The following is a 57,671-nucleotide window of genomic DNA, read 5'->3' as shown; positions in this document are numbered from 1 at the left end:
TTGCTACATCTGAGGGACCTCCGGCGGCTCCGGCGGGCGATGATCGCGGTGCGCAGGCTCGGGAGCGACGATCGACCTGGCCTGCGCGCGAGTTGCTGGAATTCCGCGCTCCATGTCCAGCGCGAGCTCTGCCAGTTCAGTGTCGTTGATGTACGCGGCCTCATTGACCCAGCCAGGGAAGACGGTCTGGTTCTGCGATGCGCCGTGCGTGTCACCCATCATGGAGCGGTACGCCTCGCCGGCTGCGGTGAGGAAGGCGACCAGCGTCGTGAGGGCGTGGTGTGGGTCGACGTCGGCACCGACACCCGAGTAGAGGTCGTATGCCTCGCAGCCGATGTTGTTGAGGTTGTCGTCGTTGAGTCGGTAGCCGTATCGCTTGCGCACGCCGCCGTCCTCGTCCTTCACGCCGCCAACGTGCCAAACGTACATTCGGAGGGTGCCGGCCGCCGCCGAGGCGCTGGATTCGTCCCAAGTGGTCCACATGCTGTTGAGGTGTGCGCGGCATGTCCGTCGGATACCGGGCATACTCATACCCGGTACACGTATGAGAGCACCTCTTGTGCTGGGGCCACACTGGGGCCACAGAACAACGCAAAACGGTGACTGACACCGAAAGACGCCGACAGACGTTCTCCCAGGTCAGCCACCGTTTTCAGCAGACGCTGACAGGCGCTGAAAAGTGCCGGATCAGATGTCGTAGTAGAGCTCGAACTCGTGCGGGTGCGGGCGGAGCTGGATCGGGAGGATCTCGTCGTTGGTCTTGTAGTCGATCCAGGTCTCGATCAGGTCGGGGGTGAAGACGTCGCCCACGGTGAGGAAGTCGTGGTCGTTCTCCAGCGCCGACAGGACGGCCCCGAGGGAGGTCGGGACCTGGTTGATCTCGGCCATCTCGTCGGGCGGAAGCTCGTAGATGTCCTTGTCGATCGGAGCGGGCGGCTCGATCTTGTTCTGGATACCGTCGATGCCGGCGAGCAGCAGGGCGGAGAAGGCGAGGTAGGGGTTCGAGGACGGGTCCGGGAACCGGGTCTCGACACGCTTGGCCTTCGGGTTGGTGCCCGTGATCGGGATGCGGACCGCGGCGGAGCGGTTGCGCGAGGAGTAGACCAGCGAGATCGGAGCCTCGAAACCCGGCACCAGGCGGTGGTAGGAGTTCACCGTCGGGTTGGTGAACGCGAGCACCGCGGGGGCGTGCTTGAGGACACCGCCGATGTACCAACGGGCCATGTCGGAGAGGCCGCCGTAGCCGGTCTCGTCGTAGAACAGCGGCTCGCCGGCGTTCCAGATCGACTGGTGGACGTGCATGCCCGAGCCGTTGTCGCCGAAGACGGGCTTCGGCATGAAGGTGACGGTCTTGCCGGCCTCCCAGGCGGTGTTCTTGACGATGTACTTGAACTTCATGACATCGTCGGCAGCCTTGAGCAGCGTGTCGAACCTGTAGTTGATCTCCGCCTGGCCGGCGGTGCCGACCTCGTGGTGGGCGCGCTCGACGAGCAGGCCGGAGGCCTCGAGGTTCTTGACCATCACGTCGCGCAGATCCGTGAAGTGGTCGGTGGGGGAGACCGGGAAGTAGCCGCCCTTGTAGCGCGTCTTGTAGCCCAGGTTGTTCGAGCCGTCGGGGTTCTTGTCGGCGCCCGAGTTCCACCAGGCCTCGACGGAGTCGATCTTGTAGAACGACTCGCCCTCGGAGGTGCTGTAGGCAACCTTGTCGAAGATGAAGAACTCGGCCTCGGGGGCGAAGAAGGCGGTGTCGCCGATGCCGGTCGAAGCCAGGTAGGCCAGCGCCTTGCGCGCGATGTTGCGCGGGTCGCGCGAGTAGGCCTCGCCCGTGATCGGGTCGTGCACGAAGTACATCAGCGCGAGCGTCTTCGCGGTGCGGAACGGGTCGATGTACGCAGTCGTGACGTCCGGGTACAGCGCCATGTCGGACTCGTGGATCGTCTGGAAGCCACGGATCGACGAGCCGTCAAAGGCCTGGGGCTCCAGGGTGAACGACGACACCGGCACCGTGAAGTGCTGCTGAACGCCGGGCAGGTCGACGAAGCGGATGTCGACGAACTCGACTCCCTCGTCAGAGATGAACTTCAAGAGTTCGTCGTCAGTGCTGAACATCAATCCTCCTTGGCTCACCCGTGCGGGCAGAGCCAGATAGGTCTCTCGCGATCGAGGCCGGGCCCTCGTGGACTCGACCGTGCCACGCAAACTATGAAGGGACGGTTGCACAGGAGTGTCGCAAATGTTTCGGGCGTGTAACAGGTTGTGTGATTTGATCGGCACCCATCCCGATCTCACCCCTCAAGACGTCGCCGCCTACGCTTGGCCGATGTGACCGGTTCCGCCACCCCTGTGACGCCCACTCTGCCTTACCCGACCGCGAGCTGGGGTAGGCGCGTCCTCGCGCTCTTCATCGACTGGCTCGCCTCGTCGCTGGTTGCGTCGGTCTTCCTCGGCGTACGTGCGCTGCCCTTCGGGTCGCTGCTCGCCGGTGTCGACCCGCGGCCGGTCGACAACCTGTGGATCCTGGCGGTCTTCATCGTCCAGACCGCGGTCTTCACCGCGATCGGCGGCGGCTCGTTCGGCAAGCTCGTCACCCGGCTGCGTACGGTGCGCGTGTCGCCGGGCGCTCCGGACGTACGCCCGCCGGATCCGCTGCGGAGCATCGCGCGCCAGATCCTGGTCGTCCTCGTGGTTCCGCCCTTGGTCTTTCGTGGCGACCGGCGCGGGCTGCACGATCTGGTGGCAGGCACCGCGACGGTCACGCTCCAGACCTACCGACACGTGTTTCGCCGGGTGGGTTGAGCACCCCACCCGGGTAGGTTGGAGCGGTACGCCGCAGGCAGCGGCACACACGAAGGGGAAGCTCAATGACGCACAACCGTACTCTCGGGCCACGTGGCCTCTGGCGCCGCGCTGCTGCAGCGGGCGTGCTGGCCGTATCGCTCTCGGGCCTGGTCGCCTGCGGCGGTGGGGGTGGGGATGGTGCCGGCGGCGCCAGCGAGGGGGAGACGGTCTCCGCCGAGGAGATGACCGAGGTCATGAAGAAGTCGACCGACCTCGACACCGCCCACTTCACCACGAAGATGGACGCGAAGGTCTCGGGCCAGGCCGTCTCGATGACGGGTGAGGGCGACCTCCAGATGGAGCCGTCCGCCCATCACTCCACCATGAAGATGAGCGGTGGCTCGATGGACATGGATCTCGAGACGATCCTCGTAGACGACAAGATCTACATCAAGGGCATGATGGGCGACTCGTGGATGACCGCGAGCGCCGACCAGCTCGAGCAGATGGGCGGCACCAGCCTGGAGTCGATGAGCAACCCGCTCGCCTTCTTCGACGGCATGGAGGAGTCGATCAAGTCCGCCAAGTTCGAGGGCGAGGAGAAGCTCGACGGCACCGCCACCGAGCACTACAGCTTCACCGTCGACTCCGCCGGTCTCGCCAAGAGCCTCGGCGCCGACAGCAACAAGGGCATGCCCGAGACGATCGAGCAGGACATCTGGGTCGACGGTGACGGCCTGCTCCGCAAGGCCGAGGTCGCCATGGGCGACATGGGCACCGTCGAGATGGTGCTCACCAAGCTCGGCGAGGACGTCTCCATCAAGGCGCCGCCCGCCGACCAGGTCACCGACATGCCGAGCATGGCCGGCTGAGAAGTCCGCTCAGGACGCAGCGTCCAGTACGCAGCAGGGCCGGTCCCCGTTCGGGGACCGGCCCTTGCCGTTCAGCGACTGAGCGGGATCAGCGACCGCGCAGGTTGCCGCGCATGCCCTTCATCGAGGTCGGGACGGGGCCCTTCGGGATCGGCACGGCGCCACGCGTGGCGTCGACCGCCTTGAGGCGGTTGATGATGTCGGTGATCTCGGGACCGGCGACCTTGCGGCCGATCTTGGTGACGTGCTTGGTCAGCCGCGGGAGCGGGATCTCGTCCTCACCGTTGCCGGCGACGATGGTCGTGATCGGGACCTCGCCCAGGACCCGGGCGTGGTTGCGCTTGGTGCTGGCCAGCAGCGAGCGAACCTTGCTCGGGCTGTTGCCCTCACCCACGAGGACGACCCCCGGAGGGCCGACCACCCGGTGGACCAGCGTCTGGCTGCGCGGCTCGACGCCCACGGCCTGGGTGACCGTCCAGCCCCTGCGGAGCATGGTCAGGGCTGCGTACCCGCCGCCGACCTGGCCCTCGAGGCGGGCGTACATCACCTTCTGGGCACGCCGCGAGAACACCACCATGGCGGCCAGGAGGCCGGCCAGGAGGGCGCCGACGATCGTGAAGATCCAGGAGAAGATGCCCTCGCCGGGCAGGAGCCAGAAGATCACGCCGGCGACCGCGGCGACGACCACGAAGATCGCGCCGAGGATGAGACCGATCTTCGGGTCTGACTGCTTGGTGAGCTTGTAGGTCTCCACCATCTGCTGGCGACGACTCATGGTGCTCGGGTCGGTCTGGGACATCTTCCTCTTTCAGTCTTCAGATTTCGTACGCTGCGTCAGGCGCTGGCAGCAGCGGTGTCACGCGCTTCGATCGCCTGACGGTACAGCCGACCGGCGCGGTAGGACGAACGAACGAGCGGTCCGGACATGACGCCGGAGAAACCGATCTCCTCGGCCTCGGTCTGGAGCTCGACGAACTCCTCGGGCTTGACCCAGCGCTCGACCGGGTGGTGACGCACGCTCGGGCGCAGGTACTGCGTGATCGTGATCAGCTCGCAGCCGGCAGCGTGCAGGTCACGGAGCGCCTCGGAGACCTCTTCGCGGGTCTCGCCCATGCCGAGGATCAGGTTGGACTTGGTGACCAGGCCGAAGTCACGGGCCTGGGTGATCACGTCCAGCGAGCGCTCGTAGCGGAACGCCGGGCGGATCCGCTTGAAGATCCGCGGAACGGTCTCGACGTTGTGGGCGAGCACCTCGGGACGGGACTCGAAGACCTCGGTGAGGAGCTCCGGGATGCCGTTGAAGTCGGGGATGAGGTTCTCGACGCCGGTCTCGGGGTTGAGCTCGTGGATCTGCTTGACCGTCTCGGCGTAGAGCCAGGCGCCGCCGTCGGCGAGGTCGTCGCGGGCGACACCGGTGATCGTGGCGTACTTCAGACCCATGGTCTGCACCGACTCGGCCACGCGGCGGGGCTCGTCACGGTCGAGCGCCTGCGGCTTGCCGGTGTCGATCTGGCAGAAGTCGCAGCGGCGGGTGCACTGGTCGCCACCGATGAGGAAGGTGGCCTCGCGGTCCTCCCAGCACTCGAAGATGTTGGGGCAGCCGGCCTCCTGGCACACCGTGTGGAGGCCCTCGGACTTCACCAGCGCGGTGAGCTCCTTGTATTCAGGCCCCATCTTCGCTTTGGTCTTGATCCACTCGGGTTTGCGTTCGATCGGGGTCTGCGCGTTGCGGACCTCGAGACGGAGGAGCTTGCGACCTTCTGGGGCAGGAGCTTGAGTCACCCGACAAGGGTACGCCGCCGGGTGATGGAACCCCGAAGCCAGGCGGCTACTGGTCGGTCACACCGGCTCGACCGGCTCCGCTCAGCCCAGGCTGGGGGAGAGCAGGGGCACCCGAGGGGTCTTCGCCGGGTCCGGCTTGGGGTCCAGGCTCGGGCCCGGCTCGTAGTCGCGCCAGGAGAGCATCTCGGCGATCTTCTCGTGGAGCACCGGCATCGCCTCGGCGTTGCCGATCTGCCGCCCGGCCTCGATCGAGAGCGTCGTCACCCCAGCGTCGGAGATCCCGCACGGCACGAACCGCTCGTACCACCCCAGGTCGACGTCGCAGTTGAGCGCGATGCCGTGCATGGTCACGTGCTGGCTGACCCGCAGCCCGATCGCTCCGACCTTGCGCTCCAGGCGGCGTACGCCGTCCGGGGTCTCGCCCGCGGGCAGCCACACGCCGCTGCGGCCGGGCACCCGGTAGACGGTGACTCCGAACTCGGCGCAGGTCAGGATCATCGCCTGCTCCAGGCGACGTACGAAGTCGACGACCTTGACCTTCTCGGGCAGCCGCACGATCGGGTAGGCGACGATCTGGCCGGGGCCGTGGAAGGTCACCTCGCCGCCGCGGTCGACATCGATCACCGGCGCGCCGCCGGGATCCGCGGGCCGGTCCTCCGGCTTCGTACGCTTCCCGGCGGTGTAGGTCGGCGGGTGCTCGAGCAGCAGCACCGTGTCGGGCTCTTCGCGGTCGACGACGCGCTGGTGGATCTGCTTCTGCAGCTCCCAGGCGTCCAGGTAGTCGATCGTCCCGGCATCGACGAAGCGCAGCTCACTCACGCGTCGATCGTACGCCCCTGGAAATCGGGGTCAGGTCTCGGTTGTGTGACGGAAGACCGATAGGCCCACAGCGGCACGCAGCGCGCTGACAGACTCCGTCTGTTTTCGGCTGGTCCTGCTCGGGAGTGATCCGCCACCAGATCATTTTCGAGAGGCAATACACGTGCAACCCACGCAGAATCGGCGCCGTCTGGCGGCTGCAGTCCTCGCGTTCGCCGCGACGTCCACGCTCGCTGCCTGTGGCAGCGGGTCAGCCGAGAAGCCGGAGGCCGCAGCCGAGGCCGCCCCCGGTCTCGAGGCCGGGAGCAAGCTGTCCGAGGCGGATGCCAAGAAGCTCCTGGAAACGGCGGTCGACGCGATGCCCACCGTCCACGTCACGATGGACATCAAGGCCGTCGAGGGCGGCAAGAACGTCACCGCGGACTCCGAGGGCGACTTCCAGAGCGAGCCCGCCGCCTTTCAGTCGAAGATGACGGTCGACGAGGCCGGTACCACCTCGACCGTCGAGCTCATCTCGGTCGGCGAGTCGACCTACATGAGGGTCGACGACGAGAAGCAGTGGATGAAGGACGACGGGATGCTCAGCGGCATGGTCACCGCGATGATGCCGAGCCCGTTCGCACTGATCGAGAGCATCGAGGGCGAGGTCTCGGACGACTCCACGACGTACGTCGGCCAGGAAGAGATCGCGGGCACGGACGCCGCTCGTTACTCGATCGCCGTCGGCCAGGCGGTGACCGGCGAGGGTGAGGGCACGCTCGACGGCTGGGTCGACAGCGACGGCAAGCTGGTCCGTGTTCTCCTGGCCATGGGTGAGAACAACGAGATCTCCGTGGACTTCAGCAACCACGGGGAGAAGCTCACCATTGCCGAGCCGCCTGCTGCCGACCTCATGGACATGGGCTGATTCCAGGGCCCCAAGAGACACGAGCGGCGCGGTCCTTGAGGACCGCGCCGCTCGTTGCTTACGGGCTCAGAGCTCGAACTGAGCCGCCTCGAGGCGCTTCTTGACGTCCTGGAGGAAGCGGCCGGCGTCGGCACCGTCGACCAGGCGGTGGTCGTAGGTGAGCGCGACGTTGACCATGTAGCGCACCGCGATCGTCTCGCCGAGGTCCGGGTCGTCGATGACGACCGGGCGCTTCACGACCGCACCCGGGCCGAGGATGGCGACCTGCGGCTGGTTGATGATCGGGGTGTCGAACAGCGCACCGAACGAACCCAGGTTGGTGATCGTGAAGGTGCCGCCGGAGAGCTCGTCCGGGGTGATCTTGTTGTTGCGGGTCCGGTCGGCCACATCGGCGATCTTCTTCGCGATGCCCGCGATCGACAGGTCGCCGGCGTCCTTGACGACCGGGGTCAGCAGGCCCTTCGGGGTGTCGACAGCGAAGGCGATGTTCTCGCGGTCGTAGTAGGTGACCGTGCCGGCCTCCACGTCGATCCCGGCGTTGAGCTTCGGGTGCACCTTGAGCGCGTCGATCGCAGCCTTGGCGAAGAACGGCAGGTACGTCAGCTTGACGCCCTCACGCTGCAGGAACCCGGCCTTGTTGGCCTCACGGAGGCGGGCGATGTTGGTGACATCGACCTCCATGACCTGGGTCAGCTGGGCTGCGGTGTGCAGCGACTCGGTCATCCGCTCGGCGATCACCTTGCGCAGGCGCGAGATCTTCTCGGTGGTGCCACGCAGCGGCGACGGGGACGCGGGGGCACCGGACGACGCGGCCGGAGCGGTCGAGGCCGCCGGAGCCGCGGCTGCCGGGGCAGCGGCGGGAGCCGACTTGGCGGCGGCCGCCTGGAGGATGTCCTCCTTGCGGATCCGGCCGCCGACGCCGGAACCCTGCACGCTGTCGAGGTCGACGTTGTGCTGGGCCGCGAGCTTGCGCACCAGCGGGGTCACGTAGCCGCCGGACTGGATCGCCGGGGAGCTCTCGGTGGTCGGCTTGGCGTGAGTCGGGGCGGCGGGAGCTGCCGGAGCGGGCTTGGCAGCGGCCGGGGCAGGAGTCGGCTCGGGAGTCGGCTCGGGAGCCGGCTCCTGGGTGGGCTCCGGGGTGGGCTCAGCCGCGGGCGCCGGGGCGGGCTCAGCCGCGGGCGCCGGGGCGGGCTCGGGCGTGGGCTCGGGAGTGGGCTCGGGGGCCGGAGCGGCGGACTCGGGCTCCTCAGCCGGCGCGGCGCCGGCCTCACCGACGAGCGCGAGCGCGGCGCCGACCTCGACGGTCTCGTCCTCGGCGACCTTGATCTCGAGCAGGGTGCCGGCGACCGGCGAGGGGATCTCGGTGTCGACCTTGTCGGTGGAGACCTCGAGGAGCGCCTCGTCGACAGCGACCTCGTCGCCGACCTGCTTGAGCCAGCGGGTGACGGTGCCCTCGGTGACCGACTCACCCAGCGCGGGGAGGGTGACCTCGGTGGCGTTGCCGCCGGCGGGCTTGGTCTCCGCCTTGGGCGCGGCGGGGGTCTCGGGCTCGGCGGGAGTCTCCGGCTCGGCCGGAGCCTCGGGCTCGGCCGGAGCCTCGGGCTCGGCGGCAGGAGCGGGAGCGGACGCCTCGGCGGGCTCCTCCGCAGGCGCGTCCGGCTCGGCCGGAGCGTCAGCAGAGTCGGCCTCGTCGGCCGCGCCGACGACGGCGAGCAGGCCACCGACCTCGACGGTGTCGTCCTCGGCAGCCTTGATCTCGAGCAGGGTGCCGGCGACGGGCGAGGGGATCTCGGTGTCGACCTTGTCGGTGGAGACCTCCAGCAGGGCCTCGTCGACCGCCACGGTGTCGCCGACCTGCTTGAGCCAGCGGGTGACGGTGCCCTCGGTGACGGACTCGCCGAGTGCCGGGAGAGTTACTTCGGTGGCCATGGGTTCCTTCGTTCTACGTCTGTTCGTTGCTCTACTTGTATGTCCGGACACGCGCGCCGCCAGGACCGAGCTCGAGGGCTCGGTGCGGAGAAGGTCGCATCGGTCTGGGCCGACACCTGCCCGACGCACGCATGATGCCGCCAGAAGGGCGGCCGAGGGCGTCGATCACGGCCCCATCTTGTCACTACCCTTGCAGCGCTGTGTCAACCGGACCACTACTGAGCGGTAGCCATCTCGCGTACGTAGTCCACCAGTGTCGCCACCGCCACACCCGTGCCTCCCGGAGTGAGATGGCCCGACGCGCCGCCGCTGTTGAAGGATGGTCCGGCGATGTCGAGGTGGGCCCACGGCAGGCCGTCGGTGAACTCGCGCAGGAACGCGGCGGCGTACAGCCCGCCACCCCAGCGGATCCAGTCGTGCTGGTTGAGATCGGCCACCTTGGAGGAACGGATCCGCTCGTCCATCCATTCCGGGATGGGCATCGGCCACATCTGCTCGTCGGCCACGTCGGCGGCAGCGAGGACGCGGTCGACGATCTCCGTCGAGCCGAGCACGCCGCTGACCCGGTCACCGAGCGCCATCACCATGTGGCCGGTGAGCGTGGCTACGTCGATGATCGCGTCCGGCGAGACCTCGGTCGCTCGCACCAGGGCGTCGGCGAGGATCATCCGTCCCTCGGCGTCCATGTTGGAGACCTCGACGGTCTTGCCGCCGTAATGGGTGACCACGTCGCCGGGACGGTAGGACGAGCCGGAGACCATGTTCTCCGCCATCGGGATGAACGCGGAGATCTTCACCGGCAGCCCGAGGCGGGCGATCGCGAAGGTCGCCTGGGCGACGGCAGCGGCCCCGGCCATGTCCGACTTCATCGTGGACATCGAGTTGCCCGGCTTGATGGTCAGGCCGCCGGAGTCGAAGGTGATGCCCTTGCCGACCAGCGCGATGTGGCCGCGGGCGTCGTCGGGGGAGTAGGTCAGCTCGACCAGGCGTGGCATCGCCGCCGACCCCATGCCGACGGCGAGGATGCCGCCACAGCCGAGATCGGCCAGCTGCTTCTCGTCGTAGACGGTCGTCTCCACGCCCTCGACCAGGCCGGCCACGTGGACGACGGCGTCGGCGAACGCCGGGGGAGTCAGATCGGCGGGCGGGACGTTGACCCATTCGCGGGTGCCGGCGATCGCCTGAGCGACGATCTGCGCCTCCTCGAAGGCGGTGACCGCGTCGCTACGCCGCGCGATCGCGCTCAGGATCGCGACGTCGCTCGGACCGTTGCCCTCCTGCTTCGACCCGGCCTTGTCCGACTTGCCCGCGGTCGACTTGCCCCCGCTCGACTTGGCTGAGCCCGACTTGTAGGAGGTGTAGGTGTAGCTGCCGAGGAGATAGCCCTCCGTGACGGCACGGACCAGCTCGGGGGTGTCGGCCGGAAGAGCCACGGCGACGGAGGTCGCGTTGGGCACCGAACGGGCGGCGGCGCCGGCGGCGCGGCGTACGGCATCGGCCGAGTGGCTCCCGTCCGAAAGCCCGGAAGTCGAGCGGGGCCCGAGCCCGACCAGCACCAGGAGCTGGGCGCCGATCTCGTCGCCCGCGGGCAGGCGAGTGACCTCGCCGGCCTTGCCGCTGACGCCGAGAGTGGCGAGCAGCCCCTGCCACCGGCGACCGTAGGCGGCCTTGACGTCCTCCGCGCCCGCGACCACCTCGACACCCTTCGCGCCCTGGCCGATACCGACGACCACCGCCTCGGCCCGGGTCTTGGCAGGAGATGCGGTACGGAGCGTGTAGGTGATGTCAGGCAGGGTCACGCATTGCAGTGTAGGAGACCGGCTGACGATCGCGGTGCGCAGCGGGCGGGATCCTCAGCAGTCTCCGATGTGGGCACGCCGGGAGGGGGGCGCGGACCGGGTTGTGTCGCTGAGGTGCGATAAGTTCGCAGTATGGCTGAAGAGACCTCCATGGGGGGCGGGTCGGAGCTGCTCCAGTCCCCTCTGCACAAAAACCACGTCGAGCTCGGCGCGAAGTTCGGTGAGTTCGGCGGCTGGTCGATGCCGCTGGAGTACGCCGGCGTCGTCAAGGAGCACACCGCGGTCCGTGAGACGGTCGGGGTGTTCGACGTCAGCCACCTGGGCAAGGTCATGATCAGCGGGCCGGGTACGGCCGAGTTCGTCAACGCCTCGTTCACCAACGACCTCAACCGGATCAAGCCCGGCAAGGCGCAGTACACGCTGTGCTGCGACGAGGAGACCGGCGGCATCGTCGACGACCTGATCGCCTACTACCGCGACGACGAGCACGTCCTGATCGTTCCCAACGCGGCCAACACCCCGGAGGTCGTGCGCCGGCTCGAGGCCGCCGCGCCCGAGGGGATCAACCTCGCCGACCACCACCGCGACTACGCGGTGCTCGCCGTGCAGGGGCCGAAGTCCGACGAGCTGCTGGAGGCGGTCGGCCTGCGGGCCGGTCACGAGTACATGTCCTTCGTGGAGGCCGCCGCTTCCGACGTGCTCGGTGACGAGATCGGCGTCGTCGTGTGCCGGTCGGGTTACTCGGGCGAGCGTGGCTATGAGCTGATCGTCGCCAACGAGGCCGCTGGCGCACTCTGGGACGCGCTGCTCTCCCGCGGCGAGGAGCTCGGGGCGGTGCCGTGCGGCCTCGGCTCCCGCGACACCCTGCGTACGGAGATGGGCTACCCGCTCCACGGCCAGGACATCGCCCTGGACGTCACTCCCAACGAGGCCGGCCTCGGCTGGGCGGTCGGCTGGAAGAAGGATGCGTTCTGGGGCCGCGACAAGCTCGTCGCCGAGAAGGAGGCGGGCCCGAAGCGTGCCCTGCGCGGCATCGTCGCGGTGGGCCGGGGCATCCCACGCCCACACATGACCGCGTCCCTGACCGCCGACGTGCCGGTCGGCGAGGTCACCTCCGGCACCTTCTCGCCCACGTTGAAGAAGGGCATCGGACTGGTGCTCGTCTCGACCACCGTCAACCCGGAGGCAGAGATCGGCATCGACGTCCGCGGCCGCCGCGAGATCTTCCAGCTCACCAAGCCGCCCTTCGTCCCTTCGCACGTGCGGGAGAGCTGATGAGCGAGCGCCAGCGAGCGACCATTCAGTCCTTCATTTCGCAGCGTCCGTATTCTGGCGCTTGCGTGACGGAGGTGGCGGCATGAGCATCCCTGACGTGCCGTCCGTGTTCAAGCAGCCCACCGCCGCCGAGCGACCCTGGTGGTGGCAGCTCGTCGACGCCTCGGGTGCCGAGGTCTCGATCGAGGGAGAGCTCGCCGGCCAGCGCTTCGCCAACCAGAGCGACGCCGAGTCGTGGGTGGGCGAGGTCTGGCAGGAGCTCCTCGACGCGGGTGTGGCCGCGGTGGTGCTGTTCGAGCACGACCGCCAGGTCTACGGCCCGATGAAGCTCTCCGCCTGAGGCACATCGAAGGAATCTCAGGCTGAACGACGCCTGTGGATAACTTCTGCAGCTTTTTCGGGATTGTCCGATGCTGTCGGCGTGAACTCATCACCATCTTCCGATGCGGCCCCGGCCGTTGACCTGGAGCTTGACGAGGCACCGTTCGACCCGTCCCGCCCGTTCACCCGAAAGCGGGCGCTGGCATCGGGCATCACCCCGAACCGGCTACGCGGGCCGGGCTTCGTACGTCTGCACACCGGTGTCTACGTGGCGGCAGACGTCGAGCTGACGCCGCTGATTCGCGCCGAGGCGGCGCTGACGACCTACGCTGACACCGCGTTCGCCAGCCATGCGACAGCTGCCCGGATTGCGGGGCTTCCGCTGCCGGCGCTGCCCGGCGAGCATGTCACCGTGATGGCCCAGAAGGACCGGCACCGGATCACAGGGGTCGTCTGCCACTGCGCACCAAAAGGGCAGGTCAAGACCGTGGGCGGTGTCCGGGTCTCGATGATCGAGCAGAACTTCGTCGAGCTCGCCACGCTGCTCTCGTTGGTCGATCTCGTCGTGGTCGGTGACTATCTGCTGCGGAAGAACCCCAACGGGCTCGCCCGCCTCCAGCGGTACTGCGCCAAAGCCGCGGGCCCCGGAGCCGCGGCAGCTCGTCGCGCGCTGGCCTACGTGCGTACCGGCGTCGACTCGCCGATGGAGACCCGCTTGCGAATGTTGATCGTCCTCGCCGGACTCCCCGAGCCGATGGTCAATCAGCTGGTGGGAGAGGAGAGCGAGCTCGACTTCCGTAAGTACGACATGTGCTGGCCGTCGATCAAGCTGATCGTCGAGTACGACGGCCGCCAGCACGTTGAACGCGAGGAACAGTGGGAGTCGGACATCGGTCGCCGGGAGAAGATCGACGACGACGGCTGGCGCATCCTCGTCTTCATCGCCAAGGACATCTACAACACGCCGGGCAGAACTCTGGATCGAATCCATCGCCAACTGGTGGCGAGGCGTCTTCGCGGCGTACCGGCACAGCTGTCTCCTCAATGGCAGCTCCACTTCCCGGGCCGCCCTGATTCCCGGCCGAATTGATCACGAGTTCGCCCCTCAAGGGTCACCGTGGTGGTCTTGGAGGCGTCGGACGGCACCAGTCCGCCCCTCAAGGGTCGAGATCGTGGTGGTGCGCTCAGCATCGAGGCGCGCCCCAGTAGCCTCGGCCCGTGAGCAGGTACGAGTTCCGCCAGGTCGACGTCTTCACCAACGAGCCGCTGCTGGGCAACCCGGTGGCCGTCGTGCACGGGGCCGATGGCCTCACCGACGAGCAGATGGCTGCCTTCGCTCGGTGGACCAACCTCTCCGAGACCACATTCCTGCTGACGCCCACGGACCCGGCCGCGGACTACCGGCTGCGGATCTTCACGGTCAGCGGTGAGCTGCCCTTCGCGGGCCACCCGACGCTCGGGTCGGCGCACGCCTGGCTGGAGGCGGGTGGGAAGCCCAAGGGGGCGAGCCTGGTGCAGGAATGCGGCGTCGGGCTGGTCGAGCTTCGCCGCGACGAGCGGATCGCCTTCGCGGCGCCCGAGCTGATCCGGGGCGGCGAGGTCGACGAGGAGACCCTGGTGGCCATCGCGAAGGGGCTGCGGATCGCGCGGGACGACATCCAAGGCGCGCAGTGGTGCGACAACGGTCCGGGGTGGGTCGGGGTGATGCTGGCCGACGCGGATGCCGTGCTCGCCGTGACGCCCGACCATGCCGCTCTGGGGGACCACAAGGTCGGTCTCGTCGGACGCTACCCCGAGGGCAGCGAGTGCGCGGTCGAGGTCCGGGCCTTCTTCCCGGCAGATGGTGTCGCCTTCGAGGACCCGGTCACCGGCTCGCTCAACGCCGCACTGGGACAGTGGCTGGCGGGGTCACAGCTTCCGGAGGCGTACGTCGCCTCTCAGGGGACCATGCTGAAGCGGAGGGGACGCGTGCACGTGGTCTCGACAGGCTCGACCACCGGGAGGTCGGTGTGGGTGGGCGGAGACACACTGACCACCATCCGCGGGACGCTCGAGCTCTGACCTAGGCTGGGGCCGTGCAGCCCTACCTCGATCTGTTGACCCGCATCCTCGACGAGGGTGTGGAGAAGTCCGACCGCACCGGGACGGGCACGCTCAGCGTCTTCGGTCACCAGACTCGCTACGACCTGGCCGAGGGCTTTCCCCTGCTGACCACGAAGAAGGTCCACACGCGGTCGGTCTTCGGTGAGCTGCTGTGGTTCCTGCGCGGCGACACCAACGTGCGTTGGCTCCAGGAGCGCGGCATCACCATCTGGGACGAGTGGGCCGACGAGAACGGCGATCTGGGCCCGGTCTACGGCTATCAGTGGCGCTCCTGGCCCACACCCGACGGCCGTCACGTCGACCAGATCGCCCGGATCATCGACCAGATCAAGCAGGACCCGGACAGCCGCCGCCACGTCATCTCCGCCTGGAACCCGGCCGACATCGACGACATGGCGCTGCCGCCGTGCCACACGCTGTGCCAGTTCTACGTCGCCGACGGCAAGCTGAGCCTGCAGCTCTACCAGCGCTCCGCGGACGTGTTCCTGGGGGTGCCGTTCAACATCGCCTCCTACGCCCTGCTTACCCACATGGTCGCCCACGTGACCGGCCTCGAGCCGGGCGAGTTCGTGCACACCCTCGGCGACGCCCACCTCTACAGCAACCACCTGGACCAGGCCCGTCTCCAGCTCACCCGCGAGCCGCGGCCGCTGCCGAGGCTTCGGCTCAACCCGGAGGTCAAGGACATCGACGCCTTCGAGCTCGAGGACATCACGGTGGAGGGCTACGACCCGCACCCCGTCATCAAGGCTCCCATTGCCGTCTGAGGCCGGTTCCGGGCGCATCGTCATGGTGGCTGCGGTGGCGGAGAACGGCGTCATCGGCAACGGCCCGGACATCCCGTGGAAGATCCCCGGCGAACAGGCCGAGTTCAAGGCGATCACGATGGGCCACACCCTCGTCATGGGGCGCACGACCTTCGAGTCGATCGGCCGTCCGCTGCCCGGTCGCACGACCGTCGTCCTGACCCGAGACGAGAGCTGGGCCCACGACGGAGTCCTGGTCGCCCACGACATCGACTCCGCCCTCGCCCTGGCCGCGGGGGAGCAGGGCGACACGGTCGTCGCCGGGGGAGCGCAGGTCTACGAGGCAGCTCTCCCGTACGCCACCGAGCAGGTCATCACCCGCGTCCACCTCGAACCGGTCGGCGACGTCGTCTACCCGCCCTTCGACGCGACCGAGTGGGTCGAGACGAAGCACGAGCCCCACGCGGCGTACGACCGTGTCTTCCTCAGCCGCGTCGAGGCCGCCGAGACCCCTAGGGGTGAGCGCCGCTGACGACGTCCGGGGCGGGATCGCCGGAAGTTCCACGGCTCGACACCGGTCCCTCGCGCGCGATCTCTTTGCCTAACGTCTAGGGTGAGCGGCATGGAGCTGCGCATCTTCACCGAGCCTCAGCAGGGGGCTTCCTACGCCGACATCCTGGCCGTCGCACAGAAGGCCGAGGAGCTCGGGTTCGGGGCGTTCTTCCGCTCCGACCACTACCTGAAGATGGGATCGGTGGACGGGCTGCCCGGGCCGAGCGACGCGTGGACGACGCTCGCCGGCCTGGCCCGCGACACGAGCACCATCCGCCTCGGCACGCTGGTCACCTCCGCGACCTTCCGCCTCCCGGGCGTCCTGGCCATCCAGGCCGCCAACGTGGACGACATGTCCGACGGTCGGGTCGAGCTCGGCCTGGGGGCGGGCTGGTTCGAGGAGGAGCACGAGGCGTACGGCATCCCGTTCCCCGCCCTGGGGGAGAGGTTCGACAGGCTCGAGGAGCAGCTCGAGATCATCACCGGGCTGTGGGCGACCGAGCCGGGGGCGACCTTCGACTTCGAGGGCAAGCACTACACCATCAAGAACAGCCCGGGCCTGCCGAAGCCGGTCCAGACCCGCGGCCACGCCGGCTCGATCCCGGTGATCGTGGGCGGCGGCGGCAAGAAGCGTACGCCGACGCTGGCCGCCGCCTTCGCCGACGAGTTCAACGCCGCCTTCGTCTCCGTCGCGGACTCTCAGGCGCTCTTCGAGAACGTCGGACGCTTTCTCGAGGCGGCCGGACGCGACGACTCGATCATCTACTCGGCGGCCCAGGTGCTCTGCGTCGGTCGCGACGAGGACGAGATCGCCCGTCGTGCGCAGGCGATCGGCCGCGAGCCCGCCGAGCTGCGTGAGAACGGCCTCGCCGGGACTCCGGACGAGGTGGTCGCCAAGATCAAGCGCTTCGAGGACGCCGGCGCCAGCCGGATCTACCTCCAGGTGCTCGACCTGAGCGATCTCGACCATCTCGGACTCGTAGCCGACGAGGTCCTTCCGCGCGTCTGACGATAGTCTGTATGTCATGACTGATGCTCCGTTCGGCACCGTGCTCTCCGCACTCGTCACGATCTTCAACGACGATGGCTCGGTCGACCTGGAGCAGACCCAGAAAGTCGCCAAGCACCTGGTCGAGCACGGACACGATGGCATCGTCGTCTCCGGCACCACCGGCGAGTCGCCGACCACCACGCCGGCCGAGGACGGCGAGATCCTGGCGGCGGTCAAGGACGCTGTCGGCGACCGTGCCAAGATCGTGGCCGGCATCGGCACCAACGACACCCGCACCACGGTCGAGCTCGCCAAGCAGGCAGCCAAGGTCGGCGCCGACGGCCTGCTGCTGGTGACGCCCTACTACAACAAGCCAGGCGAGCGCGGCATCCGCGAGCACTTCCGCACCGTCGTCTCCGCCACCGACACCCCGGTCATCCTCTACGACGTCCCCGGCCGCACCGGGTCCCCGATCACCCTCGACACCTACCGTGAGGCGATCAGCTGGGACACGGTCGTCGCGGTCAAGGAGGCCGCGGGCGACTTCCCGCGCGGCGCCCGGCTGCTCGACCTCGGCTACAACATCTACTCCGGCGACGATGCGCTCACCCTCGCCTGGCTGGCGCACGGCGCCGTCGGTGTGATCAGCGTCGCCGCCCACGTGCTCGGTGACCAGACCCGGACGATGGTCGACGCCTTCGCGGCGAGCGACATCGAGACCGCCCGCAAGACTTATGCGCGGATGCTCCCCGCGATCGACGCCATCATGGGCGTCCCGAACTACGGAGCCACCACTGCCAAGGCCGCACTCGAGCTGACCGGCGTCATCGACAACCGTCACGTACGAGGGCCCCTGGTGGCGCTCGACGACGACGAGGTCGAAGCGCTGCGAGCCGGGTTGGAGGCCTCTGGCCTTCTTTAGAAGGAATGCCTTTGTCTCACCCACACCCGGAGCTGACCGAACCTGGCAAGCTCCCCAAGGGCGGCCTGCGAGTCACCCCTCTCGGCGGCCTCGGCGAAATCGGCCGCAACATGACCGTCTTCGAGTACGACGGCCGACTGCTCATCGTCGACTGCGGCGTGCTCTTCCCTGAAGAGCACCAGCCGGGCGTCGACCTGATCCTGCCCGACTTCGGCCCGATCCGTGACCGGCTCGGGGACATCGAGGCGCTGGTCCTGACCCATGGTCACGAGGACCACATCGGGGCAACGCCATATCTCCTCAGGGAGCGGCAGAACATCCCACTGGTCGGCTCCGAGCTGACTCTTGCCCTGCTGGGCTCCAAGCTGCGCGAGCACCGCCTGCGCGAGACCGTCCAGCACAAGGTACGCGAGGGCGACACGATCTCCTTCGGGCCGTTCGAGCTCGAGTTCGTGGCGGTCAACCACTCCATCCCGGACGCGTTCGCGGTCGCGATCCGCACCCCGGCGGGCCTCGTCCTGCACACCGGTGACTTCAAGATGGACCAGCTCCCGCTGGACGGCCGGATCACCGACCTGCGGGCGTTCGCGCGCCTGGGGGAGGAAGGCGTCGATCTCTTCCTGGTCGACTCCACCAACGCCGAGATGCCCGGCTTCACGACCGGGGAGAAGAAGATCGCGCCCGCGATCGAGCAGGTCTTCCGGGAGTCGGACCAGCGCATCATCGTGGCCTGCTTCGCCTCACACGTGCACCGCGTCCAGCAGGTCCTCGACAGTGCGGTCGCGCATGGCCGCAAGGTGGCGTACGTCGGTCGTTCGATGGTCCGCAACATGCAGATCGCCTCCGACCTGGGCTATCTGCACGTGCCCGACAACGTCATCGTCGATGCCAAGGAGCTCGCCGACCTGCCGCCGGAGAAGGTCGTCATGGTCTCGACCGGCTCGCAGGGCGAGCCGATGTCGGCGCTGTCGCGGATCGCCAACGGCACCCACAACTTCGTGCACATCGAGCCGGGCGACACCGTCCTGCTGGCCAGCAGCCTGATCCCGGGCAACGAGAACTCGATCTACCGGGTGATCAACGGGCTCGCCCGCCTGGGCGCCAACGTGGTCCACAAGGGCAACGCGCTGGTGCACGTCTCCGGCCACGCGAGCGCCGGGGAGCTGCTCTACTGCTACAACATCGTCCGCCCACGCAACGTGATGCCTGTCCACGGCGAGGTGCGCCACCTGCTCGCCAACGGTGACCTGGCCCGCCAGACCGGGGTCGAGAGCGTCGTCTACGCCGAGGACGGCGTGGTCGTCGACCTCATCGACGGCAAGGCCGAGATCGCGGGCAAGGTCGAGTGCGGGTACGTCTTCGTCGACGGCACCACCGTCGGTGACGTCACCGAGTCCGAGCTCAAGGACCGCCGGATCCTCAGCGAGGAGGGCTTCGTCTCGATCGTCATCGTGGTCGACTCTGTCAAGGGCGTCGTCGCCAGTGGCCCGGAGATCCACGCCCGCGGCCACGTGTGGCCCGACAACGCCTTCGAGCCGGTCAAGCAGCCGATCATCAAGGCGGTCAACCGTGCCATCTCCGAGGGCGCGACCGACACCTACCAGCTGCAGCAGGCCATCCGGCGTACGTTCGGACGCTGGGTCTCCAGCACCCATCGCCGTCGCCCGATGATCGTCCCGGTCGTCATCGAGGCATAGCGAGCAGCACGCCAGCCGTGATCAGCGCCTGGCCGACGTGATAGGTCACCATGACCGCCACGTTGGCCAGGCGAGGCGTCTCGTTGCCGTGCTCGGCCAGATTGAGCCCGATCAGGGTGTCGCTGACCACGAAGACCAGCGCACCGGCGGCGATCCACACGCTCCCGGTCAGCCAGCCGAGCACCAGCATGGTGGCGATGACCAGGGAGTACACGGCCAGCGCCGCCATCATCGGCCGACCGCCCATCAGGCGCGCGCCACGCAGGACCCGGCCCATCGGGATCGCGAGCACCAACGCGACCGCGACGCCCGCCCAGGACCACCCGGGTGCGTCCAGGCCGAGGGCGAGGAAGGCTGCGGCGTATGCCAGATGGCCGACGAAGAAGAGCGCCACGCCGCCGAGGAAGCGCCGGGTCGAGGAGCCGATCAACGAGATGTCACCGAGCATCCCGAAGAAGAGCGCGACGAGGAGCCACCGGGCCGCCGTCTCGCCGTCGTCGAGGAGCACCACCAACACCATCAGCCCCACCATCACCAGCGGCTTGGTGAGATAGTGGAGCCTTCGCCGTCCGGACCACACGCACGTCCAGTCCGTCACGGCGTCGGCGACGGTCAGGAGTGCGACCAGGACCGCGATGCTCTGCATGTCGGCAAACTACACCGATGCAACACACCCCCATGGGGTCCCGGAGCCAGACCACCTGGTCAAATACCCTGTTTGTATGGCGACCCGTACGTCTTCCCCGCCGGGTTCGCGGAGCTCGTCCACAGCCAAGAGCACCCGTCCCCGGAGTACGACCACGACAAAGCGAGCAACGGCCACGAGCCGGGCCCGCTCAAAGGCAGCGCCTCAAAAAGGACAGACCAAGCGCCGTCCCGCAGCAAAGACAGCCAACCGGAAGACGAACCGTACGCCACCGCGTGCCGTACGCAACGGGCCGAGCCCGATCGCAGTCCTCTTCGACGCCATCTTCTCGACCATCGCCAGCCTGTGGCTGGCGATCGCCGGGGGAGTGGCGGCCCTCTTCCGAGTCGGTGGCCAGGCCGCCAGCGACCTCGAGCCGGAGCACCGGCGTGATGGTGCCGGCCTGTTCCTGATCGGCCTCTCCGTCCTCGTCGCCGCCGGCGTCTGGTTCCAGCTCGGTGGGCAGTTCTTCGATGTCGTCCGCATCGCCGTGGCCGGCGTCGTCGGCAAGGTCGGCTGGCTGGTGCCGGTCGGCCTCGTCGTCGCCGGTGTCCGGCTGATGCGCGACCCGGTCGACGCCGCCCCGGTCGGGCGGATCGTGATCGGCTGGTCGGCGTTCCTGATGGCCACGCTCGGCATCATCCAGATCGCCAACGGCAACCCGCAGCCCACCTCCGGCGACAGCAGCGAGCTGCAGTGGGCCGGGGGCGCGATCGGCTACGTCGTGGCCAGCCTGCTGCTCGACGTCCTGCGCTCGACGGCTGTGGTCGTCGTACTCCTCTCGTTGCTCGTCGTCTTCGGCATCCTGGTCATCACCGGGACGCCGCTCTACCAGGTGCCGAGCCGGCTGGTGGACCTGCGCAACCGTGCGCTCGGCCTGACGCCGGTCGAGGAGCCGGGCGAGAGCGGCACCAACATGCGCCGGGTGCGCAAGGGCGGGAAGCTCTTCGCCGACGACGACACCTTCGACCCCGAGGGCTTCGAGCCCTACGAGACGCCGCTCCTCGAGGAGGAGAAGCCGAAGAAGAAGCGCAAGAAGGACGGGCTCGACATCGCGCTCGCGCTCGACGAGGACTCCGACGCCGACACCCAGCCGAACGAGGCCGCCCCGAGCGACGCCGCAGGTCTCCTGCCCGCCGTCGGCGAGACCGCGCCGCGGGCCGGCAAGAAGCGCGAGCTGGAGCCGCCGCCCCACACCGAGCTGCCGCAGCGTGTCGAGCAGCTGATGCTCGCCGGAGACGTCGCCTACACGCTCCCGGCCAGCGACCTGCTCAAGCCCGGCTCGCCGCACAAGGCCCGTTCCAAGGCCTCCGACGACATCGTCAGCCGGCTCCAGTCGGTGCTGGAGGAGTTCAACATCGACGCCGCGGTCACCGGCTACACCCGGGGCCCGACGGTCACCCGCTACATCGTCGAGCTCGGTGCCGGTGTGAAGGTCGAGAAGATCACCGGCATCCAGAAGAACATCGCCTACGCGGTGGCCTCCGCGGACGTGCGCATCCTCTCGCCGATCCCCGGCAAGTCGGCCGTCGGTGTGGAGATCCCCAACATCGACAAGGAGATCGTCACCCTCGGGGACGTGTTGCGCTCCAACGCGGCGCGCAACGACCACCACCCGATGATCACCGGTGTCGGCAAGGACGTCGAGGGCGGCTTCGTGGTCGCCAACCTCGCCAAGATGCCCCACCTGCTGGTCGCGGGTGCCACCGGCTCGGGTAAGTCGTCCTTCATCAACTCGATGATCACCTCGGTGCTGATGCGTGCCACCCCCGACGAGGTGCGGATGATCATGGTCGACCCCAAGCGGGTCGAGCTCAACTCCTACGAGGGCGTGCCGCACCTGATCACGCCGATCATCACCAACCCGAAGAAGGCCGCCGAGGCACTGGCCTGGGTCGTACGCGAGATGGACATGCGCTACGACGACCTGGCCAACTTCGGCTTCCGCCACGTCGACGACTTCAACAAGGCCGTACGGGCCGGGAAGGTGCAGCTGCCGCCCGACTCCGAGCGGGTCCTGTCTCCCTACCCGTATCTGCTGGTCATCGTCGACGAGCTCGCCGACCTGATGATGGTCGCCCCGCGCGACGTCGAGGACGCCGTCGTCCGCATCACCCAGCTCGCCCGTGCAGCCGGCATCCACCTGGTGCTGGCCACACAGCGGCCCTCCGTGGACGTGGTGACCGGTCTGATCAAGGCCAACGTGCCCTCGCGGCTGGCCTTCGCGACCTCGTCGCTGGCAGACTCGCGCGTCATTCTCGACCAGCCGGGCGCCGAGAAGCTGGTCGGCCAGGGTGACGGGCTGTTCCTGCCGATGGGCTCCTCCAAGCCGATCCGTGTGCAGGGCTCCTGGGTCTCCGAGGCCGAGGTCAACGCAGTCGTGAAGTCGGTGAAGGGGCAGCTTGAGCCGTCCTACCGCGACGATGTCACCGCCCCTGCCGAGACCAAGCGGGTGCTGGAAGACGACATCGGCGACGACATCGACCTGGTCGTGCAGGCGATCGAGCTGATCGTCTCCACCCAGTTCGGGTCGACCTCGATGCTGCAGCGCAAGCTCCGCGTCGGGTTCGCCAAGGCCGGCCGTCTCATGGACATCCTCGAGTCGCGCGGGGTGGTCGGTGCCTCCGAGGGCTCCAAAGCACGCGACGTACTCGTCAAGCCTGACGAGATCGACAGCGTGATCGCAACGATCCAGGGGGAGATGTGAGCGAGAATTCACCGGCGGCCGAGACCGTCGACCCTGCTGAAGCAGTCGAGACAACCGAGACAACCGAGACAACCGAGCCGGCCGAACCAACCGAGGCAGCCGAGACGGCTCCGAGCGGCGAGGCTCCTGACGCCGATGTCGACACTGATGTCGACGTCGATGTCGTCGAGGTACGCCGCAACGGCCGCCTCGCACTGGTCGTGGCGCTCGCCTCCCTCCTGGTCGGCCTGGCCTTCGTGCTGCGCGGCGGCATCGAGGGCTATCTGGTCGGCCTGATCCTGCTTGCCGTCGCGGCGGTGCAGGGCTGGACGGCATGGGACTCCCGGATGCCGCTGCTGCTCGTGGACGAGCAGGGCGTTCGCCTCCGCTTCGGCCAGACCTGGCAGGGAATCCCGTGGTCGAAGATCGAGGCCGTCGAGCACACCCCGCGTCCCGAGGGGATCGAGCGGTTCTGGAAGGACGGTCGCATCGGCGTGCTGCTGCACGACGAGGACGAGGTGCTCGATGAGCTCTCCGCGACCGCCCGGCGCCAGGCGATGCTGACCCAGCGTCTCTACGGCCTGCCGTTCTCGCTCCCGCTCGGCCTCTCCACTCGTGTCCTCGGTGCCGGCGACGACGTCACCGAGGCCATCGCGATCGTGGCCGCCGACGGTGTCGAGGTCGTCGAGATCGACCCCGCGCTCGAGGCGACGGGACCGGAGTCGGATACCGACGAGACCGCCGTAGAGGCCGGTCGCGAGGCCGATGACGAGCTGGTCGTGGACGACGGCGACACCGCGGTCCGGCCGCCCCTCTCCGCGCAGGCCGGCGACACCAACCCCCGGCTGCTCCGGGTCTTGGACGAGCCTGATATCAATGCCGCGGACGTGGTGGACGAGGCGGGACAGGATCAGGTGGATCGGGACACACAGGACGAGACGACGCCGAAGACCGACCCCGAGCCCGAGGTGAAGTCCGAGGCGGCGGTGCCGCTGCGTGAGCCCTCGACCGCGGTCCGGGTGGACGTCCGCTACGTGCCGCCGGAGCCGCAGGAGGCGGTCGCCGTCCACGGCGCGAACGCGTTCCAGTCGAACCCTTCGCAGTCCCGTGCCGATGTCGACGCAGACGTCGAGGACGAGGCGTTCGCGGTCGATCTTCACGACGATGACTCCGAGCTCGAGGGCGTACGTCCGCTCGCCGAGCCCGACGAGCAGGTCGAAGGGCTCTCCATCGACGGCGTGGACGACCAGCCCACCGAGCAGATGTCGAACCAGGTCCCCGAGATCGGTGCCGAGATCGCCGCGGCCCGCCGCCGGCTCGCACTGGACATCGACGGCCTGGCTGAGTGGACCCGGATCCGGCCCCACGTGATCGAGGCGATCGAGGTCGACGACTTCGGCCCCTGCGGCGGCGACTTCTACGCCCGTGGCCACCTTCGCACGCTGGCGCGTGTCCTCGGGATCGAGGTGGCGCCGCTGCTGCGCACCTACGACGAGAAGCACGCTTCCGGCCCGGTGAGCGCGCGCGCCGTCTTCGAGGCCGAGCTCGCCCACAGCGCCGCGATCCGCCCGTCCCGGCGGATGCGGGGCGGTCCGTCCTGGTCGGTTCTCGTCGCGGCGGTGATGGCGGTCATCCTGGTCTGGTCGGTCGCCCGTCTGGTCGTGGACGGCACCCAGGGCCAGCCCGAGGCCGGGGCGATCCAGCTCGACGGCTCAGCCGGCACTGACAGCCCCTACGGCAAGTCCTCGCCCGTTCCGGTGACCATCTCCGCCGCCGGCGGCGGCGCCCACGTGGTCGTGCGCGACTCGCGCGGCAAGGTCGTCTTCAGCGGAGACCTCGCCTTCGGTGAGTCCAAGGAGCTCCAGGTCACCCCGCCGCTTCGGGTCCAGACCTCCGACGGTTCTCTCAAGGTCGCCATCGGCGACGGCAAGGCCAACGAGCTCGGCAAGACCGGCGAAGCGGCCCAGCGGACCTACACGGCCGGCTAGCACGCTCCCCGCCCCTGGAGTGCCGAGTCGGCGCGTCCTGACCACAGTCCCCGCCGAGTCGGCTCGTCATGACGAGCCGACTCGGCGCTGTTTTCGGTCAGAACGCGCCGTCTCGGCGGGTTGTTAAAGAGATTGAGATTTGGTGACGCAGGTCACATCGGCTTTGGGACCATTAAACCCGAGAGAGCGCTCTCACGAGTCGCCAGGCTCATCGCTCATTCATCGGGAAGCGAGTCATCATGAGAAGTCTCAAGGCATTAGGAGCTGCTGTGATCGCGGCCGGCGTGGTCGCGGTGGCGATCCCGCTGACATCGTTCGGGCAGGCGTCAGAGGCGTCGGAGCCGGGCACCCCGGCTGGCTGGACGAAGGTGTGGAGCGACGACTTCACCGGTGCGGCCGGGTCGCGGATCAACACCAACAACTGGATGTACGACATCGGCCACTCCTACCCCGGCGGTGCCCCCAACTGGGGCACAGGGGAGATCGCCTACCACAGCGACAGCACCCAGAACGTCTACCAGGACGGCAACGGCAACCTCGTCATCAAGCCGATCCGCGACGGCGCCGGCAACTGGACCTCCGGGCGCATCGAGACCACCCGTACCGACTTCCAGCCGCCCTCCGGCGGCGTGCTCCGAGTCGAGGGCCGCATCCAGATGCCGAACGTCACCGGCGCGGCGGCCCAGGGCATCTGGCCGGCGTTCTGGATGCTGGGAGAGCCCTTCCGCGGCAACTACTGGAACTGGCCGGGCATCGGCGAGATCGACATCATGGAGAACGTCAACGGTGCCAACCAGGTCTGGGGAACGCTGCACTGCGGCACCTCGCCCGGCGGCCCGTGCAACGAGACCACCGGCCTCGGCGGGACCCTCCAGGGCTGCCCGGGCTCGACCTGCCAGTCGTCGTTCCACACCTACGCGATGGAGTGGGACCGCAGCACCAGCCCGCAGCAGATCCGACTCTACGTCGACAACACGCTCTACCACACGGTCCGCTCGGACCAGGTCGACGCGACGACCTGGAACAACGCGACCAACCACGGCTTCTTCATCATCCTCAACGTCGCGATCGGTGGCGGGTGGCCCGGCAACCCGACCTCGGCGACCGCCTCCGGCGTGCCGATGCTGGTCGACTACGTCGCGGTCTACTCCAAGGGCGGCGGCAGCACCGAGCCGACCGACCCGCCCGCCCCGGGCAACCGGGACGCCTACTCGACCATCCAGGCGGAGTCCTACAACGCCCAGAGCGGCACGCGGACCGAGGCGACCGCCGACACCGGTGGCGGTCAGAACGTCGGCTACCTCAGCAACGGCGACTGGCTCCGCTACGACGGCGTGAACTTCGGCTCGAGCGCCGCCCGTACGTTCTCCGCCCGGGTCGCCTCCGGTGCGCCCGCGGGGGTCAGCGGCGTGGTAGAGGTACGCCTCGACAACGTGAACAACGCCCCGATCGGCAGCTTCTCGGTGGCGAACACGGGAGGCTGGCAGAGCTGGCGTACGGTCCCGGGCAGCATCAGCGGGGTGACCGGCACGCACACGGTGTTCCTGCGGTTCACGAGCGGCCAGCCGGCCGACTTCGTCAACCTCAACTGGTTCACGTTCACCCGGTGAGCGGGGGCGATAGGTTCCACTCATGAACGAGACCCCGGCCGGCCGACCGACGCTGGAGACGGTGGCGCGGGCGGCCGGGGCCTCGCGAGCGACGGTCTCGCGCGTCGTCAACGGCTCCACGACCGTGCGCCCAGACGTCGCCGAGAGCATCCGCCGGGCCATCGCCGACCTCGGCTACGTGCCGAACCCGGCGGCGCGGAGCCTGGTGACGCAGCGTACGGACTCCATCGCCCTGATCCTGCCGGAGTCCGCAACCCGGGTCTTCTCCGACGACGCCTTCTTCCCTGGCGTGATCCGGGGTGTCGGGGAGGCGCTGGAGAATGCGGACAAGCAGCTGGTGCTGCTGCTCGCTTCGACGCAGTCGAGCCACGACCGGATCCTGCGCTACGTGCACGGGCGAACCGTCGACGGTGTCGTGCTGGCATCGATGCACGGGGCCGACACCCTGCCCGACGAACTGCGGGCAGCGGGCGTCCCGGTCGTCACCAGCGGGCGGCCGCTGGGCGAGGCCACCGTGCCGTACATCGACGTCGAGCACGCCAGCGGTGTGGAGGCGGCGATGAAGCACCTCGTCGGTCTCGGCCGGCGCCGGATCGCGACCATCGCCGGGCCGCGGGACATGGTCGCCGGGCGCGAGCGCTTGGCAGGCTACCTCACCGGTCTCCAAGCGTTGCCGGGTGCGGTGTCGCTGGTCGAGGAGGGCGACTTCATGCGCCAGTCCGGCATCGACGCGATGGAACGGCTGCTGGAGCGCGATCCCGGCATCGACGCCGTCTTCGCGGCCTCCGACCTGATGGCCGACGGCGCCCTGCGTACGCTGCGCAGGCTCGGCCGCCGAGTGCCCGACGACGTGGCGGTGATCGGGTTCGACGACGTCGAGGCGGCCCGGTTCACCGACCCGCCGCTGACGACGGTGCACCAGCCGATCCACGAGATCGGCACCCGACTCGCCGAACAGATCCTCCGCCTGGTGGCGGGGGAGGAGGTCGAGGCCTCGGTCGTGCTCCCGACGAGGCTGGTGATCCGCGAGTCCGCCTGAGGCAGGAGCCTCACGCGTCACCCGTGCGGTAGCGGCGCTCTGGCCGCCCGGCGGTGCCGTAGTTGAGCCGTACGCCGATCCGGCCCGTGCTCGCGAAGTGCTCGAGGTAGCGGCGGGCGCTCACCCGAGAGACGCCGATCGCGTCGGCGCACTCGGTGGCGCTGAGCTCGCCGGCGGCCTGCAGCGCGGCCAGGACGGCCTGGGCGGTCTCGGCGCTGAGCCCCTTCGGCAGCCGTTCCCGAGTCTCCCGTGCGCCCTGGTGGTTGAAGACCTCGTCGATGCCGGCTTGGACCTCGTCACGGTGCTCGGTCCTGTCGGTCCTCTCGGCGCGCTGCCCGATCCGGGCGAGCGCCTCGCGGGAGCGGCGTACGTCGTCGAGCCGGGCGGCCAGGTCCTCGAAGGGGAACGGCTTCACCACGTAGTGCGCTGCTCCGCCGGCAGCGGCCGCCCGCACCGTGTCCGCCTCGCGGGCGGCGGTGATGACGATGACGTCGGCGTCGTCTCCGCGTCCGCGCAGCCGGCGTAGCAGCTCGATGCCGCTGAAGTCGGGGAGGTGCACGTCGAGCAGCAGCACGTCGGGGGAGAGGCGGGCGGTCTCCGCCAGCGCCTGGGAGCCGGTGGCGGCCACGCCGACGACCCGGAACCCCTCCACGCGCTCGACGAAACGGGTGTGGATCGAGGCCACCATGAAGTCGTCCTCGACCACGAGCACGGTGAGCTCAGGTGTGGACGGCATCAGGTCTCCTCCAGGGCGGTGGTGGGTGGTGCGAGCGGGACGGCGCCCGGCAGGGTCGCGATGAAGACGGCTCCGGGACGCTGCGCCGACCCGCTATTCTCCACCTCGACCTCGCCGCCGCGCGTGCGGCACACCAGCTGCACCAGCGCGAGCCCCACCCCGCGGCCGCTGGCGTCGCGTGGCTTCGTGCTGAAGCCTCGCCGGAAGATCTCGGGCAGCCGCTCGGCCGGCACCCCGCCGCCGGTGTCGGAGACCCGGACGGTCACGGTCTCGCCCTCGGCGGTCAGGCGTACGCCGACCCGGCCGTCCAGGGGCCCCACCATGGCCGCCGCGTCGACGGCGTTGTCGACCAGGTTGCCGAGGACGGTCACCACATCGGCGGACCCGTCGGGGGTGAGCCGCGGCAGCGCGCTCGACGTCTCCAGCTCGATACTCACCCGCCGCTCGGCGGCGAGGCTGGCCTTGGCGATGAGCAGGGCGGCCACCGCGGGGTCGTCGATCCGGGAGGTGATGTGGTCGCTCAGCGCTGCCCGGCGGGCGGTCAGGCCGGTGACGAAACGGCCCACCTCGGCGTACTCCTCCAGCTCCAGCAGCCCGGTGATGGTGTGCAGCTGGTTGCTGAACTCGTGGGTCTGCGCCCGCAGCGTCTCAGTGACGCTCTCGCGCGCGTTGAGCTCGCTCTGCAGCGCCACCAGCTCGGTCCGGTCGCGCAGGGTGGTGACGGTGCCGGCGGGGCGGCCGTCGTGGTGGACCCGGTTGCGGTTGAGCACCAGCACCCGCTCGCCGGCGACCAGCGGTGCGTCGTGCACCTCCTCGGCCCCGCTGAGCAGGGCGAGGGTCTCGGCGGGCAGGTCGAGCTCGTCGAGGCGGCGGCCGGTCGGGTCCGAGGTCAGCCCGAGCAGGTCTCGGGCACTATCGCTCATCAGGCTGACCCGGCCGTCGGCCCCTACGGCCAGCACACCCTCGCGGATCGAGCGCAGCAGGCCCTCGCGATGGTCGGCCAGGGCGGCGATGTCGCGCGGCTCCAGCCCCCGCGTACGCCGCTTGATCAGCCGGGCGAGCAGCCACGAGCCCAGCACGCCGAGCGCGAGACCGGCCAGCAGCACGGTCAGGGCGTCTGCCCAGGTCCGGGCGAGCCGCTCGGTCAGGGGCGGGTAGTCCTCGGTCACCACGACCACGCCGACCGGCCGCGGTGCCTCGGCGTCCGCACCGGTCGAGCCACCGCCGTAGACCGGGACCTGGGCGGCGATCGCGCGGCTCCCGGCGTCGTCGATGTCGCCGGACCAGGCCCGGCTCGTCTCGCGCCCGCCGAGGTCGAGCGTCTCACCGACCCGGGTGGGGTCGGTCGCGACGAGGACCTTGCCGTCGAGGTCGGTGAGGTAGGCGGTGTCGGCGCCCGCGTCCGCTGCGCGCGTCTGCAGGTAGAAGGCCAGCGCCTGCCGGTCGGGTGTGCTGGTCAGCCCGTCCTGCACGGCCGCGATCCCGGCCAGGCTCTCCGCCGCCGCGCGCAGCCGGTCCTCACGGGAGTCTCGGAAGTCGGCGTCGCTCTGCCGCAGCGAGACGATGCTGGTCGCCACGACGACGAGCAGGAGCACCGTCAGCTGCAGCACCAGCACCTGGCCGGCCAGCGACAGATGGCGGCGTGCGCCTCGTGACCACAAGTTCCACAACCTCCTTTGGTTGCCCAACGGTGACGGCGGTCACCGATGACTGTGACCATCGCCACTGACCGTTTCATCCCCTGAGTCTGGAGGCCAGCCGTTGTCGACGCCGACATCGCCGTCCCCGCCCCGGTTGCCGCTGCCTACGCAGTGGCGCCGGGCAGCGAGCATACGCCGCACCCGTGCCCTCGCCGTCGTGCTCGTCACCTGTCTGCTGGCCGCCGCGTCGGCCTGCGGCGTGACCCGCGGCGAGGAGTCGCGAGACCTCGACATGTGGATCCCGAACAGCCCGGGCGGCGGCTATGACCAGACCGGCCGGGCGGCCGTGGGTGTGCTCGACCGGGAGAACCTGTCCGGCGGGGACATCCAGGTCACCAACATCCTCGGCGCCGGCGGCTCCGTCGCGATGTCCCGCCTGATGAGCGAGGAGGGCAACGGCAACCTGCTCATGACGATCGGTCTGGGCGTGGTCGGCTCCACCTACTCCTTCGGCGTGGACGCCCGCCCTCAGGACGCCACCCCCATCGCCCAGCTCATCGAGGAGCAGGAGGGCGTGCTGGTCCCGGCGGACTCGCCGTTCAAGACCATCGACGATCTCGTCGAGGCCTGGCGTGCGGACCCCGAGTCCGTCGTCGTCGGCGGCGGCTCGTCGCCGGGTGGTCCCGACCACCTCTTCCCGATGCAGCTGGCCGAGGCGGCCGGCATCGAGCCGAAGAAGGTCAAGTACGTCACCTACGACGGCGGTGGCCCGCTCACCAGCGCGCTCCTCGGCCACAAGATCGAGGTCGGCTTCTCCGGACTCGCCGAGTTCGAGGGCCAGGTGGAGGCCGGTGAGCTTCGGGTCCTGGCCACCTCCGGCGACGAGCGCGCCACCGGCGTCTTCGCGGACGCGCCCACGCTGACCGAGAGCGGCATCGACCTGGTCTTCCTCAACTGGCGTGGTGTGCTCGCCCCGCCGGGGATCAGCGACAAGCGCCGCCGGGAGCTGATCACCCTGCTCACCCGCATGCACGACTCGAAGCAGTGGCAGCAGGCGCTGAAGGACAACGGCTGGACCGACGCCTTCGTCACCGGCGACGACTTCGACGACCTGCTGGTCGAGCAGGACCAGCGCGTCGCCTCGACCCTGAAGGAGCTGGATCTGCTGTGAGCGTCCACGACACCCAACCCGCCCACCCAGAGGGGCAGCCGGCCGAGGAGAGCCCGCAGCGCCGGGTCGACCTGGGCCAGTACGGCCTGGCCGTGCTCCTGGTCGTCATCGGGATCTACACGATCATCGACGCCGCCGGTCTCGAGGTCGGCTTCGCCGACCCGGTCGGCCCTCGTGTCTTCCCGTACGTCATCGGCTCCGGCCTCGTCCTGGTCGGTGCCCTGCTGACGGTCGCCACCGCCCGCGGCTCCCAGCCGGAGCCGGAGGACGGCGAGGACGTCGACCTGAGCTCGTCCGCCGACTGGCTGACCGTCCTCAAGCTGGTCGCCGTCCTGCTGTTCACGGTCGCGACCGTGAACCTGCTCGGCTGGGCGATCTCGGGCGCGGTGCTGTTCGCCGGCGCCGCCTGGTCCCTCGGCAGCCGCACGCTCGTTCGCGACGTGCTCGTCGGGCTCGTCCTGGCGATCGCCAGCTGGTACGCCTTCTACGTCGGTCTGGGCATCCCGCTCACCCCTGGCGTACTCGACGGGATCCTGTGAGGACTGACTGATGGAGAACTTCCAACTGCTCATGGGTGGGCTCGAGTCCGCCCTGACCCCGATGAACCTGCTCTACGCCGCCGTCGGCGTGCTGCTGGGCACCTTCGTCGGCGTGCTGCCCGGCATCGGGCCGGCGATGGCCATCGCTCTGCTGCTTCCCGTGACGTACCGGCTGGAGCCGACCAGCGCGTTCATCATGTTCGCCGGCCTCTACTACGGAGGCATGTACGGCGGCTCCACGACCTCGATCCTGCTGAACACACCGGGGGAGTCCGCGTCGGTCATGACGGCGCTGGAGGGCAACCGGATGGCCAGAGCGGGGCGTGGCGCGCAGGCGCTGGCCACCGCCGCGGTCGGCTCGTTCGTCGCCGGCACCATCGGCACCATCCTGGTGGCCTTCTTCTCCCCGGCGCTGGCCGACGTGGCCGTCGACCTGGGCGCACCGTCGTACTTCGCACTGATGGTCCTGGCGCTGGTCATGACCACGACGGTGCTCGGCGCCTCGGCCCTGCGCGGGTTCGCCGCGCTGTTCCTCGGCCTGACCATCGGCCTGGTCGGTCTCGACCTCAACACCGGCCAGCCCCGGCTGACCTTCGGTGTCACCCAGCTCGTCGACCGGCTCGACATCGTGGTCGTCGCGGTCGGCATCTTCGCGCTCGGCGAGGCTCTGTGGGTGGCCGCCCACCTGCGCCGGAAGCCGGCGCACGTGATCCCGGTCGGCCGTCCCTGGCTCTCCCGCGACGACTGGGGACGCTCCTGGAAGCCGTGGCTGCGCGGCACCGCGTTCGGCTTCCCGTTCGGCGCGCTGCCGGCCGGTGGCGCCGAGATCCCGACCTTCCTCTCCTACCTGACCGAGCGGAAGCTCTCCAAGCGAGGCGACTTCGGTCGCGGCGCGATCGAGGGCGTGGCCGGGCCCGAGGCGGCCAACAACGCCTCGGCAGCCGGGATGTTCGTGCCGATGCTCGCCCTCGGCCTGCCGGTGACGGCCACGGCGGCGGTGATGCTCTCGGCGCTGCAGGGCTACGGGATCACGCCCGGCCCGCAGCTGATGACGGACCACGCCGACCTGGTGTGGACCCTGCTGGCAAGCCTGCTGATCGGCAACACGCTGCTGCTGGTGCTCAACCTGCCGCTGGCACCGCTGTGGGCGCGCCTGCTGCGGATCCCGCGACCCCAGCTCTACGCGGGCATCCTGTTCTTCGCCTGCCTCGGGGCGTACGCCACCAACCTGGACCCGTTCGACATCGCCCTGCTGCTCGTCTTCGGTCTGCTCGGGCTGATGATGCGCCGCTTCGGGCTGCCGGTGCTCCCGCTGATCCTGGGCGTCATCCTGGGCCCGCTGATGGAGACCAAGCTGCGCGAGGCGCTGACCATCTCGGGCGGTGACTACGCGGCGCTGCTGAGCGAGCCGCTCGCGGTGGTCATCTACGTTCTGATCGCACTGTTCATCCTGGCCCGGCCGCTCATCGCCCGGGCCCGGGCAGGGGCCGAGGAGTCGGCCACCCCCGAAGACGAGAAGGAGCTGGCGAACTCATGAGTGAGAATCCCGCAGGTGGCTGGGTGGTCGTGGCGTGGGCGCCCGACGTCTACGGTTCGGTGGCGCTGGACTGGGCGCTCGCCGACGCCGAGCGCAGCGACCGCGGCGTGGTGGTCGTCAACGCCTCCCGGGGCGATGCGCTGGTCGACGATCGCTACGCCCTCGACGACCAGCTCGGTGAGCTCGAGCGCCGGCTCGCCGAGTCCGGCCGGCCGCACGAGGTCAGGCAGTCGATCGACCCGGACGTCGCCGGCGCGGTCCTCGATGCCGCCGAGCAGCTCGATGCCCGGCTCGTCGTGGTCGGTCTGCGGCGGCGTACGCCGGTCGGCAAGCTGCTGATGGGCAGTGTCGCCCAGCGGATCCTGCTCGGTGCGTCCTGCCCGGTCCTCGCGGTGAAGCCGGGGTCCGTACCCGAGTGATCGACGTCGGTCCGGCGCGAGGGTTCGGCCTCCGGGGTGTGCGCGCGTCATACTTCACGGTGATGAGCACTGTCACCGAACCCTCCGCCGAGACCACGCCGACCGACCAGCCGCTGGTCTCGGTCGCGATGATCACCCTCGGGTGCACCCGCAACGAGGTGGACTCCGAGGAGCTCGCCGGCCGGCTGACGGCCGGTGGCTTCCGGCTGGTCGCTGACCCGGACCAGGCCGACACCGTGGTGGTCAACACCTGCGGCTTCGTCGAGCAGGCGAAGAAGGACTCGGTCGACACGCTGCTCGAGGCCGCCGACCTCAAGGAGACGGGCAAGGCGCAGGCCGTCGTCGCGGTCGGCTGCATGGCCGAGCGCTACGGCAAGGACCTGGCCGCCGAGCTTCCCGAGGCCGACGCGGTGCTCGGGTTCGACGACTACCCCGACATCGCCGCCAAGCTGCGCTCGATCCTGAGCGGCGAGGCCCACCACCCGCACACGCCTCAGGACCGTCGGCTGCTGCTGCCGATCTCGCCGGTGGAGCGCGACGCCTCCGCGATCTCGGTCCCCGGCATGGCGGCCGTGGACCAGGTGCCCGGCTTCGCCGGACGTACGCGGCTCGACGACGCCCCCTGGGCGCCGCTGAAGCTGGCCAGCGGCTGCGACCGGCGCTGCACCTTCTGCGCGATCCCGCAGTTCCGCGGCTCGTTCGTCTCGCGGCGTCCCTCCGACGTGCTCCACGAGGGCCAGTGGCTGGCCCAGCAGGGCGTCAAGGAGCTCTTCCTGGTCTCGGAGAACTCCACCTCCTACGGCAAGGACCTCGGCGACCTCCGGCTGCTCGAGACGCTCCTGCCGGAGCTCGGGGCCATCGACGGCATCGAGCGCGTCCGTGTCTCCTACCTGCAGCCCGCCGAGACCCGGCCCGACCTCCTGAAGGTCATCGCCACCACGCCGGGCGTGGCGCCCTACTTCGACCTGAGCTTCCAGCACGCCTCCAACGCGGTCCTGCGCCGGATGAAGCGGTTCGGCGACCCGGAGAGCTTCCTGGGGCTGCTCGAGCAGATCCGCGGCTACGCCCCGGATGCCGGGGTGCGGTCCAACGTCATCGTCGGCTTCCCCGGCGAGACCGAGGAGGACCTCGAGATCCTCACCGACTTCCTGGTCGCCGCGCGCATGGACGTCACCGGCGTCTTCGGCTACTCCGACGAGGACGGCACCGAGGCCGCGGGCTTCGACGACTCGATCAAGCTGGACGAGGACGAGATCCGGGCCCGCGTCGAGCACGTCAACGAGCTCGTCGAGGAGCTCACCGCCCAGCGTGCCGAGGAGCGGATCGGGGAGCAGGTCGTCGTGCTCGTCGAGGAGGTCGCCGATGGCGAGACCCTCGGCCGGGCCCTCCATCAGGGCCCCGAGGTCGACGGCATGACGTCCCTTCAGGGCGACGTCGAGCGCGTACGCCCGGGCGATCTCGTGCCCGCGACCGTCATCGCCTCCGAAGGCGTCGACCTGGTCGCTTCGGTGAACGGTTAAGGTGCAGCCCGTGAACGAGCGTCAGCGAGCGAACCATGAAGTCATCACGCAGCCGCGTCCGTATTCTGGCGCTTGCGCTACGGAGGTGGCTGCGTGAACGCCCAGTCGAACGATGACGCTGCCGTGAAGACGAGCAACTGGAACGTACCCAACGCGCTGACCACGCTGCGGATCCTCGCCGTGCCGTTCTTCGCGTGGGCCCTGCTCGCCGACGGCGGCGACAACCCGACCCTGCGCTGGGTGGCGTTCGTGATCTTCGTGCTCGCGATGATTACCGACAAGATCGACGGCGACCTGGCGCGCAAGCACAACCTGATCACCGACTTCGGCAAGATCGCCGACCCGATCGCCGACAAGGCGGTCACCGGCATGGCCCTCATCGGGCTCTCGATCGTCGGCGACGTGTGGTGGTGGGTGACCATCATCGTGCTGCTGCGCGAGTGGAGCGTCACCCTGCTGCGGCTCTCGGTCCTGAAGAGGATCGTGATCCCGGCCGACGAGCTCGGCAAGATCAAGACCACCGTGCAGGCCGTTGCCCTCGGCGGCCTGCTGCTCCCGCTGCCGCACGGCTCTGCGCACGGCGGCGCCTTCGGTGACGCCCTGGTCTGGGAGATCGTCTTCTACGCCTTCCAGGTCTGCCTCGCGGTCGCGGTCGCGCTGACCATGTGGTCCGGTGCCCAGTTCTTCCACGGCGTGTGGAAGCAGCGCGCAGCCCTCCGCTCCTGAGCGATCGCGCACATCTCCGGTTTCGGGTAGTTGTAACTCCGTTACCGGACGTTCATCGAAGATCCCCGCAAAGGGTGCGTACGCCGCGTTAGGGTCACGTGGTTCGGCCGGTGCTGATTCGGGCAGACCGCCCATCGTCTTCTACCTTCCACGCGGGGAGTCACCCATGTTCTCAGCACGTCAGCTGCTCGGCTCGGTGGTCGGCCTGACGGCCGCCGTCGCGGGCGTCGGTGCGGTCGCCATCCCGACCGCGCGCGCCGCCACCACAGCCGAGGCCGTCGCCATCGCCGACATCCAGGGCAGCGGCACCACCAGCCCGCTCGCCGGCAAGACCGTCACCACCAGCGGCATCGTCACCGCGGCCTACCCCTCAGGTGGGTTCTTCGGCTTCTACCTCCAGACGCCCGGCACGGGCGGCTCGCTCGACCTCGGCTCCCACGACGCCTCCGACGCGCTCTTCGTCTACCAGCCCCGCTCGGCCGGTGCAGTCACCGTCGAGCCGGGCGACGCGGTGACGGTGACCGGTGCGGTGACCGAGTACGCCGGGCTGACCCAGGTCTCGGTGCCCACCGCAGGCGACATCGTCACCGACGGCACCGGCTCGATCGAGCCGGTCGTCTCGCAGTGGCCGGCGACCGGCGCGCAGAAGGAGTCGCTGGAGGGCATGCTCTTCGCCCCTCAGGGCGAGGTCACCGTCAGCAACACCTACGGCGTGGAGAACTTCGGCGAGCTCGGCCTCGCCCAGGGCGACCGACCGCTGCTCCAGCCGACCGAGGTGGCCCGTCCCGGGTCGGACGAGGCCGCGGCGGTCGAGGCGGACAACGCCGCTCGCGGGATCGTTCTCGACGACGGCTCCTCGACCACGCTTCGCCCGCCGACGAGCCGCACGATTCCCTACGTCTCGAACACCGCGCCCGTCGTGGTCGGCGCCTCCGTCGACTTCCGCGGCCCGGTGATCCTCTCCGAGGGCGGCTCGCCCTCGGCGCCGACCTACCGGCTCCAGCCGACCAAGGTCGCCACCGCGGACCCGGCGACCTGGCCGGCCGACTTCGGTGACGTACGCAGCGACGCGCCGGACGAGCGGAAGATCGGCCGCGCCGACGTGAAGATCGCCTCGTTCAACGTCCTCAACTACTTCACCACCCTGGGCGACGCCGATGACAACAACGTCGGCGACGGTGGCTGCACCGCCTACAACGACCGTTCCGGCGACGGCAACAACGTCAGAGGCGGCTGCGACCAGCGCGGCGCCTGGGACCCGGCCGACTTCGAGCGCCAGCAGTCCAAGATCGTCTCCGCGATCAACGCGCTCGACGCCGACGTCGTCGGTCTGATGGAGATCGAGAACTCCGCCCGTCTGGGCGAGACCCCCGACGAGGCGACCAGCTCGCTCGTCGCCGCGCTCAACGCCGCCGCCGGTCGCGAGGTCTGGACGGCCAACCCGTCCTCGGCCGAGCTGCCCGACGCGTCCGGCTCCGACGTGATCACCAACGCGATCATCTACAAGCGCTCGGCTGTTCGGCGCATGGGTGAGGCCCGCGCGCTGGGTGGCCAGAGCGGCGACGACCAGGCCTTCGGCAACGCCCGCGAGCCGATCGGCCAGATCTTCAAGCCGGTCGTCGGCGGCGCCCCGTTCTTCTTCGTGGTCAACCACTTCAAGTCGAAGGGCTCGCCCGGCCCGTGGCCCGGCGACGGCGACACCGGCGACGGCCAGGGCGCCTCGAACGAGTCGCGGGTGCGCCAGGCGACCGCGCTGGTCTCCTGGGTCTCCTCGGTCCGCGCCCAGACCGGCATCGCCGACGTCGCGCTGGCCGGCGACTTCAACGCCTACACCCAGGAGGACCCGATGCAGGTCCTCTACGAGGCCGGCTACGCCGACTCCGAGACGCTGAGCGGCAACGAGGAGTACAGCTACTCCTTCTCCGGTCTGGCCGGCTCGCTCGACCACGTGCTGCTCAACCGGCACGCTCAGCGCCGCTTCACCGGCTCCGACATCTGGTCGATCAACTCGGGGGAGTCCCTGCTGTTGGAGTACAGCCGCTACAACTACACCGGCACCGATCTGCACACCAGCTCGCCGTTCCGCTCCTCCGACCACGACCCGGTCATCGTCGGACTGGCGCGCAACGGCGGCTAGCCGGCGTCGAGCCGCTGCCCGGCACAGTTTGCTCGGGCACCTTCCAAAATCGGTTAGTCTCCCTCGCGATGTCCTATCTCGAGGGAGACTGCCATGCGTGAGCGTTCCAGGACGAGCGTCGTGATCACTGCCTGCGTCGCCGCCGCCGCGGCGCTGGCAGCAACGGTCGCCGTCGCGCCGCCGGGTGTCGCCGGGGTCGCCTCGGCGCCGGCGACCGCTGCGGCCCAGCCGCTGCCGACGATCTCGCCGACACCACGCTCGGTGACCCGGGCCGGCGCCGACCTGCCGGTCCCCGGACGGGTCGAGCTCGTCGTCGGGGCCGACACGGACGCTCCGGCTCGGGACCTGGCCAGCCGGCTGCTGCGCGAGCACGGGGTGACGCGACTGGACGTGGTCACCAAGGCCACGGGCAGGGCGCCGTTGACAGTGCTGCTCGGCTCGGCAGAGCGTGGCGACGTACGTCGGAGCGTCGGCGGTGTCGAGGTCCCGGCCGTCGCCGAGGGCTACGCCGTCATCGCCGACGCGTCGGCCGCTGCGGTCGGCACGGTGACGCTGGCCGGGCGTGACACGACCGGGCAGTTCTACGCCGCGCAGACGCTGAGACAGCTCTTCGTCCCCGTCGAGGACGGCTGGCGGATCGCCGGGGCCGAGGTGAGCGACGCGCCGAGGATGCCGCTGCGGGGCAGTATCGAAGGCTTCTACGGCAAGCCGTGGACGCACGCCGAGCGCCTCGACCAGCTGCGGTTCTACGGCCGGATGAAGGCCAACACCTACGTCTACGCGCCCAAGGACGACCCCTATCACCGCGAGCGGTGGCGGGAGCCGTACCCGGCCGACAAGCTCGCCGAGCTGCGCGAGCTCGTGTCTGCCTCCACCGCGAACCATGTGCGCTTCACCTTCGCGCTCTCGCCCGGCAACACCGTCTGCTACACCGGCGCGAGCGACCGAGCCGCGCTGAAGCAGAAGTTCCAGGCGATGTACGACATCGGGGTGCGGGACTTCTCGCTGCCGCTGGACGACATCGCGCTCTCGTTCAGCTGCGCGGAGGACACCGCGGCGTACGGACGGGCGACCCAGGCCACCGTCGGCCGGGCTCAGGCCGAGCTGCTCAGCTGGCTGCAGTCCTCGTTCGTGGAGACGCACGACGGGGTGCAGCCGCTGCAGACGGTGCCGACCCAGTACGGCGACCTGACCGAGACGCCCTACAAGCAGGCATGGCGCGAGCATCTCGCACCCGAGGTCGTGGTGATGTGGACGGGCACCGACGTGGTGCCGCCGAGCATCACGCTCGACCAGGCGTCGGCCGCCCGCGAGCTCTTCGGCCGCAAGGTCTTCCTCTGGGACAACTACCCGGTCAACGACTTCGGGCAGACTGCCGGCCGGCTGCTGCTCGGCCCATACGCCAACCGCGACGCGGGGCTCTCCGAGCATCTCGCCGGCATCGTGTCGAACCCGATGAACCAGGCGTACGCCAGCAAGCTGGTCGTCTTCACGATGATGGACTTCGCCTGGAACGACCTCGGCTGGGACCGGGCGACCTCGGCCCGCCAGGCGGCTCGCGACCTCGCCGGCGGCGATCCGCGAGTGACCGAGGCGGTGGAGATGTTCGTCGACCTCAACCACGCGGCGCCGACGTTCGGGCCGGAGCTGTGGCTGCCCCAGTCACCCGAGCTGGCGGAGCGCATCGCGGCCTTCTGGAAGGCGTGGGAGGCACGACCGCAGCAGGCGCTGCGCGATCTGCGGCCGACGGCACGGCTGATGGCGTCCACACCCGAGACCATCCGGGACGGGGTCGATGACGGCTTCGTCGCCGACGCCGACCGGCATCTCCAGGCGACCGACCTGTGGGCGGACGCCATGGGTGAGGCGCTCGCCGCGCTCGACGCGATCCGCCGGGGCGACGAGGACGCCGCAGCGGCGGCACGCTCGCGTATGGAGGCCCTGGCCGAGGAGGCGTCGCAGGTCCGTTCCGAGCCCGGCAAGAACCGGGTCGAGGGACTGGTCATGATCGGTGACGGCGTCCTCGACAGGTTCCTCGAGGATGTCGCGGCCGAGCACGACTCCTGGCTGGGCCTCCCGCCGCTGCGCAACGTCTCGGAGGGGAAGGTGGCCTCCCAGGTCTCGGACTGGTCCTCCGCCTATGGGGCGGCCAAGGCGGTCAACGGCAGCGTCTACGACTTCAGCACCACCTCAGGCGGCGAGGCGCAGCCGTGGTGGCAGGTCGACCTGGGGGCGTCCTACGACCTGGAGACGGTCAAGATCTACAACCGGGTGGACTGCTGTGGCAGCCGCGTCCGCGACTACTACGTGCTGGTCTCGGACTCGCCGTTCCCGGCGACCCTGGCGCAGGCGTTGGCCGACCCCGCGGTGACCTCTCACTTCGAGGCCGCCCAGGCCGGCAGGCCGACGAGCATCGACCTGCCTGCCCGAGGCAGGTACGTCCGGGTCTGGCTCTCCACACCGAGCCCGACCGAGCTCAACATGGCCGAGGTGCAGGTCTTCGGACGGTCGCTGGACTGAGACCTGGCCGAAACGGATACTGTCCGAACCATGGATCAGGTCGAGGAGCTCCACGCCGCACTTCGGGACGCTGACGCGACGGTGGCCACCGCTGAGTCGTTGACCGCCGGGCGCCTGGCTGCGATGCTCACCGACCCTCCGGGAGCGTCGCAGACGTATCGCGGTGGGTTCGTGACGTACGCGACCGAGCTCAAGCACGACCTGCTGGGTGTTCCTGTCTCGGTGATCGAGACCGTCGGAGTGGTCTCCGGGGAGTGCGCCGAGGCGATGGCTGCGGGTGCGCAGGAGCGGTCGGGGGCGACGTACGCGCTCGCGACCACGGGTGTGGCCGGGCCCGAGGAGCAGGAGGGAAAGCCCGTGGGGACGGTCTATGTCGGGCTTTCCGGTCCGCACGGCGAAACATCGACGCTACTTGGTCTGTCGGGCTCGCGCCTGGAGATCCAGCGTGATACGTGTTTGTTCGCTGTTGATGAACTACTCCGACTACTTCGGCGGGAACATCGAAGGGTCAGGTAGCGTTGGAGAAAGACGTCACCCAGATGTCGGTGACTTGTGAACTGTAGGAGGCTGACCGCAATGGTGCTCTTCCGTCGACTGCTCGGCGAGGTGCTTCGTGCCCAGCGGCTCGAGCGTGGGATGACCCTGCGCGAGGTCTCCGCGGAGGCCCGAGTGAGCCTCGGTTACATCTCCGAGGTCGAGCGTGGCCAGAAGGAAGCCTCTTCCGAGCTCCTCGCCTCGCTCTGCAGCGCACTCGACGTGGCTCTCTCCGATGTGCTTCGCGACGTCTCCGACGCGGTCGCCATCGAAGAGGCCACCATCCTGCGGATGCCGGTCCGCGCCGCGGCGGACGCCGCCGCAGCCTGAACCTCCCCAATCTCGGGGAGATCGCTTCCCGGGTGTCTCAAGACGGACGCCGCCGTCTCCTTGTGTGATGCGGGCTCACGATGGGCCGCAGGTTCATGGGGAGATGGTGTTATGCAGATGGCTGTCGACAACGAGCTTCCGGGTATGGCGGTTCCGGCGCCGCGAACAGATCCCGCGCTGCTCGAGGCCGAGCTCTTCGGGCTGGAAGAGACCCTGAACATCCTTCGCGACGAGTTCACCTCGGTCGCTCCCAACGAGCGCGTGCACGTCGCACGACACATGCGAGACACCCGAGTGCGGATCGCGCGGATCCGGATGCAGCTCGTTCACGGCTACCCGGCTTAGGGCTGACACCTGGCGCAGAAGTAGGCCGGGCGCTCTTCACCGGGAGGGCCGACCTTGGCGACGGTCACGGTGCCACCGCAGCGCCGGCACGCTCGGCGGCCGTATACCCACATCTGCCGGGAGCGTGACCAGTCGGCCTGCATCAGGTCGCGTGTGCGCTGGAGCATCCGGGGGAGCCTGTCGCCGGCCTCCGCGACCGTACGCAGTGGGCTGATGCCGGCGATGAAGCACGTCTCGGCGGCGTAGATCGTGCCGATCCCGGCGAGGTTGGTCTGGTCGCGCAGCGCATCGAAGAGGGGCCGCTCGGGCTGGCGGGCGAGGCGTTCGAGGGCGGCGTCCGGGTCCCAGTCGTCGGCGAGGATGTCCGGGCCGAGATGGCCGACCATGCGCTCCTCCTGGTCGCGGGGCACGAGCTCGACGATGCCGAGCAGGAAGCCGACCGCCTCGGTCTTCTCGGTGCGGAGCACCACTCGTGCCTGGAACCCGGGCTTCGGCCAGCGCCGGCCGGCCTCGAGGACCCGCCAGGAGCCCTCCATCTTCAGGTGGGTGTGCAGCGTCCACTTGCCGGTGCGATGGTCGATCCGGGTCAGCAGGTGCTTGCCACGGGCCAGCGTCTCGCGGACGGTGCCGCCGGCCAGGTCGGCCGTGGCAAGCTGCGGGACCCGGAAGTCCGTCCGCGTGAGCACCTGCCCGGTCAGCCCCTTCTCGAGCCTCCTGGCGGTGCGGAGCACCGCGTCCCCCTCGGGCACGTCCTCACCTGCTCTGCGAGGTCAGGCGCAGGCCGCGCGGGGTGGCGATGAAGCCGGCGTACTGCAGGGCTTGGCGGAGCGGGGTATCGCCGGAGCCGAGCAGGGGAGCGCCGTCGGCCTTCTCGACCGTCAGTCGCCCCAGCGCGCCTCGTCGGACGGCCTCGGCGAGCGCCTCGGCGGCGGGCTCGAGGAGGTTGGGATCATCGGACCAGGTCAGCAGCGTGCGGCCACCGCGCTCGACGTACATCGCCAGCTCGCCGTCGACCAGCACCACGATCGCGCCAGCCTTGCGCCCTGGCCGGTGGCCCGAGGCATCGGTGGTCGAGCTTGTCGAGACCGGCCAGGGGAGCGCGGCGCCGTAGGGGTTGGCGGGGTCGGTGGCAGCGAGCGCGAGGGCGACCGGCTTGTCGCTGGACTCGACCCGGGAGAACGTACGCAGCCGGTCGACCGAGCCGGCAGTGCCGAACTGGGCCGCGCCCAGGCCCTCGACGAAGTAGCCCCGCCGGGCGCGGCCGGACTCCTCGAACGCGCTGAGCACCTTGTAGACGGCGGCGAACCCGCCTGGGGTGCGCTCGGACTGGACCGCGCCGCGGGTGACGACCCCGTGCCGGTCCAGCAGTCGTTCGGCGGCCGCGTGGGCGCGCTTGGTCGGGTCGGGATCCGGCTCGGGCAGGATCGTCCAGCGTCCGGCCGTCTCCGGGAGACCGGCCCGCACCGGCATCCGTGTGCCGCCGGCGTAGCGCCCTCCGCGGGCGCGCGGCGGCGGCCGCCTCGAGCGGTGCGACGGGGTGCCGGAGCGGGTCAGCGCCCGCAACGGCAGCAGGGTGTCGTTGCTGACCCGGCCCGACCAGACCAGCTCCCACAGCGCGGCGCTGAGGTCGGCATCGCTCGGGGTGGTGTCGAGGTCGGCTGCCACGGTGCGGGCGAGCTGGTGGAAGAACCACGCACCGCCGGGCTCCAACGCCTCGAGCAGCCGTTGGGCGAGCGGCCCTTCGGTGACCTGTGTCGGCGGCGGGAGGGTCAGCTCGGCCGTGTCGGCCGGGTGCAGCGAGACCCAGCCGTCGGTGCCGGGCAGGGTCCCGTGGCCCGCCCAGAGCACCTCGCCACCGGCGGTCAGCTCGTCGAGGAAGGCCGGCTCGTAGTCGACCACCCGGGCCGGAAGGATCAGGCTCTCCAACGCGCTGGCCGGGACCGGGCAGCCCGCCAGCTGGTCGACGACGCTCAGCACCCCGTCGACCCCACGCAGCGCGCCCTTCCGTACGGAAGTCTTCTGCCATGCCGGGAGGAACCTGCCCAGCGCTGCCGGCTCGACGGGCTCGACCTCCTTGCGCAGTCGGGCGAGCGAACGCCGCCGCAGCATCCGGAGCACGTCGGCATCGCACCACTCCAGCCCGCTCCCGCCCGGCCGGAACTCCCCGTCGAGCACCCGCCCGCGGGCCGAGAGCCGGGCCAGGGCGTGCCGGACGACCGCCTCTCCCAGCCCCAGCCTCGCCGCCACATCGGCGGCCGTGAACGGCCCGTGCGAGCGTGCGAAGCGCGAGACCAGGTCGCCGACAGGGTCCTCGACGGGCTCGGTGAACGCCGACGGCACTCCCGGAGGGACCGCAACCCCCAGCCCGTCCCTGAGCCTGGCCACATCCTCGACCACCGCCCACCGAGCCTCCCCGGCCACCCGCACCTCGACCACCCGCCGAGCCGCGGCAAGAGTTTCCAACATCGCCGAGACGTCACTCCGGTCGGTCGAGACGTCACTCCGGTCGGTCGAGACGTCAGTCGGTGACGTCTCGGCCGACGCGAGTGACGTCTCGGCCGACGCGCCTGACGTCTCGGCAGGGGCGGTTCGGGCGGTGATCTCGGTCAGGGTCAGGGGGCCGATGGTGCGGACGAGGTCGGTGATGCCTTCGGCACCGCGGGCCTTCCGGGTGGGCGCGAGGCGCTGGAGCTCGGCCTCGACCTCGGCCAAGACCTCGGGATCTAGGAGCTCGCGGAGCTCTGCTCGGCCCAACAGCTCGGCGAGGAGGCCTTGGTCCAGGGTGAGCGCGGCGGCGCGGCGCTCGGCCAGGGGCGAGTCGCCTTCGTAGAGGAACTGGGCGACGTAGCCGAAGAGGAGCGACTGCGCGTACGGCGACGGGGTCGGGGTGGCGACGTCGACGATGGAGATCTCGCGGCGGTCGATGCGCTTGAGGATGCCGACGAGGGAGGGCAGGTCGTAGACGTCGCGGAGGCACTCCCGAACGGCCTCGAGGATGATCGGGAAGCTCGGATACTGCGAGGCGACCTCCAGCAGGGCGGCCGAGCGCTGTCGCTGCTGCCACAACGGCGAGCGGCGGCCGGGGTCGCGGCGGGGGAGGAGCAGCGCCCGGGCAGCGCACTCCCGGAACCGGCTGGCGAACAGTGCCGACCCGCCGACCTCGGTGGTGACCAGGTCCTCGATCTCGTCGGGCTCGAAGACGATGATCTCGCCGGTCGGGGCCTCGGCGTCGGTGTCGGGGAGGCGGATCACGATGCCGTCGTCGCTGTCGATCGCCTGCCCGTCGACGCCGTAGCGCTCCCGGATCCGGGCGTTGATCGCCAGCGCCCACGGTGCGTGCACCGGGCGGCCGTAGGGGGAGTGGACCAGGAGCCGCCAGTCGCCGAGCTCGTCTCGGAACCGCTCGACCACGATGTTGCTGTCGGAGGGGATGACGTTGGTGGCCTCGACCTGTTCGTGCAGGTAGGTGACGAGGTTGGCGGCCGCGTAGGCGTCCAGGCCGTCCTCCTGCGCCCGCGCCTCCGCCTTCTTCGCGGGCAGGGCGGCCAGCTCGCGGGTGTAGGCGCCGACCGCCTCGCCGAGCTCGGCCGGCCGGCCGAGCGAGTCGCCCTTCCAGAACGGCAGCCGCCCCGGGATCCCGGGGGCCGGGGTCACCAGCACCCGGTCGTGGGTGATGTCCTGGATCCGCCAGCTCGTCGCGCCGAGGGCGAAAACATCGCCGACCCGCGACTCGTAGACCATCTCCTCGTCGAGCTCGCCGACGCGCCTCCCCGTGCCCTCGCCGACCAGAAAGACGCCGAAGAGACCGCGGTCGGGGATGGTGCCGCCGCTCGTCACCGCGAGTCGCTGAGCGCCCGGACGCCCGGTCACGGTCCCCGCGACCCGGTCCCACACGATCCGCGGCCGCAGCTCGGCGAACTCCTCGCTCGGGTAGCGCCCGGCCAGCAGGTCGAGGGTGGCGTCGTAGGCGGAGCGGGGGAGGGTCGCGTACGACGCCGTCTTCCTGGCCAGCGTGAACAGCTCGTCGACGTCCCAGGTTTCCAGCGCCGTCGCGGCGACGATCTGCTGGGCGAGCACGTCGAGCGGGTTGGCGGGCAGCCTCATCGACTCGATCAGGCCCTGCCGCATCCGCTGCACGCTGACCGCCGTCTGGGCCAGGTCGCCGCGGTGCTTCGGGAAGAGTACGCCGCGAGAGACCTCCCCGACCTGATGGCCGGCGCGCCCGACCCGCTGGAGAGCGGAGGCGACGCTCGGCGGTGACTCGATCTGGACGACGAGGTCGACCGCGCCCATGTCGATGCCGAGCTCGAGGCTGGAGGTGGCGACCACCGCTGGGAGACGGCCCGACTTGAGGTCGTCCTCGATCAGCGCGCGCTGCTCCTTCGACACGCTCCCGTGATGGGCCTTGGCGATCACCGGGGCCGCGCCGTGCGACTGCCCCGACTGCGCCATGACCTGGGCCGGTGGCGGCCCGGTCTGGAAGACCCGGTCGGAGGCGATCTCGTTGAGCCGCGCGGTCAGTCGCTCCGCGATCCGGCGCGAGTTGGCGAAGACGATGGTCGAGCGATGGGCGGTGACCAGGTCGGCGACGTGCTCCTCGACGTGGGGCCAGATCGAGGAGGCCCGCTGTGGGTCGTCGTCCTCGTCCTCGCCGTAGGGGCTCGGCGCGGTCATGTCCTCGACCGGCACCACGACGCTCAGGTCCCACCGCTTCTCCGCCGGTGGCGCGACGATCTCGACGGGCTGGCTGCCGCCGAGGTAGCGCGCGACCTCTTCCAGCGGCCGGACGGTCGCCGAGAGCCCGATCCGCTGCGCCGGCTTCTCCAAGAGCGCGTCCAGACGCTCCAGGGTCAGCGCCAGATGGGTGCCCCGCTTGGTCGCCGCCACCGCGTGGACCTCGTCGACGATGACCGTCTCGACGCCGCGCAGGGTCTCGCGGGCCTGGCTGGTCAGCATCAGGAACAGCGACTCGGGCGTCGTGATCAGGATGTCCGGGGGAGTGGTGGTCAACTTGCGCCGATCGGCCGCGGTCGTGTCGCCGGACCGCACCCCGACGCGGACCTCGGGCGCCTCGACGCCCAGCCGTTCGGCGGTCTGCCGGATCCCCACCAGGGGGCTGCGCAGGTTGCGCTCGACGTCCACACCGAGCGCCTTGAGCGGGGAGATGTAGAGCACCCGGCAGCGCTGCTTCTGGGTCGGGGGCGGCTCGGTCAGCAGCTTGTCGATCGACCACAGGAAGGCGCTCAGCGTCTTCCCCGACCCGGTCGGCGCGACCACCAGCGCGTTGCGCCCCGCCCCGATCGCCTCCCAGGCCCCGGCCTGAGCCGCTGTCGGCGCCGCGAAGGCAGCGGCGAACCACGTACGTGTCGGGTCGCTGAACCGCGCCAACGCCTGGGACGTGTCGCTCATGGAGACAAACCTAGTCGCGACCACCGACACTCAGCGGTCACACTGACCCCCATGCACCTCGTCAATCTCTTCGGTCCACCGGCGGTCGGCAAGATGAGCGTGGGCCGGGAGCTCGCGGCACGCACGCCGTACCGCCTCTTCTCCAACCACGCCACGATCGAGCCGCTGCTGGAGGTCTTCGACTGGGAGATGCCGTCGTTCGGGGTGCTCAAGACGGAGTTCCGCCGGCGGGTGATCGAGGAGGCGGTGGCCTCCGACATCCCCGGCCTGATCTTCACCTACGTATGGGCGCTTGAGCTCCCGGAGGACGCGCAGACGGTCGAGAGCCTGGCCGGCCCCGTGGTCGAGGCGGGAGGGAAGGTCGACTGCGTCGAGCTGTACGCCGATCTGTCGACGCGCCTGAGCCGCGAGGGCACCCCGGAGCGGCTGGCCGCGAAGCCGTCCAAGCGCGACACCGAGTGGGCGCGGGCCAACGTGGTGGACTGGAACGAGCGCCATGTGCTCTCGACCAGCTCTGAGACGCCGTTCCCGCTGCGCTTCCCGCACACCGTGGTCGACAACACCCACCTGTCCGCGGCCGAGACCGCCGAGGAGATCATCGCGCGCCTCGGGCTGCCGACCAACCCAGACGGGCGCTTGCTGTCCTGAAACCATCGGACGCTCGGCGCCCAGCTGTGGTGCAATCGCGCTGTGGACCTCGCGCTTGACCTGACCGACCGCGCTGAAAGATCCGTGTCGCTCTACCACGCGCTGCGCGAGGCCCTGGCCGACGGCAGACTGAAGGCGGGCGACCGGCTCCCCGCGAGCCGCGCGCTCGCCCGCGACCTCGGCATCTCGCGGAACACGGTCGCCACGGTCTACGAGCGGCTCGTCGCCGAGGGCTTCCTGGAGTCGCGCGTCGGCGCGGGGACGTACGTCGTCGAGACCACGCGGCAGCGCAGGGACCAGACCCCGGGCTCCTTGAAGCCGCGCCCGAGCTGGCGCTGGGCCCCACGGTCGACGAGCGCCGAGGCGGCGGTCCCGGCGTACGACCTGCGGGTGGGGATCCCTGACGCGGAGCTCTTCCCGTTCGAGACCTGGCGGCGGGTCCTGGCGGCGGAGTCGCGGCTGCGGGGGCACAACCCCGGGTCCTACTCCTCACCCGCCGGCCTGCCCAGACTGCGAGCGGCCTTGGCGCACTCGGTCGCCTACCACCGCGGCGTAGGAGCCGACCCGGAGCAGATCGTGGTCACCAACGGGACCCAGCAGGCGTTGGATCTCATCGCCCGGGTGCTGCTCGAGCCGGGCGACATCGTGGCGGTCGAGGACCCGGGCTACCCGTCCGCACGTGACCTCTTCGCCTCTCACGGTGCCCGGGTGGTGCCGGTGCCGGTCGACGAGGACGGGCTGGTCGTCGAGCAGCTCCCGGAGCAGACCCGGCTCGTCTATACGACCCCGAGCCACCAGTTCCCGCTCGGGGTGCGCCTCTCCCTCGCCCGCCGCCGCGCCCTGCTCGCCTTCGCGGAGACCCACGGGGCAGGGATCGTCGAGGACGACTACGACAGCGAGTTCCGGTTCACCGGGCGGCCTCTCGAACCGCTGCATGCCCTCGACGACCAGGGCCGGGTGATCTACGTCGGCACCTTCTCCAAGTCGCTCCTCCCCAGCCTGCGCACCGGCTACCTGGTCGCACCGGGCTCCCTGGTCGACAGCCTCCTGGCCGCCAAGCAGCTCATCGACGGCTTCGGTCCCGTGCAGCCCCAGGCCGCCCTGGCCCGCTTCCTGGAGGAGGGCCTGCTCGCCCGGCACGTACAGAAAGCGTCCAAGACGTACGCCGAGCGCCGCTCGCTCCTCCTCGAGAGCCTCGCCACCTGGCCGGTCGAGGTGCTCCCGTCTGCTGCCGGGTTGCACCTGTCCGCCTACGCGGAGCTCCCCGCCGACCTGGCCGACCGTGCCGCGGCCGAGGGACTCGCACTGGACACGATCGCCGCCCACCGCCTGCTGCCTGGGCGCGACGGGCTCTTCCTAGGCTACGGAGCCGTCCGGACAGACAGCCTCCTGCGCGGGCTGGAGCTCCTGGCCGACCTCGCCGGCTGGTCGTGACCGGCCCCGTCCCGAGCGCGCCAGCGACCAGGCCAGACCGGCACCGGCGAAGAGGACCGGCCCGAGCAGATGGGCGCCGGTGAGACCCAGCAGGACCAGTGCCGCGACCAGCGAGCAGACCGCGGCCCACCACGACCACGTCCCCCGCGGCAGCAGCCGCAGCGCGGCCGCGGCCCCGACCACGTAGAGCAGCGAGAACGTCCCCGAAGCCATCAGCAGGGCCGCGTCGGTCGAGGTGCCGGCAGCCCAGATCACCACGACCGTCCCCAGCGCGACGGCGCTGATCGCGAGCAGCGAGCGCCGGGGGATCGAGGAAGCGGGGTCGGCGAGGACCTGCGGCAGCCCGCCCTCACGCGCCAGCGACGCCCCGAGCCGCGAGCCACCGGCGAAGTAGGCGTTGATCGCGCCGATGGTCAGCAGCACCGCGACGACCGCGGTCACAGGCCGGGCCGGCTCCCCGAAGCCCAGGACGAGCAGGTCCGCCAACGGCGCGGCTCCAGAGGTGGACCCGAGCGCTGCGACGGTCGCGAACGCGATGCCGAGGTAGAGCACCGTCACGACCCCGAGCGCCAGGAACGTCGCCCGGCGGATGTCGCGCGCCGGGTCCCGGTAGTCGGCCGAGAGCGAGGACAGGATCTCCCACCCCGCGAAGGCCCACACCAGCATCGCCGCGGCGGTGCCCACCGAGCCCCAGCCGTGCGGCGCGAACGGCGTCAGCCGACCCAGGTCGGCATGCGGCAGCGCCACCACGACCGCGACCGCGAGCAGCACCGCGATCGCCCCGGCGATCGCCAGCTGAACGCTCCCGGACACCTTGATCCCGAACCAGTTCATCGCGGTGACCAGGACGATGATCGCCGCCGTCGCCATCAGCGACATGCCCTGACCACCGCCGAAGGCGTCGGCGACGTACGCCCCACCGAAGCCCGCCGCGACCGGCGCCCCCACGCCGATCGTCAGGTAGAACGCCCAGCCCACCATCGTCGCCACGTGCGAGTTGAAGGCGAGCCGTGCGTACGTCGCCACCCCGCCGCCGTCCGGATGCCGCGCGCCGAGCGCGGCGAAGGTCGCCGCCAGTGGCACCGAGAGCAGGATGAGCGCCAGCCAGGCGACCAGCGAGGCCGGTCCGGCCTCCTGCGCCGCCAGAGCCGGCAAGGAGATGACGCCGGTGCCGAGCACGGCGCCGAGGGTGAGAGCCGCGCCCTGGGGCACGGAGAGCCCGTCGTTGTTCACGACCGTGACGCTAGTGAGGGCAGAGCCCTTCGCGCCCGGCCAATCGGCCCCTCGTCTCCTGGGCCAATCCCCTCAGCGGGCCCTAACGTACGTTGCGCCGCACCCGCTCCTCATAGGCCGCCCGCTCCGCCGGGTCGACGCCGGCGAGCAGCTGCGAGGCGTTGGTGGCCCGGTCGACGAAGTCCTGGACCTTTCGCGGCATGGCCTGGGTGATCTTGGTCAGGGCCTGGGCCCAGTTCGGCACCCAGACCTCGGGACGCGGTTCCCGGATGACCGCCTCGATCGTGGCGGCCACGTCCTCGGCGGTGACCGGCTTCATGCCCTTCGCTGCCGGCACGCCGTCGGCGAGCTCGGTCTGGACCACCGCCGGGAGGATGAGCGACACGTCGATCCCGGACGGCGCCAGCTCCATCCGCAGCGCCTCGGAGAAGCCGACCACGGCGAACTTCGAGGCCGAGTAGGTGGCGGCGTCCGGGACCGGCACCCGCCCGACGGCCGAGGCGACGTTGACGATGTGGCCCTTGCCCCGATCGACCATCGCCGGCGCGACCGCCTTGATCCCGTTGATCGGGCCGTGCACGTTGACCTCGAAGATCGCCCGGGTGAGCGCGTCGTCCTCCTTCAGAACCGACCCGAGCGGCATGATCCCGGCGTTGTTGACCAGCACGTCCCACGGTCCCAGGTCCGCGACCGAGTCGAGGAAGACCCGCCAGGAGCTGGGGTCGGTGACGTCGAGATGCGCGGCCATCACACGTGGACCGAACTCGGCGACCACCTCGTCGAGCAGGTCCGGGTCCAGGTCGCCCACGGCCACCTTGGCCCCGGCACGAGCCAGCCGTTCGACGGTGGCGCGACCGATGCCACGGGCGCCTCCGGTGACGATGACGGCGGTTCCCTTGATCTGGCGGGTCATGACTCTCCCTCGGTGGTGCGGATCAGGCTGCGTACGGCTTTTCTGTCGGTCTTGCCGACGCTGGTGACGGGGACGGCATCGAGGATCAGCACCTCGCGCGGGTACTTGTGCGGCGCGAGCCGCGTCTTGGCGAAGGCGATGAGCTCCTCGGGGGTGGCCCGCGCGCCCGGATGGAGGGCGACGGCCGCGACCACCTCCTCGCCGCGCTGCTCGTCGGGCCGTCCGACGACCGCGGCCGCGGTGACGGCCTCGTGGGCGAGGAGGGCGTCCTCCACGTCGCGCGGGAAGACGTTGAACCCGCCGCGGATGATCAGGTCCTTGATCCGGTCGTCGACGTAGAGGTAGCCGTCGGCGTCGAAGTGGCCGATGTCGCCGGTGTGCAGCCAGCCGTCGACGACGGTGGCCGCGGTCTGCGCGGGGTCTTTCCAGTAGCCCTGCATGACGCCGGGGCCACGCACCCAGATCTCGCCCTCCTCGCCGGTCGGGACGGGCTCACCGTCGAGGCCGGCGATGATGACCTCGGCGTGGGCGAGCGGCTTGCCGACGCTGCCGGGCCGAGACTCCTCGACCGTCGAGGCGGCGATGACCGCGCTCGACTCGGTGCAGCCGTAGCCCTCCAGGATGGTCACCCCGAAGCCCTCCTCGGCCTTCGCCCGCAGCGCCGGCAGCAGCGGCGCGCCACCGCTGCCGAAGGAGCGCAGCGAGCTCAGGTCATAGTCCTGGTAGGGCTGGTCGAGCAGCATCTGCAGCATCGAGGGCACCACCGTGCTCGACTCCACCTGGTGCTCCTGGGCGAGCTCGAGCCAACCCTTGGCGTCGAACCACCGCTGCAGCACCGAGCTCTGCGGCCGCGAGGAGTGCATGCCGCTGATGACCACGATCAGGCCGTACGCATGGGAGAGCGGCAGCGGCAGCAGCCAACGCGTCGTGCCCTGGCTCTCACCGACCCGGTGGAGCGCGTGCCCGGACTCCCACAGCCCGCGGTGGCTGAGCATCACGCCCTTGGCCCGGCCGGTGGTGCCGCCGGTGTAGAGCAGTGCCGCGAGGTCGTCGTCGCCGCGAGGGACGATGTCGATCGGGTCGGCGCTCTCCAGGCTCTCGTACGCCACCAGCCCCGCCCCGCTGGTCGAGCCGCCGGAGCCGCTAGGCGGAGGCGTGTCGAGATCAACACGGTCCCCTCCAGCGACGATGACGGTGAGGTCGAGGCCCTCCCCGGCCGCCTGGACCAAGGGGAGCAGCTCGGGTGTGACTATCGCGGCCTTGGCCCCGGAGTCCTCCAGGATGTGGCGCAGCTCGGGCGGAGTCTGCAGGAAGATCACCGGCGTCACCACCGCGCCGACTCGCCACAGGGCTCGGTAGCTGACGAAGACCTCCGGGGTGTTCATGGTGAGCACCACGACCCGGTCGCCCGGCTCGATCCCGAGCTCGCGCAGGCCGCCGGCGACCCGCGCGGACCGTTCGGCGATCTCGGTCGAGGAGTGCCAGGTGCCCTCGAAGAAGACCGCCGGGTGGTCGCCGTGCCGGGCGTAGGACTCCTCGGTCAGGACTGCCAGGTTGTGCTCGCCGGGACCGGTCGACGCCCCGGCCGCCGCCGCGCTCATCGGGCGCCCAGCTTCCGCAGCGCCTTGAGCTGACCGTTGCCGAGCTGCACGAACTTCTCGACCGTCTGGCCCGTGAACGGCCCGATCGGACCCATCCTGGACGCCGCGAGGGTCTGGGCGTCGGTGAACCTCCGGATCCCGTCGGCGCCATGTCGTCTGCCCAGCCCGCTCGATCCCATGCCGCCCATCCCAGCCTCGATGCTGCCCGCCGCCAGCGCGGCGCCGTCGTTGATGTTCACCGCGCCCGCGCGGATCCGACGGGCGATCATGTCGGCCTCGCGTACGTTCTTGCTGAACACGCTCGCCGAGAGCCCGGCCTCGCCCTGGTTGGCGATCCGGACCGCCTCCTCGTCGCTGTCGGCGCGGTAGAGCGCGACGACCGGACCGAAGGTCTCGCCCAGGCACAGGTCCATCTCGTCGGTGACGCCCTCCAGGACCGTCGGGGCGAACGCGTACGGACCCACCTCGGGGAGCGGCTCGCCACCGGTGAGCACGGTCGCGCCCTTCGAGACCGCGTCGGTGACGTGGGCGGTGACCTTGTCGAGCTGGGCCTGCGAGGCCAGCGACCCGACGTCGGCCGAGTAGTCGAAGACCTGGCCGACCACCTGGCCCTCCGTCTCGGCGACCAGCGCCTGCCGGAAGGCGTCGTAGACGTCCTCGTGCACGACCACGCGCTCGATATGGACGCACATCTGGCCGGTGTTGGCGAACGCCGCCATCGCCGTGCCGCGAGCGGCTTGGCCGAGGTCGGCATCGCGGCGGACGATGAGCGGGTTCTTCCCGCCGAGCTCGAGGGAGGCGCCGATCAGCCGGCCGGCGGCTCGCTGGGCCACGATCCGCCCCGTGGGCGTCGAGCCGGTGAAGGCGATGTAGTCGACGTTGTCGATGACCGCCTCGCCGGTCGCCGCACCCGGACCGGTGACGACCTGCCAGACGTGCTCGGGCAGCCCCGCCTCGGCCATCAGCGCCCTCGCCCACAGCAGCGTCAGCGGCGTCTGCGGGTCGGCCTTGCTGATCACGGCCGCACCGGCGAGCAGGGCCGGGACGACGTCGCCGACACCGAGATAGAGCGGGTAGTTCCACGGCGAGATGATCCCGACGACCTGCTTCGGCACCCGCACCTCCTTCACGGAGGTGACGCCGGGGATCGCGCCGCGGACCCGCTTGTCGGCGAGGTAGGTCGGGCCGCGACGGGCGTAGTGGCGCGCGATCGTCCCGACCTGCAGGACCTCCTGCCAGGCGTGGAAGCGGGCCTTGCCCATCTCCCACTGGATCAGGTCGATCACCTCGTCCTGACGCTCGACCAGCAGGTCGTGGAAGCGGAGCATGACCTCGGCGCGGTCCGAGAAGGCGAGCGTGGCCCAGTCGGGCTGTGCCGCGCGCGCCGTGGCCGCGGCCTCGGCGACGTCCGCGGGGGTGACGGACGGGACCGGGAGCGTCGGCTGGGCGTCGTACGGTGCGGTCGCGGTCAGCGTGCCGTCACCTCCGGAGACGACGCAGGCCACCCAGCGGGTCCAGGACGCGAGCCGTACGTCGTCGATCCACCCGGGGCGTACGCCTTGGACCTCGGTCGTCTTCGTGGTCATCGATCTCCTCAGATCCGGGTCAGATGGATGGGACTGCCGTCTTTCGGGAACGGCAGCGAGCTGTTGTCGAGGGGTGCGCGGTAGCCGGGGGAGACGCTCCACCGGTAGTCGCGCAGGAGGCGGTACAGGATCGACTTGACCTCCAGGCCCGCGAAGTAGAGCCCGATGCACTTGTGGACGCCGCCGCCGAACGGCTCCCAGGCCATCCGGTGGCTCTTGTCCTCGCGGCGGTGCGGTGCGAAGCGCTCGGGGTCGAAGACGGCCGGGTTGGTCCAGTAGTCCTCCATCATGTGGCTGAACTGGACCCCGACCATCACGCCGGTGTCTGCCGGGATCCGGACCCCGAGGAGGCTGGTCTCCTTGACCGTACGCCGGATCAGCGCGGGCACCGGGGAGCGCAGCCGCAGCGCCTCCTTCATCACCAGATCCAGGCTCGTGAGGCTCTCGAGCTCGGGCATGGTCGGCGCCGGACCGAGGGCGAGGGACTCCTCGCGGCAGCGCTGCTGCCACTGCGGATGCTGGCCGAGGTACTGCAGCATCGTCGAGGTCGTGATGGTCGAGGTGTCGTGCGCGGCCATCATCAGGAAGATCATGTGGTTGACGACGTCCTCGTCGCTGAACCGCTCGCCGTCGTCGGTCTCGATGTGGCACAGGACCGAGAAGATGTCGTCGGTCGCGGTGGCTCGCTTCGCGGGGAGGTAGTGGCGCAGGAAGCTCTCCAGCACCTTCCTCCCACGGAACGCCCGGCCCCAGCGGGTCAGCGGCACATCGGCGCGTACGACGCCGGCGGCCGCCTGGACGCAGGCGATGAACGCCTCGTTGACCCGGTCCATCTCCGCGCGGCTGGTGTCCTTCGCGCCGCCCATGAAGATGTCGGCGGCGATGTCGAGGGTGAGCTGCTTGAGCCGCGGGTAGGCCCGGAACTGGGGGTCGGTGTCCCAGCCACGCATGCCCTGCGCGATCGCCGGGTGCATCGCGGTCGTGTAGGCGGCGAGCCGGGGGCGGGTGAAGGCCTCCTGCAGGATGCGGCGATGGGCGTGGTGCTCCTCGAAGTCGAGCAGCATCAGGCCGCGGTCGAAGAAGGGGCCGACGATCTGCCCCCAGGCCGGCCCGTTGGCGAAGGCCTTGTCCTTGTTGCGGAGCACCGCCTCGCAGGCGTCGGGCCCGAGCGCCACGACGCCCATCTCCCCGGCCCGGAAGAACGGCGAGACCGGTCCGTACGTCTCCCACTGGTGTCGGTAGAAGCCGACCGGGTCGCGAGAGTAGTCCAGCAGCCGGCCGACCCAGGGGAGACCGCGGTCGCCCGGGGCGAGCGGCGGGATCTCGCGAAGCGTCGCTGTCGTGGTGCCCTGATCCATCGTTTCCGACCTCCCGGTCCCGAGTGACTCTGCTGAGGGTAGTCAAATGGAACATGTTCTCGCAGCGGTTCGGCGGGCATGGATGTGGCCGGCGCGTTGTTGTGGTCTCTGTGGAGAGCTACGAATCAGTGGTCATCGGTGCTGGTCAGGCCGGGCTGTCGGCGTCCTTCCACCTCAGCCGGCTGGGCGTACGCCACGTCGTGCTCGACGCCGAGCGCCGCCCCGGTGGCGCCTGGCAGCATCGCTGGGACTCGCTGACCATGCACGACGTGCACGGTGTGGCCGATCTGCCGGACGGGCGGGCGCCGGGGGAGTCCGGCGAGCGGGCCAACGTCGCGGTGCCTAGCTGGTTCGGGACCTATGAGTCGTTGCACGACCTGCCGGTGGAGCGCCCGGTGAAGGTCACCTCGGTGACCTCCGTCGGTGACCTGCTCGCGGTGCACTCGGCCGACGGGCGGACCTGGCTCACCCGGACGCTCATCAACGCGACCGGGACCTGGACGCGGCCGTTTATTCCGCACTACCCGGGCGCGGAGACGTTCCTCGGGGAGCAGGTGCACACCCACGACTACCCGGGTGCTGCTCACTTCCGGGGTAAGCGAGTCGCGGTGGTAGGTGGGGGAGCCTCGGCGGTGCAGTTCCTCGGCGAGCTCGCGCCGCTGACCGACGTGCTCTGGGTGACCCGGCGGGAGCCGGTGTGGCGCACCGACTTCGACGCCGAGCGTGGCCGCGAGGCGGTCGCGCTGGTGGCCGAGCGGGTCGAGGCGGGACTGCCGCCGGCGAGCGTCGTCAGCGTCACCGGTCTCGGGCTGCGTCCGCAGGAGCAGGAGGCCGCCCGGCTCGGGGTCTACGAGCGTCGGCTGCCGATGTTCACCCGGATCGAGCCGGACGGGCTGCGGTGGGAGGAGTCGGGGGCCTTCGAGCGGGTCGACGCGATCCTGTGGGCCACCGGGTTCCGGCCCGCCGTCACCCACCTAGCGCCGCTGCATCTGCGCAGCTCGCACGGTGGCATCCCGCTGCTGCGCGGGTCCGCCGACGTGCAGACCGCGGTCACCGCTGCGTACGACTCACGGGTCCAGCTCGTCGGCTACGGCCCCTCCGCGAGCACCATCGGCGCCAGCCGCGCCGGCCGGGCCGCGGCGCTCGCGGTGAAGCGTCAGCTCGATGAGCCTCAGACGGCGCCGAGGTCTGCGGAGAGCCAGTTCTCCGGGGTCAGCCGGATCGTGACCTCGGGCGGGTAGTTCGCCGCCTCGGCCAGGTACGGTCCGACCGCCTCGGGCGGCAGGTATCGCCGAGCCATCGCCTCCATGTCACCCTCCGCGGCATCCGCGATCCGTACCGGCCCCTCGACCGAGACATAGCGGACCGTCGGATCCAGCCGCTCGACCATCAGCGTGCAACGTCCTGCGGCCCGGATCAGGCGGGCCTTCAGCGAGTCCTTGCCGGTGACGAACCAGGCGTCGCCGCCGGGGGTGTAGTCGTACCAGATCGGCACCGTCAGGGGGCCTCGCCCGTCTTCTCTGCTTACCGAGAGGGCTGCGATCAGGGGCTGGGACAGGAGTTCTTGGCGGTCTGCGATTGGGATTCCCATGCTTCGACCGTACGTCGCTCCCGGTGGTCGAGTTTGTCGAGACCTCCCTTCCCCCGCTGGTCGAGCGCCGTCCCGCTGGTCGAGACCCCGACCTCCGCTGGTCGAGCCGCCGGAGCCGCTAGGCGGAGGCGTGTCGAGACCAACACAGTTCCCTGCCGGATCGTCTTGCCCGAAGGCCGGACAGGGCCGCCGACCCGACTTCGAGGGTCTTCTCGACCTGCCCCGGAGTCAAGGACGCCCTTC

Annotated in this window: 49 protein-coding genes (1 of these 49 cut by a window edge); 31 read left to right on the top strand and 18 right to left on the bottom strand. The window is 70.1% G+C overall.

What is annotated here, in order from left to right; genetic code table 11:
- Positions 1–13 carry the 3' portion of a hypothetical protein gene (locus BJ988_RS13440; protein ID WP_179658455.1) on the top strand. It extends 245 nt beyond the left edge of the window, so 13 of the gene's 258 nt are visible here — the last part of the coding sequence; its start codon lies off the left edge, out of view; its stop codon occupies positions 11–13.
- Here the strand turns inward: BJ988_RS13440 and BJ988_RS13435 are convergent.
- Both BJ988_RS13435 and glnA read right to left on the bottom strand, forming a co-directional pair.
- The gene (locus BJ988_RS13435) at positions 4–405 is read right to left on the bottom strand and encodes a hypothetical protein (protein ID WP_179658454.1); all 402 of its coding nucleotides are present in this window, start codon (positions 403–405) and stop codon (positions 4–6) included. The two genes, BJ988_RS13440 and BJ988_RS13435, sit on opposite strands and share 10 nt — an antisense overlap.
- Positions 406–687: 282 nt before the next feature.
- Complete coding sequence (glnA, locus tag BJ988_RS13430) at positions 688–2,109, bottom strand: type I glutamate--ammonia ligase (RefSeq protein ID WP_179658453.1); 1,422 nt, start codon at positions 2,107–2,109, stop codon at positions 688–690.
- Positions 2,110–2,322: 213 nt separating this feature from the next.
- Here glnA and BJ988_RS13425 point away from each other — a divergent pair, with 213 nt between their 5' ends.
- Both BJ988_RS13425 and BJ988_RS13420 read left to right on the top strand, forming a co-directional pair.
- Complete coding sequence (locus BJ988_RS13425) at positions 2,323–2,796, top strand: RDD family protein (protein ID WP_343051601.1); 474 nt, start codon at positions 2,323–2,325, stop codon at positions 2,794–2,796.
- A 65-nt stretch (positions 2,797–2,861) separates the two neighbouring features.
- The gene (locus tag BJ988_RS13420) at positions 2,862–3,650 is read left to right on the top strand and encodes an SCO4651 family lipoprotein (RefSeq protein ID WP_179658452.1); all 789 of its coding nucleotides are present in this window, start codon (positions 2,862–2,864) and stop codon (positions 3,648–3,650) included.
- A gap of 88 nt (positions 3,651–3,738) precedes the next feature.
- Here the strand turns inward: BJ988_RS13420 and BJ988_RS13415 are convergent, their stop codons facing one another.
- The 3 genes from BJ988_RS13415 to lipB form a co-directional block, all read right to left on the bottom strand.
- Positions 3,739–4,449 (bottom strand): DUF4191 family protein, encoded by a 711-nt coding sequence (locus tag BJ988_RS13415; RefSeq protein WP_179658451.1) that lies wholly within the window; start codon positions 4,447–4,449, stop codon positions 3,739–3,741.
- Positions 4,450–4,484: 35 nt separating this feature from the next.
- Positions 4,485–5,432: a lipoyl synthase gene (gene lipA, locus BJ988_RS13410; protein ID WP_179658450.1), complete on the bottom strand. Its 948-nt coding sequence runs from the start codon at positions 5,430–5,432 to the stop codon at positions 4,485–4,487.
- Between the two features lie 81 nt (positions 5,433–5,513).
- Positions 5,514–6,251, bottom strand: coding sequence for a lipoyl(octanoyl) transferase LipB (gene lipB / locus BJ988_RS13405; protein WP_179658449.1), 738 nt, complete (start codon positions 6,249–6,251; stop codon positions 5,514–5,516).
- Positions 6,252–6,414: 163 nt separating this feature from the next.
- On the opposite strand from lipB, the gene BJ988_RS13400 reads away from it, so the two are divergent.
- Positions 6,415–7,158, top strand: a complete 744-nt coding sequence (locus tag BJ988_RS13400; protein WP_179658448.1) for a DUF6612 family protein — start codon at positions 6,415–6,417, stop codon at positions 7,156–7,158.
- A gap of 66 nt (positions 7,159–7,224) precedes the next feature.
- Here the strand turns inward: BJ988_RS13400 and sucB are convergent, their stop codons facing one another.
- Both sucB and BJ988_RS13390 read right to left on the bottom strand, forming a co-directional pair.
- Positions 7,225–9,087 (bottom strand): 2-oxoglutarate dehydrogenase, E2 component, dihydrolipoamide succinyltransferase, encoded by a 1,863-nt coding sequence (gene sucB / locus BJ988_RS13395; protein ID WP_179658447.1) that lies wholly within the window; start codon positions 9,085–9,087, stop codon positions 7,225–7,227.
- Positions 9,088–9,302: 215 nt separating this feature from the next.
- Positions 9,303–10,886, bottom strand: a complete 1,584-nt coding sequence (locus tag BJ988_RS13390) for a leucyl aminopeptidase (RefSeq protein WP_179658446.1) — start codon at positions 10,884–10,886, stop codon at positions 9,303–9,305.
- Between the two features lie 132 nt (positions 10,887–11,018).
- Between BJ988_RS13390 and gcvT the strand changes: the two genes are divergently transcribed.
- The 9 genes from gcvT to BJ988_RS13345 all read left to right on the top strand — a co-directional run bounded on the left by gcvT (position 11,019) and on the right by BJ988_RS13345 (position 19,493).
- Positions 11,019–12,161 carry a glycine cleavage system aminomethyltransferase GcvT gene (gene gcvT, locus BJ988_RS13385; RefSeq protein WP_246321475.1) on the top strand — a complete coding sequence of 381 codons (1,143 nt, stop codon included), beginning with the start codon at positions 11,019–11,021 and terminating at the stop codon, positions 12,159–12,161.
- 82 nt (positions 12,162–12,243) lie between these two features.
- Positions 12,244–12,501, top strand: a complete 258-nt coding sequence (locus BJ988_RS13380) for a hypothetical protein (protein WP_179658445.1) — start codon at positions 12,244–12,246, stop codon at positions 12,499–12,501.
- A gap of 81 nt (positions 12,502–12,582) precedes the next feature.
- On the top strand, positions 12,583–13,572 hold the full coding sequence (locus tag BJ988_RS13375) for a DUF559 domain-containing protein (RefSeq protein ID WP_343051600.1): 990 nt from the start codon (positions 12,583–12,585) through the stop codon (positions 13,570–13,572).
- A gap of 128 nt (positions 13,573–13,700) precedes the next feature.
- Positions 13,701–14,543: a PhzF family phenazine biosynthesis isomerase gene (locus BJ988_RS13370; protein ID WP_179658444.1), complete on the top strand. Its 843-nt coding sequence runs from the start codon at positions 13,701–13,703 to the stop codon at positions 14,541–14,543.
- Positions 14,544–14,557: 14 nt separating this feature from the next.
- Positions 14,558–15,352, top strand: a complete 795-nt coding sequence (locus BJ988_RS13365) for a thymidylate synthase (RefSeq protein ID WP_179658443.1) — start codon at positions 14,558–14,560, stop codon at positions 15,350–15,352.
- A 22-nt stretch (positions 15,353–15,374) separates the two neighbouring features.
- Positions 15,375–15,863: a dihydrofolate reductase gene (locus BJ988_RS13360; protein ID WP_179661488.1), complete on the top strand. Its 489-nt coding sequence runs from the start codon at positions 15,375–15,377 to the stop codon at positions 15,861–15,863.
- A gap of 90 nt (positions 15,864–15,953) precedes the next feature.
- A complete protein-coding gene (locus BJ988_RS13355) occupies positions 15,954–16,892 on the top strand; it encodes an LLM class F420-dependent oxidoreductase (protein WP_179658442.1) in 939 nt (312 codons plus the stop codon).
- Positions 16,893–16,908: 16 nt separating this feature from the next.
- Positions 16,909–17,796, top strand: coding sequence for a 4-hydroxy-tetrahydrodipicolinate synthase (gene dapA / locus BJ988_RS13350; protein ID WP_179658441.1), 888 nt, complete (start codon positions 16,909–16,911; stop codon positions 17,794–17,796).
- Between the two features lie 11 nt (positions 17,797–17,807).
- A complete protein-coding gene (locus BJ988_RS13345) occupies positions 17,808–19,493 on the top strand; it encodes a ribonuclease J (protein ID WP_246321474.1) in 1,686 nt (561 codons plus the stop codon).
- Here BJ988_RS13345 and BJ988_RS13340 read toward each other — a convergent pair.
- Entirely contained in the window at positions 19,480–20,139 is a 660-nt protein-coding gene (locus BJ988_RS13340) for a lysoplasmalogenase family protein (protein WP_179658439.1), read from the bottom strand. The two genes, BJ988_RS13345 and BJ988_RS13340, sit on opposite strands and share 14 nt — an antisense overlap.
- A gap of 76 nt (positions 20,140–20,215) precedes the next feature.
- On the opposite strand from BJ988_RS13340, the gene BJ988_RS13335 reads away from it, so the two are divergent.
- From BJ988_RS13335 to BJ988_RS13320, 4 genes are all read left to right on the top strand, one after another.
- Positions 20,216–22,885, top strand: coding sequence for a DNA translocase FtsK (locus BJ988_RS13335; protein WP_179658438.1), 2,670 nt, complete (start codon positions 20,216–20,218; stop codon positions 22,883–22,885).
- Positions 22,882–24,852, top strand: a complete 1,971-nt coding sequence (locus BJ988_RS31355; protein WP_179658437.1) for a helix-turn-helix domain-containing protein — start codon at positions 22,882–22,884, stop codon at positions 24,850–24,852. Before BJ988_RS13335 ends, BJ988_RS31355 begins: the two co-directional genes overlap by 4 nt.
- 239 nt (positions 24,853–25,091) lie before the next feature.
- A complete protein-coding gene (locus BJ988_RS13325) occupies positions 25,092–26,462 on the top strand; it encodes a glycoside hydrolase family 16 protein (protein WP_179658436.1) in 1,371 nt (456 codons plus the stop codon).
- 22 nt (positions 26,463–26,484) lie between these two features.
- Positions 26,485–27,501, top strand: a complete 1,017-nt coding sequence (locus BJ988_RS13320; protein WP_179658435.1) for a LacI family DNA-binding transcriptional regulator — start codon at positions 26,485–26,487, stop codon at positions 27,499–27,501.
- 10 nt (positions 27,502–27,511) lie between these two features.
- Here BJ988_RS13320 and BJ988_RS13315 read toward each other — a convergent pair whose 3' ends face one another.
- Together BJ988_RS13315 and BJ988_RS13310 are read right to left on the bottom strand one after the other, a co-directional pair.
- Positions 27,512–28,237 (bottom strand): response regulator, encoded by a 726-nt coding sequence (locus tag BJ988_RS13315; RefSeq protein WP_179658434.1) that lies wholly within the window; start codon positions 28,235–28,237, stop codon positions 27,512–27,514.
- Entirely contained in the window at positions 28,237–29,898 is a 1,662-nt protein-coding gene (locus tag BJ988_RS13310; RefSeq protein WP_179658433.1) for a sensor histidine kinase, read from the bottom strand. The genes BJ988_RS13315 and BJ988_RS13310 overlap by 1 nt, the downstream gene beginning before the upstream one ends.
- A gap of 100 nt (positions 29,899–29,998) precedes the next feature.
- On the opposite strand from BJ988_RS13310, the gene BJ988_RS13305 reads away from it, so the two are divergent.
- From BJ988_RS13305 to BJ988_RS13255, 11 genes are all read left to right on the top strand, one after another.
- Positions 29,999–31,048, top strand: coding sequence for a Bug family tripartite tricarboxylate transporter substrate binding protein (locus BJ988_RS13305; protein WP_246321473.1), 1,050 nt, complete (start codon positions 29,999–30,001; stop codon positions 31,046–31,048).
- Positions 31,045–31,587, top strand: coding sequence for a tripartite tricarboxylate transporter TctB family protein (locus BJ988_RS13300; RefSeq protein ID WP_179658432.1), 543 nt, complete (start codon positions 31,045–31,047; stop codon positions 31,585–31,587). The genes BJ988_RS13305 and BJ988_RS13300 overlap by 4 nt, the downstream gene beginning before the upstream one ends.
- 10 nt (positions 31,588–31,597) lie before the next feature.
- A complete protein-coding gene (locus BJ988_RS13295; protein WP_179658431.1) occupies positions 31,598–33,124 on the top strand; it encodes a tripartite tricarboxylate transporter permease in 1,527 nt (508 codons plus the stop codon).
- Positions 33,121–33,543 (top strand): universal stress protein, encoded by a 423-nt coding sequence (locus BJ988_RS13290; protein ID WP_218860839.1) that lies wholly within the window; start codon positions 33,121–33,123, stop codon positions 33,541–33,543. Before BJ988_RS13295 ends, BJ988_RS13290 begins: the two co-directional genes overlap by 4 nt.
- A gap of 62 nt (positions 33,544–33,605) precedes the next feature.
- Positions 33,606–35,063: a 30S ribosomal protein S12 methylthiotransferase RimO gene (rimO, locus tag BJ988_RS13285; RefSeq protein WP_179658430.1), complete on the top strand. Its 1,458-nt coding sequence runs from the start codon at positions 33,606–33,608 to the stop codon at positions 35,061–35,063.
- A gap of 93 nt (positions 35,064–35,156) precedes the next feature.
- Positions 35,157–35,789: a CDP-diacylglycerol--glycerol-3-phosphate 3-phosphatidyltransferase gene (gene pgsA, locus BJ988_RS13280; RefSeq protein ID WP_179658429.1), complete on the top strand. Its 633-nt coding sequence runs from the start codon at positions 35,157–35,159 to the stop codon at positions 35,787–35,789.
- Between the two features lie 166 nt (positions 35,790–35,955).
- Entirely contained in the window at positions 35,956–37,926 is a 1,971-nt protein-coding gene (locus BJ988_RS13275) for an ExeM/NucH family extracellular endonuclease (protein ID WP_179658428.1), read from the top strand.
- A gap of 93 nt (positions 37,927–38,019) precedes the next feature.
- Positions 38,020–40,446, top strand: a complete 2,427-nt coding sequence (locus BJ988_RS13270) for a glycoside hydrolase family 84 protein (protein WP_179658427.1) — start codon at positions 38,020–38,022, stop codon at positions 40,444–40,446.
- Positions 40,447–40,476: 30 nt separating this feature from the next.
- Positions 40,477–40,962, top strand: coding sequence for a CinA family protein (locus tag BJ988_RS13265; RefSeq protein ID WP_179658426.1), 486 nt, complete (start codon positions 40,477–40,479; stop codon positions 40,960–40,962).
- 60 nt (positions 40,963–41,022) lie between these two features.
- Complete coding sequence (locus BJ988_RS13260) at positions 41,023–41,310, top strand: helix-turn-helix domain-containing protein (RefSeq protein ID WP_179658425.1); 288 nt, start codon at positions 41,023–41,025, stop codon at positions 41,308–41,310.
- Between the two features lie 117 nt (positions 41,311–41,427).
- Positions 41,428–41,655 carry a hypothetical protein gene (locus tag BJ988_RS13255; protein WP_179658424.1) on the top strand — a complete coding sequence of 76 codons (228 nt, stop codon included), beginning with the start codon at positions 41,428–41,430 and terminating at the stop codon, positions 41,653–41,655.
- Here the strand turns inward: BJ988_RS13255 and BJ988_RS31350 are convergent.
- The gene (locus BJ988_RS31350; protein ID WP_179658423.1) at positions 41,652–42,404 is read right to left on the bottom strand and encodes a DNA-formamidopyrimidine glycosylase family protein; all 753 of its coding nucleotides are present in this window, start codon (positions 42,402–42,404) and stop codon (positions 41,652–41,654) included. The genes BJ988_RS13255 and BJ988_RS31350 overlap by 4 nt on opposite strands.
- Before the next feature lie 4 nt (positions 42,405–42,408).
- A complete protein-coding gene (locus tag BJ988_RS13245; RefSeq protein ID WP_179658422.1) occupies positions 42,409–47,064 on the bottom strand; it encodes an Lhr family helicase in 4,656 nt (1,551 codons plus the stop codon).
- A gap of 51 nt (positions 47,065–47,115) precedes the next feature.
- On the opposite strand from BJ988_RS13245, the gene BJ988_RS13240 reads away from it, so the two are divergent.
- Positions 47,116–47,712 (top strand): AAA family ATPase, encoded by a 597-nt coding sequence (locus tag BJ988_RS13240; protein WP_179658421.1) that lies wholly within the window; start codon positions 47,116–47,118, stop codon positions 47,710–47,712.
- A gap of 42 nt (positions 47,713–47,754) precedes the next feature.
- The gene (gene pdxR / locus BJ988_RS13235; RefSeq protein ID WP_343051599.1) at positions 47,755–49,146 is read left to right on the top strand and encodes a MocR-like pyridoxine biosynthesis transcription factor PdxR; all 1,392 of its coding nucleotides are present in this window, start codon (positions 47,755–47,757) and stop codon (positions 49,144–49,146) included.
- Here the strand turns inward: pdxR and BJ988_RS13230 are convergent.
- The 5 genes from BJ988_RS13230 to BJ988_RS13210 form a co-directional block, all read right to left on the bottom strand.
- Positions 49,069–50,379: an amino acid permease gene (locus BJ988_RS13230; protein ID WP_179658420.1), complete on the bottom strand. Its 1,311-nt coding sequence runs from the start codon at positions 50,377–50,379 to the stop codon at positions 49,069–49,071. The two genes, pdxR and BJ988_RS13230, sit on opposite strands and share 78 nt — an antisense overlap.
- A gap of 82 nt (positions 50,380–50,461) precedes the next feature.
- Entirely contained in the window at positions 50,462–51,292 is an 831-nt protein-coding gene (locus BJ988_RS13225) for an SDR family oxidoreductase (protein WP_179658419.1), read from the bottom strand.
- Positions 51,289–52,893, bottom strand: coding sequence for a class I adenylate-forming enzyme family protein (locus BJ988_RS13220; protein WP_179658418.1), 1,605 nt, complete (start codon positions 52,891–52,893; stop codon positions 51,289–51,291). The genes BJ988_RS13225 and BJ988_RS13220 overlap by 4 nt, the downstream gene beginning before the upstream one ends.
- On the bottom strand, positions 52,890–54,479 hold the full coding sequence (locus tag BJ988_RS13215) for a succinic semialdehyde dehydrogenase (RefSeq protein ID WP_179658417.1): 1,590 nt from the start codon (positions 54,477–54,479) through the stop codon (positions 52,890–52,892). The genes BJ988_RS13220 and BJ988_RS13215 overlap by 4 nt, the downstream gene beginning before the upstream one ends.
- 8 nt (positions 54,480–54,487) lie before the next feature.
- Positions 54,488–55,837, bottom strand: coding sequence for a cytochrome P450 (locus BJ988_RS13210; protein ID WP_179658416.1), 1,350 nt, complete (start codon positions 55,835–55,837; stop codon positions 54,488–54,490).
- 110 nt (positions 55,838–55,947) lie between these two features.
- On the opposite strand from BJ988_RS13210, the gene BJ988_RS13205 reads away from it, so the two are divergent.
- A complete protein-coding gene (locus BJ988_RS13205) occupies positions 55,948–57,078 on the top strand; it encodes an NAD(P)-binding domain-containing protein (RefSeq protein WP_179658415.1) in 1,131 nt (376 codons plus the stop codon).
- On the opposite strand, the gene BJ988_RS13200 is transcribed toward BJ988_RS13205, so the two are convergent.
- Complete coding sequence (locus BJ988_RS13200; protein ID WP_179658414.1) at positions 57,009–57,428, bottom strand: pyridoxamine 5'-phosphate oxidase family protein; 420 nt, start codon at positions 57,426–57,428, stop codon at positions 57,009–57,011. The genes BJ988_RS13205 and BJ988_RS13200 overlap by 70 nt on opposite strands.
- Positions 57,429–57,671: the final 243 nt, after the last annotated feature.

Source organism: Nocardioides panzhihuensis (assembly GCF_013408335.1).
GTDB lineage: Bacteria > Actinomycetota > Actinomycetes > Propionibacteriales > Nocardioidaceae > Nocardioides > Nocardioides panzhihuensis.
This window is presented reverse-complemented; position numbering and strand designations above follow the sequence as displayed.

What these genes read in the sequence shown, in the direction of transcription:
- BJ988_RS13240 (WP_179658421.1), top strand. Translation starts at nt 47,116, where the DNA reads ATGCACCTCGTCAATCTCTTCGGTCCACCGGCGGTCGGCAAGATGAGC.
- BJ988_RS13295 (WP_179658431.1), top strand. Translation starts at nt 31,598, where the DNA reads ATGGAGAACTTCCAACTGCTCATGGGTGGGCTCGAGTCCGCCCTGACC.
- BJ988_RS13200 (WP_179658414.1), bottom strand. Translation starts at nt 57,428, where the DNA reads ATGGGAATCCCAATCGCAGACCGCCAAGAACTCCTGTCCCAGCCCCTG.
- BJ988_RS13355 (WP_179658442.1), top strand. Translation starts at nt 15,954, where the DNA reads ATGGAGCTGCGCATCTTCACCGAGCCTCAGCAGGGGGCTTCCTACGCC.
- BJ988_RS13415 (WP_179658451.1), bottom strand. Translation starts at nt 4,449, where the DNA reads ATGTCCCAGACCGACCCGAGCACCATGAGTCGTCGCCAGCAGATGGTG.
- BJ988_RS13325 (WP_179658436.1), top strand. Translation starts at nt 25,092, where the DNA reads ATGAGAAGTCTCAAGGCATTAGGAGCTGCTGTGATCGCGGCCGGCGTG.
- BJ988_RS13260 (WP_179658425.1), top strand. Translation starts at nt 41,023, where the DNA reads ATGGTGCTCTTCCGTCGACTGCTCGGCGAGGTGCTTCGTGCCCAGCGG.
- BJ988_RS13255 (WP_179658424.1), top strand. Translation starts at nt 41,428, where the DNA reads ATGGCTGTCGACAACGAGCTTCCGGGTATGGCGGTTCCGGCGCCGCGA.
- BJ988_RS13265 (WP_179658426.1), top strand. Translation starts at nt 40,477, where the DNA reads ATGGATCAGGTCGAGGAGCTCCACGCCGCACTTCGGGACGCTGACGCG.
- glnA (WP_179658453.1), bottom strand. Translation starts at nt 2,109, where the DNA reads ATGTTCAGCACTGACGACGAACTCTTGAAGTTCATCTCTGACGAGGGA.
- gcvT (WP_246321475.1), top strand. Translation starts at nt 11,019, where the DNA reads ATGGCTGAAGAGACCTCCATGGGGGGCGGGTCGGAGCTGCTCCAGTCC.
- BJ988_RS13270 (WP_179658427.1), top strand. Translation starts at nt 38,020, where the DNA reads ATGCGTGAGCGTTCCAGGACGAGCGTCGTGATCACTGCCTGCGTCGCC.
- sucB (WP_179658447.1), bottom strand. Translation starts at nt 9,087, where the DNA reads ATGGCCACCGAAGTAACTCTCCCGGCACTCGGCGAGTCCGTCACCGAG.
- BJ988_RS13220 (WP_179658418.1), bottom strand. Translation starts at nt 52,893, where the DNA reads ATGAGCGCGGCGGCGGCCGGGGCGTCGACCGGTCCCGGCGAGCACAAC.
- BJ988_RS13245 (WP_179658422.1), bottom strand. Translation starts at nt 47,064, where the DNA reads ATGAGCGACACGTCCCAGGCGTTGGCGCGGTTCAGCGACCCGACACGT.
- BJ988_RS13320 (WP_179658435.1), top strand. Translation starts at nt 26,485, where the DNA reads ATGAACGAGACCCCGGCCGGCCGACCGACGCTGGAGACGGTGGCGCGG.
- BJ988_RS13420 (WP_179658452.1), top strand. Translation starts at nt 2,862, where the DNA reads ATGACGCACAACCGTACTCTCGGGCCACGTGGCCTCTGGCGCCGCGCT.
- rimO (WP_179658430.1), top strand. Translation starts at nt 33,606, where the DNA reads ATGAGCACTGTCACCGAACCCTCCGCCGAGACCACGCCGACCGACCAG.
- BJ988_RS13315 (WP_179658434.1), bottom strand. Translation starts at nt 28,237, where the DNA reads ATGCCGTCCACACCTGAGCTCACCGTGCTCGTGGTCGAGGACGACTTC.
- BJ988_RS13380 (WP_179658445.1), top strand. Translation starts at nt 12,244, where the DNA reads ATGAGCATCCCTGACGTGCCGTCCGTGTTCAAGCAGCCCACCGCCGCC.
- BJ988_RS13290 (WP_218860839.1), top strand. Translation starts at nt 33,121, where the DNA reads ATGAGTGAGAATCCCGCAGGTGGCTGGGTGGTCGTGGCGTGGGCGCCC.
- BJ988_RS13340 (WP_179658439.1), bottom strand. Translation starts at nt 20,139, where the DNA reads ATGCAGAGCATCGCGGTCCTGGTCGCACTCCTGACCGTCGCCGACGCC.
- dapA (WP_179658441.1), top strand. Translation starts at nt 16,909, where the DNA reads ATGACTGATGCTCCGTTCGGCACCGTGCTCTCCGCACTCGTCACGATC.
- BJ988_RS13210 (WP_179658416.1), bottom strand. Translation starts at nt 55,837, where the DNA reads ATGGATCAGGGCACCACGACAGCGACGCTTCGCGAGATCCCGCCGCTC.
- BJ988_RS13360 (WP_179661488.1), top strand. Translation starts at nt 15,375, where the DNA reads ATGGTGGCTGCGGTGGCGGAGAACGGCGTCATCGGCAACGGCCCGGAC.
- BJ988_RS13215 (WP_179658417.1), bottom strand. Translation starts at nt 54,479, where the DNA reads ATGACCACGAAGACGACCGAGGTCCAAGGCGTACGCCCCGGGTGGATC.
- BJ988_RS13275 (WP_179658428.1), top strand. Translation starts at nt 35,956, where the DNA reads ATGTTCTCAGCACGTCAGCTGCTCGGCTCGGTGGTCGGCCTGACGGCC.
- BJ988_RS13335 (WP_179658438.1), top strand. Translation starts at nt 20,216, where the DNA reads ATGGCGACCCGTACGTCTTCCCCGCCGGGTTCGCGGAGCTCGTCCACA.
- BJ988_RS13225 (WP_179658419.1), bottom strand. Translation starts at nt 51,292, where the DNA reads ATGACCCGCCAGATCAAGGGAACCGCCGTCATCGTCACCGGAGGCGCC.